This window comes from Sphaerisporangium sp. NPDC088356, from assembly GCF_040685555.1.
Lineage (GTDB): Bacteria > Actinomycetota > Actinomycetes > Streptosporangiales > Streptosporangiaceae > Sphaerisporangium.
Genome location: NZ_JBFBIK010000058.1, coordinates 1 through 44,789 on the forward strand (window position 1 = coordinate 1; position 44,789 = coordinate 44,789).

The following is a 44,789-nucleotide window of genomic DNA, read 5'->3' on the forward strand; positions in this document are numbered from 1 at the left end:
GTTTCCTCCCCGGCCTGAAGGCCGGGGTCTCCACGCTGAAAGGATTCGATGAACGACCAGCTCGACGACGTCCCCGGCGCCTCCACGGCGGCCCGGGCGACGGACTGGATCACTACGCCCATCACCACGGACCTCCTGCGCGGCGCCCTTGATCTGGAGCGGACCCGACACGGGGTGCTGCCGCACCGGCTGCCCGCCCGGGCCCGTGCACAGTGCGCCGACGGGCAGCTGGCCATGGTGGAGGCCCAGCCCTCCGGCGTACGGCTGGTGTTCCGCACGCGGGCCACCGCCATCGAGCTGGACGCACTCCGCACCAAGAATGCCTACCAGGGCGCACCGCCCCGCCCCGATGGCGTGTACGACCTGCTCGTCGACGGGCGGCTGGCCGGGCAGGCCAGTGTGACCGGCGGCAACGTCCTGATGATCGACATGACCACCGGGTCCGCGGAAACCCGGCCCGGCCCGGTCGGCACCGTCCGGTTCTCCGGCCTGTCCGACCAGGTCAAGCGCGTCGAGATCTGGCTGCCGCACAACGAGATCACCGAGCTGGTCGCCCTACGCACCGACGCCCCCGTCGAGCCCATACCGGTTGGAGGCCGCAGGGTTTGGGTGCACCACGGCAGTTCCATCAGCCACGGCTCCGACGCCGCGAGCCCCAGCACAACCTGGCCCGCGCTGGCCGGCTCCCTCGGCGACGTCGAACTGATCAACCTGGGCCTTGGCGGCAGCGCCTTGCTCGACCCGTTCACCGCCCGCGCCCTGCGCGACACCCCCGCGGACCTGATCAGCGTCAAGATCGGCATCAACCTCGTCAACACCGACCTGATGCGCCTGCGCGCCTTCGGCCCTGCGGTGCACGGCTTCCTCGACACCATCCGCGAGGGCCACCCCACCACTCCGCTCCTGGTCGTCTCGCCCATCCTGTGCCCCATCCACGAGGACACCCCCGGCCCCAGCGCCCCGGACTTCAGCAACCTCAGCGCGGGAAGGCTCCAGTTCCGGGCCGCAGGCGACCCCGCGGAACGGGCCAGCGGGAAGCTGACCCTCAACGTCATCCGTGACGAACTGGCCCGGCTCGTGAAGCAGCGGGCAGCCGATGACCCGAACCTGCACTACCTCGACGGCCGTGACCTCTACGGCGAGGCGGACTTCGCCGAACTGCCGCTGCCCGACCAGCTCCACCCGGACGCCGCCACACACCGCCTCATCGGCGAACGCTTCGCCGTCCTGGCCTTCGGCTCCGGCGGCCCGTTCGCCGCCAAGCGCGTCTGAAACATGCACGCCGCCGCCTGCTGGGAAGGGCAAGCCATCTAGGGAACACCGGTCGAGACCACGTCCACGGTGCGCTGCTCGTTCTGCGGCAAGGTGAACCCTCTTCGGGGCTTCGGCGTGACCGCGGCTTGACATTATGCAGGCAAATACCTGCATAATGTCGCCTGTGGCTGCAGAGACGGACAAGGTCTTCAAGGCGCTGGCCGACCAGACCCGGCGGTACCTACTGGACAGGCTTCACGAGCACAACGGGCAGACGCTGGGCGAGCTGTGCGAGCACCTCGACATGGCGCGTCAATCGGTGACCCAGCACGTGGCCGTCCTGGAGGCCGCCAACCTGATCAGCACGGTCCGGCGGGGACGGGAAAAGCTGCACTACCTCAACCCCGTTCCCCTCCACGAGGTCCAGGAGCGGTGGATCGACAAGTTCGAGAGTCCGCGTCTTCGGACGCTGAGCGCCGTGAAGCGACGAGCAGAGGAGCATGAAATGTCTGACAAGCCGACTTTTGTGTATGTCACCTATATCCAGAGCACGCCGGAGAAGGTCTGGCACGCGTTGACCGACGCCGACCTCACCGCCGAGTACTGGGGCCACAGCAACGTCTCGGACTGGCAGGTCGGCTCCACCTGGGAGCACCGGCGCACCGACGGTTCAGGTATCGCCGACGTCGTCGGCACGGTCCTGGAGACCGTGCCACCTAAGCGGTTGGTGATCACCTTCGGTAGCCCGTCCCAGGTCACCTTCGAGATCGAGCCCTACGGTGAGATCGTCCGGCTTACGGTCACCCATGAGAAGCTGGCCAGCCAAGCTGACTACGACGCGATTTCCGCCGGATGGCCGGCCGTGCTGGCCAACCTCAAGTCCCTGCTGGAGACCGGACACGTCCTCCCGCAGGCTCCCTGGGAAATGCACGAAGAGCTCCGGGCAGCCCAGATGGCCCAGAACGACCCCCGGTAACCATTTCAAGAAGGCGGGGAGCATCGCCCGGCGGGGGCCTCATCGGCCAACCTGGGAGTACAGCCATCGCGACGTACAGCCTCTGCCGCAACCTCATGCAGAGCATCCTTCGGATCGAACAATCCCAGCAGGATGCTGCTGTCGATGACTACCTGTCCCATTCGTCACGCAAATTGTGCAGGGCGGTCGCTTCCGCTAGGCCGGGAGCGGAGCCGATCAAATCGTCCAGGGCCGACCAGTCTCCCGGGTCGACACGATGGTCCAGGCTTTCCCCGAACTCGGGTGCGACGACGGCTGCCAGCCGACGACCATTTCGGGTCAGATAGATGACTTCGCCCCCCGCGGCTGCTGCTGCGAGGTCGTCCAAGTGCGCTGGCACCTCGGAGAGGGGTAGCTCGTACGCATGATCGGGCACAAACAGATATTACAACGCGCACATGGTCGATCGCATGGGGTCATCAAAGCTGTGGTCACATGCGTCGACTGCGCCACCCCCTCCAAAGCGCTGAGTAGCGCTCGGTCCGCCAGGCGAGCGGATCCTACCCACAGATGCCGGCGGGCGCGTCTAGCGGAAGGTTCGGGTGAGGTGGGCCAGGGCGGAGTGCCTGTAGCGGGAGGCCCCGCCGGTCAGGCCGTGGGCGAGGTCCTCCAGGAGGGAACAGCGGGCGTAGAAGGCGGCGCGCTCGCGGCCGGCGTCGTCGAAACGGCCGTCGTAGTCGGCCAGCGTCAGCTCGAAGACCTCCGGGCCGAGGTCGCGGTAGATCAGGGCGAGGTCGCAGGCCGGATCGGTGATAGCCGCGTCGGTCCAGTCGATGACGCCCGTGATGGCGCTCGCCCGGACGTCCACCAGAAGGTGCTCGGCGCCGAGGTCGTTGTGGCAGAACACTCCGGCGCGGGGCTCGGCGGGCGGCGTGCGGCCGAGGAAGTCCTCCACCAGAGCACGAGCCGCCGCCGGCACGTGCCGCACGACCTTCCGGTAGTCCCGTTCGGCGTCCTGCCTCCAGGAGAGCAGTGGGTAGGACTCCCGGGGCGCCAGCTTTTCCATCTCCTCCACGGGAGCCTGGTGCAGGCTGCTGAGGAACCCGCCCAGCGGGGCCGCCAGCCGTGTGGGCTCCGCGACCGGATGGCCGATCAGGGGAACACCGGGGAGCTTGACGTACGCGAGGAACCCCGCGTCAACGTCCGCGAACACCGGTTCCGGAACCGGCAGAGGGGACAACCGGGCCACCACGGCGAGCAGTTCGGCCTCGCGCCGGATCGATTCCGCCCGGGCGGCCGGGTCGGTCTCCTTGCTTCCCCGGACGATCAGCTCACGGTCGACCTCGTAGGCGACGTTGTCCAGCCCCTCACCCAGCTTGGTGATGGATCGGACCTCGCGGCCGGGCAGGTGACGGGCCAGCAGCGCACGAATCTCCTCGATCACCCCCGCAGCCTAACCACGGCGTACGGCCCGGCGGGGCGGCGCCGGGCCGGAACCGCCTCGCCCGTACATCAACGGAGTGGGTGGGCCCGGCGCGCCGGCGCCGGGCCGGGAGCCACTCGCCCGTACGTCAGTTGAACGTGTCGGGGTTCGGGCCGGTGCGGGTGCCGTTGTCGAGGGGCTCGATGGCCGCCAGGTCGTCGTCGGTGAGCGTGAAGCCGAAGACGTCGAAGTTCTCGCGGATGCGCGAGGGGGTGACCGACTTCGGGATGACGACGTTGCCCAGCTGGAGGTGCCAGCGCAGGATCACCTGGGCGGGGGTCCTGCCGTGCCGCTCGGCGATGGAGGTGATCACCGGGTCCTTGAGCAGCGCGCCCTGTGCCAGGGGGCTCCAGGCCTCGGTGGCGATGCCGTGCTCGGCGTGGAAGGCGCGCAGCTCGGTCTGCTGAAGGTTCGGGTGAAGCTCGATCTGGTTGAGGACGGGCACGATCTCGCTCTCGTCCAGGATCCGCCGCAGGTGGGCAGGCTGGAAGTTGGACACGCCGATGGCACGGACGCGGCCGTCGGCGTACAGCTTCTCGAAGGCGCGCCAGGTGTCCAGGTAGCGGTCCTTGGCCGGGGTGGGCCAGTGGATCAGGTAGAGATCGATGTAGTCGAGCTGGAGCTTCGCGAGGCTGGCGTCGAACGCGGCCAGGGTGGAGTCGTAGCCCTGGGCGCTGTTCCACAGCTTGGTCGTGACGAAGAGCTCGTCGCGGGGCAGGCCGGCCTTGGCGATGGCGGTGCCGACGGCCTTCTCGTTGCCGTAGATGGCCGCCGTGTCGATGCTGCGGTAGCCGGTCTCAAGGGCGTCGGTGACCGCGGCTACGGTCTCCGACTCTGGGACCTGGAAGACTCCGAAACCGAGCTGCGGGATCCGCACGTCGTTGTTCAGCGTGACGTTGGGCACGGGTGACATTGATATCGCCTAACTTGATCGCTTTATAGTTCTTCGTCCCGAACGGGCACCCGGAAGGCACTCCCCGATCAGGGGGTGGGGCAAACCGCACGGTCAGGGAATCAGGGTGGGGATGACGCCACCGTCGACCCGCAGGGCGGCGCCCGTGGTCGCGGACGCCTGCTCGGAGCTGACGTACAGCACCAGATGGGCGACCTCCTCCGGGCGGGCCAGCCGCCCGAGGAGCGAGGTGGGGCGCTCCTCGGCGATGAAGCGCCGTTCGGCCTCCTCCAGGGGCACGTCCGGGCCGAACCGGTCGGTGAGGAGCTTCTCGACGCCGGTCGTGAGGGTGGGGCCGGGGAGCACGGAGTTCACCGTGACCCCGGTGGCCGGCACGGCCTGCGCCATCCCGCGGGAGATCGCGAGCTGGGCTGTCTTGGTCATGCTGTAGTCGACCATCTCGGTCGCGGGATGGACCGCCGACTCGCTGCTGACGAACACCACGCGCCCCCAGCCGCGCCCCACCATGCGCGGGATGTGGTGGCGGGCCAGCCGGATCCCGCTGAGGACGTTGACCTCGAAGTAGCGCAGCCACTCCTCGTCGGGGATCTCGAACACCGGCGTCGCGGCGAAGACACCTGCGTTGTTGACCAGGATGTCGACGTCCGGCTCGGCGGCGATGAGCGCCTCGGCGCCCTTCGCGGTGCCGACGTCGGCGGCCACCGCGTGGACCTCGGGATTGCCGGTCTCCTCCCGGATGCGGGCGGCGGCCTCGTCGGTGCGCTTCTCGTCCCGCCCGTTGACCACCACGCGGGCCCCCGCTCGCGCGAACGAGGTGGCGGTGGCGTGGCCGATGCCGGAGGTGGATCCGGTGACGAGCGCGGTACGGCCGGTCAGGTCGATGTGCATGCCGAGCCTCCAGGCGGTTGCCAGGTCCCTTGAATGGTCACCAGCAATAATTGCACACGCTTCCTATTGCAAACGCCGATATCTCGCGTAGATGGAGTAAAGCCCACGCTATCAGCGGCGGCGGCCGGCGGGACGAGGCGGCCCGGCACGGTCCGTGACCTGAGCCCGTCCTCGGAATGGATCATCCAAGGGCTGGTCAGCGGGTGGCGGGGGCCTGGGTGGGGAGGGGCTTGGAGGCGCGGGTCTCCATGGCGTGCTCGACCAGGGTGACCAGCACCTTCTTGGACGAATCCTTCTGCCTCGCGTCGCACAGCACGACAGGGATGTTCGGGCCCAGGTCCAGGGCCATCCTGATCTCGTCGAGGTCGTAGCGCTTGGCGCCCTCAAAGCAGTTCACCGCGACGACGAACGGCGTGCCGCGCCGCTCGAAGTAGTCGACCGACGGGAAGCAGTCGGCCAGGCGGCGGGTGTCGGCGATCACCACGGCGCCCATCGCGCCGAGCGCGAGCTCATCCCACACGAACCAGAACCGCTGCTGGCCCGGGGTGCCGAACAGGTAGAGCACGTGGGCGTCGCCGATGGAGATGCGGCCGAAGTCCATGGCGACGGTGGTCGTCTTCTTGGCCTCCACCCCCGACAGGTCGTCGACGCCGACGCCCCGGTCGGTCAGCAACTCCTCGGTGCGCAGCGGCCGGGTCTCGGAGACCGATCCGACCATGGTCGTCTTCCCGGCTCCGAACCCGCCCGCGATCAGGATCTTGATCGCGGTGGGCAGTTTCACACGCCCGACGTCGCGGTTAGAGCGTCCGGAGTCCATTGAGCACCGCCTTGTAGGTTTCCAGGTCGAGAACGTCCATCTCGCGCACGGGCTCCTGGATGGCGACGAAGCCCCTGTCGACGAGGTCGCCGAGGAGGACCCGGACGGTGCCCGCCGGCAGGTCCAGGTGGGCGGCGATCTCGGCGACCGACAGCGGTCGCTCGCAGAGCCTGACGATGGTGTGGTGCTCCGGCCCGATGCCGGGCTCCGCCGCGATCGCCGGGTTGATGGTCACCACGAGGGTGATGAGGTCGATCTGACCTCGGCTGGGCTGCGTGCGCCCGCGCGTCATCACGTACGGGCGGACGATGCGTCCGGCCTCGTCGTCGAGCCACTGTTCCTCTGCGGGGTCGTCGGAGAGGCTCGTCATAGGGCGCCCTCATTCCTTGGTGAAGGGTTCTCCGAGCGTGCCGGCGAGGTGAGGTACTGGCCGACCCGGGTCACGAGCATGGCCATCTCGTAGGCGACCAGGCCGACATCGGCGTCGTGCGCGCACAGGACCGCCAGGCAAGCGCCCTCGCCCGCCACCGTCACCACCAGATACGCCGACTTCAGCGCGATGATGGTCTGGCGTACGGCTCCGCCGCCGAACCGCTCGCTGGCTCCCTGGGCGAGGCTCTGGATCCCCGCCGCCACGGCCGACAGATGCTCGGCGTCGGCCTGGCTGAGACCTCGCGACGTGGCGAGGAGCAGTCCGTCGGTGGACAGGACGATCCCGTGCTCGGCTTCCCTCACCCGTGCGACCAGGTCGTCCAGCAACCAGGTCAGGTCGGCGGGGGAACTGGTCCTTTGCATCACGCGCTGTCCTCTTTTACCGGCTCAAACTGTTCACTGCGTCTTCTAGTGGATCTCCATGGCCTACCTGCCAGGCGAAGATCCAAACCATTACGGGTAGCGCATCGGCTGCTCGTCACCGGGGTCCGGGTCGGGGTCCAGACGGCGCGGTAGCCTCGCCGCCTCCGACCGCCCGCGTTCGGTGCCGCTCTGGAAGGACCCCATCAGCCGCCGGAGGTCCTCGGGGGAGAGCTCGTCGTCGTCCTCCGCGGCGGTGCCGGGGGCGGGGGGCGGCTCGCGGCGCAGCTCCGGTGCCAGGTGCGCCTGGGCGACGCGGCGGGGCAGGCCGGAGGGGGTGTAGTCCTCGGGCTCGGCGGCGGAGGTCTCAGGGGAGGACGGCTCGAACATGTACGGCCCGGGGGGCGGCGGCTCGAACGCCTCCTGGTCGTGCGAGGGAGACTCCGTGAGGGCGGACGGCTCGTGCTCCCGCGCCGCCCGGCCCTGCGGGGGTACGCCGGGCACGTGGTCGTCGTCCCACTTAGGGACCGCCGTCAGCAGGAACGGGCCGGCCTTCCCGGGGCCGCCGGCCTGCACGGGGAACTCGCCGGTCGTGTGGTGCCTGCCCCGGGGGGGCTGCGGCGTGCCGGGGGGAAGCTGCCCGGCGGGCAGCGCGTCGGAATCGGTACCGAGATCCATGTCGGTGTCGACCTCGCCGTTGATCAGCTCGCGGGGTATCAGGACGATGACGGTCGTGCCGCCGTAGGGGGACGCCTTCAGCGTGACCTGGATCTGGTGGCGCGCGGCCAGGCGGCTCACCACGTACAGGCCGAGCCGGGGCGTGCCGGTCAGCTTGAACTCGGGCGGGTCGGCGATCCGGTCGTTGGCGGCGGCCAGGTCTTCTGGCGTCATGCCGAGGCCGCGGTCCTCGATCTCGACGACGTAGCCCTTGGCCACTTCCTGGCCGCTGACGTGGACCGAGGCGTAGGGAGGGGAGAAGGAGACCGCGTTCTCGATGAGCTCGGCGAGCAGGTGGATCACGTCGCCGATGGCCCGTCCGGCCAGCTCGGCCTCACCCATGGGCATCAGCGTCACCTGGGTGTAGTCCTCGACCTCGGCGAGCGCGCCCCGTACGACGTCGACCATGGGCACCGACCGGCGCCAGGCGCGGCCGGGGGAGGCGCCGGACAGGACGATGAGGTTCTCGGCGTTGCGCCGCATCCGGGTGGCCAGGTGGTCCACGCGGAACAGGTCGGCCAGCTCGCCCGGCTCGGTCTCCCGGCGCTCCATGGCGTCGAGGATGGTCAGCTGCCTGTGCACGAGCGACTGGGTGCGCCGCGCCAGGCTGAGTAGGATGCCGCGGTAGCTGCGCCGCAGCTCGGCCTGTTCGACCGCGACCCTGATGGCCGTCTCCTGCACGGTGTTGAAGGCCTGGCCCACCTGCCCGATCGCGTCGTTGCCGACCGCGAGCGGCGGTGCCTCGGCGGCCACGTCCACGTCGTCGCCCCGGCCGAGGCGTTCGACCACGCCGGGCAGCCGCCGGGCGGCGAGCTCCAGGGCGGCGGTCCGCAGCTCTTCCAGCCGCCGCACGAGGGCTCGGGCGGTGGTGATGGACAGCACGATGGACGCGATGACCGCGAGCAGCCCGAGGCCGCCGGCGAGCGCCAGCCGTACGACGACGCCGATGGCGATCGGCCTGGCACGCTCGACGAGCGCGTCACCGCCGTCCTTCACCAGCTTGTCGAGGCGTGAGAGAACCGCTCCGGTGGCCGACTTCCACCGATCGCCGTCGATGGAGACCAGTTCCGGCCGTCCGGACTCGATGAGCTGGTCCTCCAGGCGGCGGAGGCGGTTGTACGGCTCGCTCTTCACCATCTGGTCGAAGGCGGCGCGGTCGGCCGGGGGCAGCTCGGCGGCCGTCTTGGTCATGAGGAACCGCTGGGCGCCCACGGCCTGGGCGAACTGCGCGTGCTCGGCCCCGGTCAGGCCGCCCGCCGCCAGAGCGCCCGCGACGAGGGCGTCCTCCTGCGCGAGGAGCTCTCCCGACCGGCCCATCTCGATGAAGGTACGAGTGTCCTTGGCGAACCCGGCGTCGTCCAGCGTGGCCATCGAGTCGTAGACGCGGTACATCGAGTCCATGACCTGGGTGATCGTCGCGGAGGCGCGGTCGCGGTCCGTCTGCCCGGCGTCGATCTGCCTGCGGAGGGGGCCGAGGATCTGCAGTTCCTTGACGGCCTCGTCGATCCGGCGGTTCAGCGCGTCACCGGCCGCCCTGCGCACGCCGCTGCTGGTGGCCTCGCGGCGGAAGCCGGCGCTCGCCGCCTCGGTCTTGGACCGCTGGGCGGCCAGAGCCTCGCGCTGGCGGCTGGAGGCGGGGTCGCCCAGGAGGATCACGGTGAGCCGGCGTTCGCGCTGGAGCTCCACCCTCAGCCGCTCGCTCGGCTGCGCCACGCCGGTGTCCAGGGTCTGCACCCACAGGACGTTCAGCCCCTCACGCAGGGTCACCCAGGCGGCGAACCCCCAGAGGGCGACGAGCGACACGATCAGCGCCGTGACCTTGGTCCGAACACGCGAGTTGCGGTTGCGCATAACTCCATCCCTGGCGAAAGTCAGGAACCCACCTCACGGTTCGGCTAATAACCCTATGCGCTATATGACGCCGTATCACGTGGTAGGACGGTATTTCCCCGGATCATACTGGGGAACCCTAGCATGATGCGAAATGGAGTCACGACGCTTAAGTGTCAATCCTGTAAAGATAGCCAGTTAGACATTCGACTTTTATGATGCCGTCTCACGTTTGTCGGTTATGCGAGGTCTCATGCTCTGGCGGCGAGGTTGGGTCCGACGTCGGGTTACGCTGCGCGAGGTGCAGCGCCCCGAGAATGGCCGCCCTCACGATCGCCACGGGCAGATAGAGGTCCTTGTCGTGCCACATCGGCGGGTGCTCGTCGGAGTACCCCCACGTCTGCGTCCGGGGGTCGCCGGAGTTGCCCGGCCACGTCGAGCCCAGGAGGTAGGCGTAGCCCCGGGCGGCCTGGCGCTCGGCCTGGTCGTACGGCGCGCCTGCCAGCAGCAGGAGCTGCATCGCGTACGCGGTCTCCTCGGCCGTGCCGCGCCACAGGCCCCAGGAGCCGTCCGCGCGCTGCGTCGACAGCACCCAGCGCACCGCCCGCCGCACCGCCTCCCGCGAGGCCGCGCCGCCGAACTCGTCCAGCGCCAGCGCGCAGCAGACCGTCGCGTAGTACGGCGAGGCGTGCCAGCGGTCCGACCAGCTCCCGTCGCCGTTCTGCCGCCCGCGCAGCCAGCCCGCGATCCGGTCCATCGGCTCGCCGTACCGCGCCCGCGCGCCGGGGCGGGCGGCGACGTACTGGCCGAAGGCGTCCAGCACGTGGGCGTTGACCGTCGCAGAGTAGCCCTGCTCGCCCTGCCAGGTGCAGAAATGCGTGCCCGTGTGGTAGCCCAGCAGGCTGTCGGGCTCGCGTGGGGCGCCGAGCAGCGCCAGCGCGTACAGCGCGACCGAGGTGGTGTCCGCGTCCGCGGGCAGCCCCGGGCCCGCGGGCACGCCGCCGGGGCCGAGCCCCTCGCCGAGGCTCTCCACCAGCTCATCCGGGACGGTGACCGGGATCCCGGCGCGTGCCAGCCAGCTCAGCACCCAGCCGCGCTCGAACACGGTGATGGGTACGGCGCACGACACCGGCCCGCCGTGCTGCTCCGCCGCCGACTCGAGGTGCAGCCGCGCCGGGTGGCCGGGGTCGTGCCTTCCGAGGTCGCCGAGCCACGCAGCGGTGGCCGCCGGGGACGCGCCGACCGTCCCGGCCGCCGTCGGGCGGACGCCCGGAGCCTGGAACACCGCGTCGCCCGCCACTTCCAGGGCGTGCCGCAGCTTCTCGGGAAGCGGGTCGCCCGAGCGCAGGCGCGACCTGATCATCTCCAGCCTGGCCCCGTCCATGCCGGACGGCAGGGGGAGTGGCGGCGCCCCCGCCCACGTGCGCAGCCCGTCCAGCCGTGAGTCGCGGAGGTGGTGAAGATGCCGGTTGATCGAGGTGACCAGCGACGGGACGATGAGCTCGATGGCCGGCATGTCGGGAAAGGGCGAGCCGTAGTCCCGGCGCGACCAGCGGAACAGCGCGTGCAGCCCCCGGCCCGCCGCCTGCGCCAGCGCGCCGGGGTCGCGGACGTCCCCCGCCGGCCCGTCCGGGTCGCGGGCGTCCCGCGCGAGCTCGGCCAGCAGGGACTCGGTCGCGCTCAGCGTCGGAACCAGGGTGTAGTCGTTGTGCGGGCCCCAGCCGCCGCCCGGCCGCTGGGTCGCCAGGAGGTACGCGAGCCGCTCGTCGTGCCCGGCGAGCCAGGGGACCAGCGACACCAGCCGCCCGGTCTCGTATACCGAGGGGGAGGCGTTGCCCCACGGCCGGGCCGTGAGCCCGGCCACCAGCGCGCGGGCCTCGGCCACCACGTCGACCGTGCCGGTGGCCGCGGTGCCCGCCGTTTCGAGCGCGCTCGCCATGTGGAGCGTGAACGCGCGGGCGGGCGCGGAGACGAAGTCGTGGACGCTCAAATCGTTCCCCAGTAATCGGCGAGCCGGTAGAAGCCCGCGCAGAAGTCCATCTGGCGTTCCAGATAGCCGGCGATGTACGGGTGGCTCTCGTGGAGAGGGCCGATCAGCTTCCTGCTCCGCTCGGCCAGCAGGGAGACGCGCCGGTCGACCTCCTCGCGGGTCACGCCGAGCAGCAGGGCGTTGAGGTCGCCCCACTTCAGGTCCCTCTCGTACGTCCCGAGGTCGTTGAGCAGGCGGATCACCCGCTGCACCGCCCAGCTCGCCTCGCGCACGCTCAGCAGGTCGTCCGGCTCGGAGGGGCCGCCGGTGTGGATCAGGTGGGACGCGAAGGCGAAGGAGAAGCCGAGGTTGTCGGCGTTCTCCATGTACTCGTCGAGCGAGGGCGTGACGCCGGAGCTTCGCCATTCCCGTTCCCGGCTCATCGCGTCCAGCATGCGCTGGAGCTCATCGCGCCAGACCGGGCCGAGCACGGCGAACGCGGGCGTCCCCGCCAGCTCCGCGCGGATGTCGGCGAGGAAGCGGGTGAGCTCGTCGCCGGGGACCGGCTCCGCGCCGCCGGCGACCGCGAGGCACCGGCCGGCGATGGCGTCGACCTCCCGCGTCGAGGTGGCGACGTAGTCCACGAGCCAGTCGAGGGCGAAGGCCCACAGGCAGACCTTGTTCGCCATCCGAAGCTGCTCGGCGGTGAACCACGGACCGCTGAACGCCATCGCCATGGACAGCGTGCTGGACAGCGCGGCGTCGAACGGCTTGGCCGGGAACAGCTCGGGATAGGCGGCCAGCCACTCCTGCATGTCCCGCTGTGACCGCCCGGCCACGGCGCAGATCGTCCCGGAGTCCGTCGCGCCCGGCCAGCGGCCGGTGGTGGTCAGGCCGCTCGCGCTCTGTTCCATCACCGTGGTCCTCGCGCGGCGTGCTCGGCCGGGAGGAGCCGTAGCTCGACCTTGCCCCGGGGGCGCAGCAACGCGGTCGGCGCGGGCGTGAACGGCCCGCGGCTGAGCAGCGCCGGACGGAACCGGCTCACGATGGAGGCGACCATGAGCGGCGCGTCCATGTAGAACAGGTGCTGGCCGAGGCACTGGTGCGCGCCGCCCCCGAAGGGGAAGTAGGCGTAACGGTGCCGCCGCCGCTGGTCGTCCGGTGAGAACCGCTCGGGGTCGAACTCCAGCGGCCGGTCCCAGAACTCCTCCAGCCGGTGCGTGGCGTACGGGCTGATCAGCACCATCGAGCCGGCCCTGACGCGCACGCCGCCGACGGTTTCGTCCTCCACGGCCATCCGGGGGAACAGCCAGCCCGCCGGGTGCAGGCGCATGACTTCCTGGAGGACCATCTTGGTGTAGCGCAGCTCGGGCACGTGCGACGGCAGGACGGGGCCCGTGCCCACCACGCGCTCGATCTCGGCGTACAGCTTCGCGGCCACCTCCGGGTGGGCGTCCAGCTCCGGCCACAGCCACGTCAGGGTGGTCGCCGTGGTCTCCGACGCCGCCGCGTAGACGCTGACCAGGTCGTCGCGGATCTGCCTGTCGTCGCGTGGCCGGCCGTCGGCGCCGCGCGCCCGGCACAGCGCGGAGACGACGTCGAGGCCGTCGTCGGCCTCCGGCCGCTCCCTGGCCGCCCGGATCACCGGGAACACCACGTCGTCGACGGTGCCGACGGCGTCCATGAAGGCCCGGTCGCCCGGCACGCGGAACGCGTACGGCATGAACGGCATGAGCAGCCGGAACGTGACCGCCGCGTCGGCCGCGTGGTAGGCGGACATCAGCCGCTCGCTGTCCCGCCGGGAGATCCTGTCCCCGAACAGCACCCTGACGGTGCTCTGGTTGACCACGGCGGCCATCTCGTGCGCGGCGTCGACCGGGCGTCCCGACCGGGCGTGCTCCTCCAGCTCGGCGATCCGCTGGTCGACCGTCCTCGCGACCACGCCGGCGAGGGAGGCGATGTACTTGGCCGTGAACAGCGACTGGAGGATCTTCCTGCTGGACTCCCAGGCGGGGCCGTCGCTGAGGATCCCGGCTCCGAGCAGGCGGTTCAACGGCTTCCAGAACATGCCCTGGCGGGTGTAGTTGGTCCAGTTGCCGCGAAGGACGTGCTGCACATGGTCCGGGTGGGTCACCAGATACGGCCGGAACAGGCCCAGCTTCAGCCGTACGACCTCTCCGCCGGCCCGCATCCCGATCTCCGCGAGGCCGTTGACGGGATCTCGCGCGATCCTCGGCATCACCCGGGAGAGGGGTCCCCGGCTGGTCTGCCGGGCCCGCGCGGCATCGATATCGACCGGCATCTCCACGATCTCCAACCTTGAGCGACCCGGAATCACGCAGCGTGACGGGACGCCCCAGCGCCGGGGGCCCACCTCGGAACACCGCGTGTCACAAGAGCCGCAAACAAGACAAGCGGCTACTCTCGTGGCAAATGCCACGTGGTCAATGATCTATCACGATCATCTGACGACGAGCAAGATTTTCGGTCAGTGAAACGACGTGATCGCGCTGAGTGATCGATTTGGGACACGGCGCCGCGTCGCCGATCAAGGCCGACGTTCCCGCCGTGCGGTGCCCAGCCGAACGTATAAGTGTTCTGGATCACCATAAGTTTCGGCCCGTTGTGACGACAAGCTGCTTACCAAGCGCTTGCTTTAGGGGTGCGGTTGGTTCGAAACTGGGGCATGGCCACCAATGCTCCGGTCCGCGAAGTGACCGATCATGAGGTCGAATTCTTCAAGGAGAACGGCTGGGTACTGCTGCCGCGGCTCGTCGGCCCCGGCCGGGTGGACGGGCTTCGCGATCGGGCACTCGGTTACCTGCGGACCCGGTCGCGCGAGCGCGCTACCCTGGTCGACCAGGCGTTCGGCCAGTCCAGGGACATCGCCGAGTCCGACGAGGCCTTCCACGACCTGGCCTTCGACGCCGCGATGGGCCGGTGCGCCACCCGGCTGCTGCACGGCGTCAGGGGCGTGCGCGTCCAGGTGACGAACCTGCTGATCAAGGAACCGGGCGACGACGGGCACGGCGCCACCGAGTTCCACCAGGACTTCCCTTGGATGCCGATGGACCGCTCGGCGATGCTGACCGTCTGGCTGGCGCTCGCCGACGTCCCCGCCGGCATGGGCAGCCTGCGGTTCTACAACGGCTCGCACCGGCACGGCGTGCTCGGCCGGAGCTTCACCCGCGACGGCGACGACCAGCTCACCCAGCACCCGTGGCTCAAGGAGCTGGAGCTCTCGCCTCCCCTGGACCTGCGGGCCGGCGACGCGACCGTCCACCACGCGCTGACCGTGCACGGAGCCGGGGCCAACCGCGGGGACACCCCCCGCCTGTCCTTCACGGTCACCTACTTCGACGCCGACGCCCTCTACACCGGCACGCCGTACAAGCAGACCGACGGCCTCGGCCTCCAGGTGAACGCGCCCTTCGACCACCCGAGGTTCCCGGTCGTCTCCCATGCCTGACCGGGACGGGGCCGTCAACACGGTGCTGGTCAACACGGTGCTGGTCAACACGGTCAGGGGGCCGGTGGCGGGCCTCGGCGCCACCCTCATGCACGAGCACATCTTCGGGCTCAGCCCGGAAATCCTGTGGAACTGGCCGGACATCCCCGAAGGCTGGGACCTGGAGGCCAGGGCCCGTGAGGCGGCCGCCAAGCTCGACGACCTCAAGGCCGAGGGAGTCGACACCATCGTGGACCTCACGGTGGTCGGCCTCGGCCGGTACGTGCCGGCCGTCCAGCGGGTCGCCGAGCTGACCGAGGTCAACATCGTCGTCGCCACCGGGCTCTACACCTACGACGCCCTGCCGCCGTACTTCGGCAACCGGGGCCCCGGCAGCCTGTTCGGCGGCCCCGACCGGCTCGCGGAGTTCTTCGTCAGGGACATCACCGAGGGCGTCGGCCGCACCGGGGTGAAGGCCGCGATCCTCAAGTGCGCCTCCGACCACCAGGGCATGACGCCGGGCTGCGAGCGGGTCTTCCGGGCCGTCGCGCGGGCGCACCTGGAGACCGGGGCGCCGATCACCACCCACTCCCACAGCGCGTCGCGGGGCGGGCTGGAGCAGCAGCGGCTCCTGGCCTCCGAGGGCGTGGACCTGTCGCGGGTCGTCATCGGACACGCCGGCGACTCCACCGACCCCGCCTACCTCGAAGAGCTGGTCGCGGCGGGCTCCTACCTCGGCATGGACCGGTTCGGCATCGAGACGATCAGCTCGTTCGAGGACCGGGTCGCCATCGTGGCCGAGATGTGCGCGCGCGGCCACGCCGGCCGCATGGTGCTCTCGCACGACTCCTACTGCTTCAACGACCGGTTCGACCCGGAGGTCGTACGGGAGCGCCACCCGAACTACCACCTGCTGCACATCTCCCGCGACGTCCTTCCCGAGCTGCGCGAGCGCGGCGTGACCGATGACCAGATCCACCAGATGCTCGTCGAGAACCCCCGCAGGATCCTCACCCCCAGGTCGTGATCATGCAGAACACCTCACCGGCCACCGCCACCGACTTCGACGTCACCTCCGACTGGCACGTCGCCTCGCCGTACGACTTCCTGCGCAGGCTCAGGCACGAGCGGCCGGTGTTCCACAGCGAGCACCTGGACGCGTACGTCCTCACCCGCCACGAGGACGTCCGCGCGGCGTACGGGGACGCGAGACGGTTCTCCTCCGAAGGATCGCTCACGATCTCGCGGAGCCTGGCCGACGAGACCAGGAAGGTGCTCGGCGACCACGGGTCCTTCCTGTCCAGCTTCGTGGCCAACGTCGACCCGCCCACGCACACCAGGCTGCGCCGCTCGGTGTCGCGGGCCTTCACCCCGCGCGCGGTCACCGCGATGGAGGAGCGGTTCCGGCGGCTCAACGAGGACATCCTCGACCGGGTGGTGCCGCAGAAAGGAGGCGACTTCGTCGCGGAGCTCGGGCACGTGCCCTCGGCCAAGCTCAGCGCCCGGTTCATCGGCGTGCCCGAGGAGGACGAGGAGTTCGTCAAGGAGCACGTCAAGGACTGGTTCATGCTGTTCCTGTCGCCGCAGCCGCCCGACCGGCAGCTCGTGCTCGCGCGGAGCTTCCTCGAATACCTGGACTACGTCGACAAGCTGGTGGCCTCCCGTGCCGCCGAGCCGCGTGACGACTTCACCTCCCTGATGACCGGGCTCATCGGAAGCGAGCTGTCCCACCGGGAGGTCGTCGAGCTGATCTCCACGATCCTGCTCGGCGGCAACGACACCGTGCCCAACCAGCTCGGCAACAGCGTGCTGAGGCTGCTGCGCGAGAACGCCTGGCCGCTCGCCCCCGAGCTGGTCCAGAACGCGGTCGAGGAGTGCATGCGCATCGACGGCGCAAGCCTCGGCTCCTTCCGGTACGCCCTGGCCGACATCGAGCTGCACGGCGTGACGATCCCGAAGGGCTCGCTCGTGCTGCTGTCCACCGACTCGGCCGCGCACGACGAGACCGTCTTCCCCTCGCCCGAGACGTTCGACCTCGGGCGCGCGAACGCCGACGCGCACATGACGTTCGGATATGGCATCCACTTCTGTGTCGGCGCCGCGCTGGCCCGCCTCCAGCTCCGTACGGCCCTGGAGGTGCTGGGCCGCCGTCTGCCCGACCTGCGGCTGGTGCCCGGCAGGCCGATCGCGTACCGCAAGTCCATCGTCGGGCGTGGCCTGCCGTCGCTGCTCGTCGAATGGTGATCACCCCGCACGGGACGTACCGGGTGGGCTAATCTCGCCACGAAATATTCCGGTACGTCGGGGAGCTGAGCGCTGTGGAGCCAGTGGCGGTAGGTCTGATCGGAGCCGGGCCCTGGGCGGAGGCCGTGCACGCCCCCGCGCTCGCGGCGGGGCCGCACACGCGGCTCGCCGGAGTGTGGGCGCGCAGGCCGAGGGCCGCCGCCAGGCTGGGAGCCCCGGTCTACGAGCGGGTCGAGGAGCTCTTCGAGGTCTGCGAGGCCGTCGCCTTCTGCGTGCCACCGGGCGTGCAGGCCGAGCTGGCCGTGCGGGCGGCCAGGGCGGGCAAGGCGCTGCTGCTGGAGAAGCCGCTCGCGGCCGACCTCGACGGCGCCAAGCGGCTCGCCGACGCCGTGGGCGAGGCCGGGGTGGCGTCCCAGATGGTGCTCACCTTCCGCTACTCGGCCGCGACCAAGGCGTTCCTCGAACGGGTCCGCGCCATCGAGCCGTTCGGCGGGTACGCCCGCAACATCTCCGGGGCGCTGCACACCATCGACTCCCCGTGGCGACAGGAGCGCGGAGCGATCCTCGACGTGGGGCCGCACATGATCGACATGCTCGACGCCGCCCTCGGGCCGGTCGTCGGCATCCGCGCACACGGCCACCCGCTCGGGTGGACCGGGCTGCTGCTGGAGCACCAGAGCGGCGCGGTCAGCGAGGCGTCGCTGTCCATGGCCGCCCAGGTCGAGCACGGCACCTCGCACCTGGCCGTCTACGGCCGCCACGGCAGCGAGACCCTCGACGGCGGCGACCTCGGCTACGACGTCTTCCCCGACATGGTCGCCGAGTTCGCCCATACCGTGCGCCGGGGCGGGGGCCACCCCCTCGACGCCCGCCACGGCCTCCGCCTCCAGGACCTGATCAGCGCGGCCGAGGCGCAGCTCGCCTGACCCCCTTGCCAGAGTTCCGGAACGATGCGGCTTTGGACCCGTCGTATCCCGTCACGGAGTTGGTTGATACCGTTCGTCTGACGCGCAGCGTGCAGCGAAGTCCGGTGTGAGTCCGGCGCTGTCCCGCAACTGTGAGATCCCCTCGGGTCGAGCCAGGTCGCCTGCATGCCGCGCCGACGTCGTCAACCCTCGTGGAAAAGGGTGATCCGTCACCACGCGGGTCCCTCGATTTCCCGGCAACAGGAGGAACTCTCGTGAGGCCCGTACGCACGGCCTTGGCGGGCGCGTTGCTGGGTGCGCTGACACTGGCCGGATGCGGCCAGTCCACCGACACCGCAGGCACCGCCTCCGCCACCCCCGCTCCCACCGCCTCGCAGGCCGCCGGTTTCCCCGTCACCGTCCAGGCGGGCAACGGCCCCGTCACCATCGGCGAGAAGCCCGCCCAGATCGTCTCGCTCTCGCCGAGCTCCACCGAGAGCCTGTTCGCGATCGGCGCCGGGCCGCAGGTCATCGCCGTCGACGACCAGTCGACCTACCCCGCCGAGGCCCCGAAGTCGGACCTGTCCGGCTTCAAGCCCAACGCCGAGGCGATCATCGCCAAGAAGCCCGACCTGGTCGTGCTCGCCAACGACACGGGCGGCATCGTGGCCGCGCTGACCAAGGTCGGCATCCCGGTCCTGCTCGAACCCGCCGCCACCAAGCTGGAGGAGGCCTACGACGAGATCGCCGACCTCGGCGCCGCCACCGGCAACAAGGCCAAGGCGGACGAGATCGCCGCGGGCATGAAGCGGCAGATCGACGAGCTCGTCGCCTCGGCGCCCAAGGACAAGAAGCTCACGTTCTTCCACGAGCTGGACAACACGCCGTACTCGGTCACCTCCAGCACGTTCATCGGCCAGATCTACGGGCTGTTCGGGCTGACCAACATCGCCGACAAGGCGCCGGACGCCGCCGGGGGATACCCCAAGCTCTCCAGCGAGTTCGTCGCGAAGGCCGACCCGGACCTGATCTTCCTGGCCGACACCAAGTGCTGCGGCCAGTCCAAGGAGACCCTGGCCAAGCGGCCCGGATGGGGAGGCCTGTCGGCGATCGCGAAGGACCGCGTGATCACGCTCGACGACGACCTCGCCTCCCGCTGGGGCCCGCGCGTCGTCGACTTCGTCAAGATCGTCGACGAGGCGGTCACGAAGGCCGCCGCCTGAGACCCGATGGGACACCTGGAACGACGCGCACCGTGAAGAAGCGCGACCCCGGTACGACGCGCGCGGCGAGGCTGCGGCCGGTGGCACTGGCCGTGGCCCTCGCCGTGCTCGTGATCTGCGTGATCGCGGGCCTGATGATCGGCGCGGCCGGCGTCTCGTTCAAGGGCATCGTGCTCGAACTGCTCGACCGGGTGCCGTTCGTCTCGGTGGACTCGGGGCTCTCGCCGGTCGAGCGGGGGCTGGTATTCCAGCTCAGGCTGCCCCGCGTGGTGCTGGCGGCGGTCGTCGGCGGCCTGCTGGCCATCGCGGGCGCCGGGTACCAGGGCGTGTTCCGCAACCCGCTCGCCGACCCCTACCTTCTCGGCGCCGCCGCGGGCGCGGGCTTCACCGCGACCCTGATGATCGTGCTGGTCCAGGTCGACGGGCTGGTACCGCTCGCCGCCTTCGGCGGGGCGATCGGCGGCGTGCTGCTGGCGTACGCGCTCGGCAACACGGCGGGCCGGGGCGGCGGCACGGCCACGCTGGTGCTCGCCGGGGTGGCGGTGGCCTCCTTCCTGTCCGCTTTGCAGACCTTCGTGCAGCAGCTCCGGGTCGAGCAACTGCAGCGGATCTACTCCTGGATCCTCGGGGGCATCGGCGGCGACTGGTCGCAGGTGTGGCTCATCGCCCCGTACGCCCTGGTGTCGACCGTCGTCCTGCTCGCCCACGGGCGGCTGCTGGACGTGCTGTCCGTCGGTGACGACGAGGCGGTCAGCCTCGGGGTCAACGCGGCGCGCGTCCGGCTCGTCGTCCTGTGCGCGGCGTCGCTGGCCACGGCGTCCGCCGTCGCGGTCAGCGGGCTCATCGGGTTCGTCGGCATCGTCGTGCCGCACGTCGTACGGCGGCTGGCGGGCGGGTCGTACCGGGTGGTGCTCCCGCTGTCGCTGCTGGCGGGGGCGTCGTTCCTCGTGCTGGCCGACCTGGTCTCCCGCACCGTGCTGGCCCCGGCCGAGCTGCCGATCGGCGTGGTCACCGCGTTCATCGGCGCGCCCTTCTTCGTCGGCGTCCTGCGCGCGACACGGGCGGTCGACGCGTGAGCGCCATCGAGGTGCGGGACCTCTCCGTCGCGCTGGACGGCCGGCCGGTCCTGTCCGGGATCGGCCTGTCGGTGCGCGGCGGCGAGTGGCTGGCGGTCATCGGGCCGAACGGCGCCGGCAAGTCCACCCTGCTCCGGGCCATGATGGGCCTGCTGGAGGCGCGGGGTGACGTGCAGGTCGACGGCGTGCCCGCGCGCAGCCTGAAGCCGAGGCAGCGGGCCAGGCTGATGGCCTACGCCCCGCAGAGCCCCCTGCTCCCGGCGGGGCTGACCGTCTTCGAGTACGCCCTGCTCGGGCGCACGCCGTACATCTCCTACCTCGGCAGGGACACCCACGACGACCGGGACATCACCCGCTCGGTGCTCGAACGCCTGGACCTGTCCGCCTTCGCGACCCGGCCCCTAGGGCACCTGTCCGGCGGGGAACGGCAGCGGGTGGTGCTCGCCCGCGCGCTCGTCCAGCGGGCTCCCGTGCTGCTGCTCGACGAGCCCACGACCGCGCTGGACCTCGGGCACCAGCAGCAGGTGCTTGAGCTGGTGGACCGCCTGCGCCTCGCCGACGGGCTCACGGTGGTGACCACCATCCACGACCTCAGCCTCGCGGGGCAGTACGCCGACTCGATGCTCCTGATCGCCGACGGGCGCCACGTCGCCTCCGGGCCGGTCAAGGAGGTGCTCACCGAGCCGCTGCTCGCCCGGCACTTCGGCGCCCACGTCCGCGTCGACCAGGGAGACGACGGCCGGCCCCTCGTCAACCTGATCCGCCCCGCGGCGACCGGCCCGGCGTGAGCCCGCGCGCCGCGAGGTTTCGCGGAGCCCGTACGGTCCCGTGGCCGGCGTGGGTCTGTACGCTTCCGGGACCCGTGTCGTGAGGAGGTCCGCATGCTGTCCCTGAGCCATCGGCACGAGGACGGCGCCCGTCTCGCCTCACTCCTGTGGGAGTTCGGCCCCGGGTGGCGGATGATCTCCTCGGCCATGGTGGGCGGCGGCATCGGCCCCGGCGAGTGGGTGCTCAACGCTCAGGTCGTCGGGGCGTACTCGCGGATGGACCCGGTCGACCACCTGCTGGAGCTCGCCCCTTCCGGCCGGCCGGGGGTGGGCATGATGACGGCGGCCTCCGTCGCCCACTACACCCGCGCCAAGGACGGGGGAGTGGAGTCGGTCGCCACGGTCGGCCTGAGAGTCCCCACCTGGGCCGCCTCCCCCGAAGGCACCCCCGACCCCGAACTCCGCCCCGAGCGGATCGACCCGGAGCGCCGGCCCGGCCAGGGCGACCTGGTGCCCCGGCCGGCCTCCCCCGTCGCCGCGCGGACGGTCCCGGGGACGATCAACATCATCGTGGCCGTCCCCGTGGCGATGTGCGACGCCGCGCTGGTCAACGCCGTGATGACGGTGACCGAGGCCAAGACCCAGGCACTCGTCGAGGCCGGATACGAGTGCACGGGCACCGCCTCGGACGCCGTGTGCGTCGCCGTACGCACCGAAGGCCCACAGGAGCTGTTCGGCGGCCCGAGATCGACCTGGGGCGCCCGCATCGCCCGCGCCGTCCACCTCTCCGTCCTCAACGGCGCCCACGCCTGGGCGGACGTCACCGGCTTCGTACCGGCGGCCCAGGGCGGCTAGCCATGCCCGCGGCGAATCGGCTTCCTCGCTGGTTCGGAGCCGCGCGGGCACCTCAGCCCCACGTGTCCGACCTCGCGGGGCGTGATCGTGGCCTGTGATCGTCGTCGTTGGAGACCGAGGACAGACCGTAGGTGGTTCGGGCTGTGGTGGGGGTTATCTTGCCGGCGTTGAGGTCGAGGAGGATGTCGGCGCGGGGGCGGTCGGTGGGGGAGCCGATGCCGCCGCCTCCCGTCGTTTCCACGATCAGGGCCTCGCCGGCGCCGAAGCGGACGTTGTTGACCTTGGAGTTCAATCGCTCGACGGTGCCGTCCAGGTGGCGTCTGAAGAAGCCGCCGAGCCGGCCGGGCAAGCCGCCCGCTCTGCCGGGCGGGGCGTTGCGCAGCCGGTCGCCGCGCGTGGTGACATGGGCGTCGGCGAGGAAGCGGAACACCGTCCTCGACCCGAGACCTCCCCGCCAGCGTCCCGGACCGCCCGAGTCGCAGATGGTCTCGACCGATTCCACGATCAGCGGGCAGCGGGTCTCCACCGGCTCGGCCTGCGGCACCGAGTTGCGGCCGATGCCGAAGTGGACTCCGGTCGCGTCCGGCCCGTCCTTGCCCGCCCTGGCCCCCACCCCGCCGAAGTCGTACGACAGGTGGATCCAGTACGGCGCGGCGCGGGCGGCGATGCTGAAGGGCTGCAGGATCCCTGAGGCGGCGATCGCCCGATCGGGCATCGCGTCCGACAGCGCCTGGAAGATCGCCTCCATGGCCGCGTAGATCGGCACGAAACGGCCGCCGCACGGGTAGGGGGAGTGGGCGTTGAGCAGCGACCCGGACGGCAGGCGTACGTCGATCGCGCGCAGGCAGCCCTCGTTCATCGGGATCGTCGGGTCGAGGAAGCACCGCACCGCGAAGACCGTGGCCGCCAGCGACTGCGACGACGAGGAGTTGATCGCCGCGGGGACCTGCGGGTCGGTCCCCTCGAAGTCGAGGACGATGCCGGGAGCCGGCGTCTCGTGCGCCTCCCGCGCGCCGGGGGCCGGCACGGTGACGGTGACGCGCACGGTGTGCGCGCGGGAGAGGTCGATCCCGTCGTCGTCGATGGCGTAGGAGGAGGCGTGGCTGCCCACGGGCAGTTCGGCGAGAGCCGTACGGGTGCGGGCCTCGGTGTAGTCGAAGTAGGCCTCGATGCCCGAGGCCAGCCCCCCGGGGCCGTGCTCGACCAGGAGCGACTCCAGCCGGGTGGCGGCCACGGCGGTGCCCGCGACGAGCGCGCGGACGTCGCCCATGACCTTGTCCGGCGTGCGGCTGTTGGCCCGCAGGATCGCCTCGATCGCCGGTTCGACGCCGGAGGCCGTGGCCAGCCGTACGGGAGGGAGTTGCAGTCCTTCCAGGAAGATGTCGGTCGCCAGCGGCGCCATCCCGCCCGCCGACAGGCCTCCGAGGTCGGAGACGTGGATCATCGTGGCCGTGAAGTACGCCGGCCGGGCGTCGACGAACACCGGCCGGTAGACCAGCAGGTCGTTGGTGTGCACCCCGCCCCGGTAGGCGTCGTTCAGCACGTACACGTCGCCCGGCCGCATGGTCTGCGCGGGGATGTCCGCCAGCAGCTCGGGCAGGGCGACCTTCAGGGCCATGCTGTTCATCAGCGTGGTGGCCATCGACTGGGCGACGAGCCGTCCCCCGGCGTCGAGGATCGCGGCCGAGGCGTCTGATCCCTCCACGATGAACGTCGAGTAGGCCGAGCGCACGACCACGATGCTGGCCTCCTCGGCGGCCACCACCAGCGCGTTCCTCAGCACCTCGGCCGTGAGCGACTCGGTCAACGGGCACGCTCCAGGATCACGGCGCCGGTGGGCGAGAGGGCGGCGGTCCAGCCGGGCGGCACGACGATCGTCGCCTCGGCGTCCTCGATGATGGCGGGGCCGTACGTTCCGGGGCCCGGTGCGCCGCGCAGATGGTCGCGGGTGAGTACGGCCGTGATGGTGAAGCCGCCGCTCTCGGGGAACCAGGCGAGCCTGGCACGCCGCCCGCCGCCTGTGCCGCCGGGTGCGATGCCGGCGGCGTCCTGTGCGGGGGAGGGGGTGGCGGCTCGCTGGGTGAGGCGGACGCGGTAGCTCACGATCTCGACCGGCCCTCGCTGCGCGATGCCATACACCTGCTGATATTTCGCGAAAAATCGGTCGGCCAGCTCGTCGGACGAATCGCTCCACGGCACCGTCAGATCATGCGCCTGCCCGGCGAACCGCACGTCGGCCGAGCGCTCCACCGTCACGCCCGGGGCGCCGAGTTCGAGCCCGAGATCAGCCGCCGCCCCCGCCGCGAGCCCCTCGAAGACGGCCGACGGGTCGCCGGCTCCGAGCCGGGACAGCACCCGGTCGGTGGACAGGTCGCCCGCCAGCAGCCCGGCCGCCGACCCGACCCCGCAGTACGGCGGCACGATCACCATGTCGATGCCGAACCGCTCCGCGACCCGGGCCGCGTGCATCGGCCCCGCGCCGCCGAAGGCCACCATCACGAAGCCGCGCGGGTCGATGCCCCGCTGCACGGTCACGACGTGCACGGCGGAGCCCATCGCCGCGTTGGCGATCTCGTGCACGGCGTGCGCGGCCTCGGCTCGGGAGACCCCGAGCGGCCAGGCGAGCCTCTGGTCGACCGCCTTCTCCGCCAGCTCGGGGGAGAGCGGCAGCGAGCCCAGGGACGACGGATCGAGGTAGCCGAGCACGAGGTCGGCGTCGGTCACGGTGGGCTCGCCGCCGCCCAGGCCGTAGCAGGCCGGGCCGGGCTCGGAGCCCGCCGACCGGGGGCCGACCCTGAGCGCGCCGGCAGGGTCGACCCACGCGACGCTCCCGCCCCCGGCGCCCACCTCGGCCAGGTCGATCGCGGGCGTCTTGATCGGCACGCCGGTCCCTGCCCGCCGGCCGCCGAAGCTACCCTTGCCGCCGACGTGGAACTCGTGGGTGATCTCCGGCCTGCCGTTCCTGATGACGCAGGTCTTGGCCGTGGTCCCGCCCATGTCGAAGGAGATGACGTCGGGGTAACCGGTCAGGGACGCGGCGAGCGCCCCGGCGGCCGGGCCGGACTCGATCGTGGCGACGGCCCTGCGCGCGGCGAGCTCGGCCGACATGACGCCGCCGCCGGACTCCATCACGTGGACCGGCGCGGTGACGCCGGCGGCGTGGAGCCGCTCGCGCAGCCGCTGGAGGTAGCGGGCCATGACCGGCCCGACGTAGGCCGACATGATCGTGGTCGTGGCCCGCTCGTACTCCCGGATCTCGGGCCAGACCTCCGACGAGATGACCACGGTGGAACCGGGAGGCAGGGCTTCGTGCAGGATCTCGCCGACCCGGACCTCGTGGCGGGGGTCGGCGTAGGAGTGCAGCAGGCACACCGCGACCGAGGTGATGCCGCGCCTGGCGATCTCGGCCGCCACCTCCCGGGTCGCGTCCTCGTCCAGCTCCTCCAGCGTCTCGCCGCGCGGGCCGACGCGCTCGGGGACCTCGAAGCAGTCCTCCGGCGCGACCGGCGGTGGGGGCGGGTCGAAGCGCAGGTCGTAGCGGTCCTCCTCGACCCGTGCGTAGCGGCCCAGCGGGATGGCGCTCCGGAACCCCCGCGTGGTGACGTACGCGACCCGTGACCCCTTGCGTTCGAGCACGGCGTTGGTGGCGAGGGTGGTCGCGTGGACGACCCGGGTCACCGACGCGGGGGGAACGCCCGCACGGCCGAGGGCGAGGGCGATGCCGGTGACGATCCCGTCGGTGGGGTCGTCGTGGGTGCTCAGGACCTTCGCCACGGTCACCGACCGCCCGCTGACGACCACGTCGGTGAAGGTGCCCCCGACGTCCACCCCGATGGCATAGCTCACGAGCCGCACACTATTACCCGAGCAAGCGCTTGTCTATGAAGATCGCACCGCCGCTCAGGTGGAGGTCGCGCCGCCGCTCACGACGCTCAGGAGGTGAACTGGACGCTTCCGATGACATGGTCGATCATGGTCTGGTCGCACTTCGCGGGCGGGCAGAAGAAGGCGATCAACGCCACGGGCTGGCCCTGGCCCCGGCCGACGATGTAGACGACCAGGTCCAGGCGTCCCTGCTGCCCGGGGTCGTTCACCACGCCGGTCAGCTTGAACGCGGGCTTGCCCGCCACCGTCGCCGTGGTGGGCGCCGAGGCGAAGTCGGCCGGTCCAGGGAGTACGAAGCTGAGGCTGCGCTTCAGCGTCTCGGGTGTGTCCGATGTGGTGATGGCGTAGTTGACCTCGGTGAAGATGCCGGTCGCCTGCTCGGGATGGGAGGCGAGCAGGCCGTTGACGGCGGTCCAGTCAGAGGCGATGGGCACCGAGAACAGCGTGTCGAACTCGGCCGCCGCCGGGGAGACGATGACGTACTCGTCGGCGTGCGTGCGGGCCTCCCAGCCGCCGGGATACTCGAAGGAGAGCGGCGCGGCCGTGGTCCCGGGGTAGCGCTTGGACCCCACGGCAGTCGATCCCTGGCTGACCAGCAGCGTGGCGGCGACCGCGAGGGAGACCAGCACGGCCCCGGCGCCGATGAGCACCCCGGCGGGCAGGCGCCGCTTCCTCGCCGGCTTTCCCGTGCCCGGCCTGGTCAGCGGCCCCCCGTGGCCGGAGGGCTCGGCCGCCCCGGCGGCCCGCAGCGAGCGGATCGACGCTGTCGGCCGGACGGACTCCATGGCCTCGATGTCGCGCAGGGACGGCGGCGGGGCCTCCGGAGGCGTCGACCAGGCCGAGCGGCCCTCCGGCGGGCTCGGGTGCTGGTCCTCGCCGCTGATCGCGTCCCTGAGGGCGGCCACGAACTGCCCGCAGGTGGAGAACCTCTCGCCCGGCGCCTTGGCGAGGGCCCGCGACATCACCTGGTTGACGGCGTGCGGCAGATCGGGCCGGTACGGCGTCAGCGGCGGCGGCTCGTGGGAGACGTGCGCGTAGAGCAGGGCGAGCTCGGTGTCCCGCTGGAACGGCGGCAGCCCGGTGAGAGCCTCGTAGACCACGCACGCGAACGCGTACAGGTCGCTGCGCCCGTCCACGGGCAGCCCGCGGATCTGCTCGGGGGCCACGTACCGCGGGGTGCCCATGAAGTGGCCGTGGCTGGTGAGCCCCGCCTCGGAGTAGGTGCTCTTGGTCAGCCCGAAGTCGGTCAGGTAGACGTGCTCGGGGTCGCGCTCGGATCCCTCGGCGACCAGGATGTTCGCCGGCTTCACGTCGCGGTGGACCAGGCCATGCTGGTGGGCGGCGTCCAGCGCCGACGCGATCTGCGAGAACAGGCGGTAGGCGCGCGCCACCGGCATCGGGCCGCTCGCCTGGATGAGCTTGCGCAGGTCGGCGCCGTCGACGTACCGCATCGCGATGAACAGCAGGTCGCCGCTCTCGCCCGCCTCGTAGATGGGGATGATGTTGGGATGGTCGACGCCCGCCACCAGGCGCGACTCGCGCACGAACCGGTCGCGGAAGCGCTGGTCCTGCGAAAGCTGGGGGGCCAGCACCTTGAGCGCGACCGCGCGGCCGAGGCGGCGGTCGTGCGCGCGGTAGACCGTGGCCATGCCGCCGCGCCCGACGACCGCCTCGACGAGGTAGTCGGCCACCTGGGCGCCGACCAGTGGAGGCATCGAGAATCCCTGCTCGCTCATTGGTCCGCCGGGTGCCCGCAGAAGCCGCAGAAGCGGTGCGCCTTGCCGAGGCGCATGCCGCACTGCGTGCAGAACAGCACCTGCCCGCTGTTGCCCCCGGAGGCGGCGCCGTGCCCGTCGACCGCGTTGCCTGCGGGGGCGGGGACTCCCGGATTCGCCCCGTCTGGGCGAGCGACCCCGGGCGCCACGGCGACCGGTGAGGGGCCGGTGCCCGGCCCCGGTTTCGCCGGCCGGCGGTACGGGGGGAAGGAGCCCTCAGAAGGCGCGGCCTCCATGGTCTGGGTGCCCTGTGGCGGCCACGTGGAGACGGCGGCGAGCGGCTCGGGCGTGCTCTCACCCGCCTCCCCCTCGGCCCGCCGGCGCCGCCGCAGCGTCAGCGGCACGGCTATCGCGATCAGCACGCCGGCGGCCACCACGCCGATGGCGGCCAGCAGCAGCGGCGAAAGGGCCGTGGCGCTCTTGGCCGGCTGAGCCTTCCCCGGGCCGGCGGAAGGCGCGGCGGCACGGTTGGCGCGGGCGAAGCGCAGGTGGTCCTGGGCGACGGCGTGGTCGGGACGGACCCTCAGCACCTGCTCCAGCACGGGTATCGCGTTGGCGTAGAACTTGTTGTGGTACGACCCGAGCGCGGTCTCGTACAGCACGTCGACGGGCCCGCGGCGGGCGGTGACGTTGGCCGCGACCAGCGCCTCGCGGATGTCCTCCACCGGGGTCAGCGTCTCTGGCGCGCTGCCGCCACCGGTGACGAGCCCGATGACCTCGCTCTTGCCGTCGTCGATCACTGCCGCGCCGTCCCCGTCGTTCGAGAGGAACGCGCTGAGCTTGGCACGCTCGGCGGACTTGAACGTGCGCCCGCCCGGCGGGTCGAGGTGGGCGGTCTCCACCTTTGGCGGCGCCTTCGCGCTCGGCCGGGTGGGCAGCCCGACGACGTCGGTGGACTCGATGCCGCTGCCGAGCGACGTGGCCAGGGGGACCGTCGGGAGCGTCGAGTCCTCGCCGCCCTTGCTGAGCTTGAGCACGGCGGGCGCCGACGGCGAGGTCCCGGTGTGCACCAGGTCGGCGGGATAGCCCTCGGGCACGGGCGGGTCGGCGTACGGGAAGACGGTGACCTTGGTGACGGGGGTGAATATGCAGTTGGAGTTCTGCTGCCTCGGGGGATAGCACGCCTGGAGACGGCCGTTGAGCTCGGCGTTCTTCAGCTTGTGCCGGGAGAAGTCGGCCGGGATCTTGACCTTGAAGTACTCGGCGAAGACGCGGTTGGCCGCGTAGATGGCCGGGTCCTTGCTCGACTGGACCACGCCGGTGGCGGTCACGATGACGCCGTCAGGGGAGACATTGAACCCGCTGCCGGTGCCCACCGGGATCTCGTACTCGCGGACCACCTGCTGGATCACGCCTCGGTCGTCGAGCAGGTTGACGGTGACGTGGGCCCGCGCCTCGACGCGGACCGTTCCAGGGGTGACACGGTCGGTCGAGCCGCTCGGGTGGGGGTGCATGGTGAGGGTGAGCGATCCGAGGGCGCTTAACCCCGCGACGAGGTGGTGCAGGCGGGGCATCTCCGCCTCCTATTCCGGATCAGAGTAAATCCAGAGTCGCAGTGCGGGGACCGCCGTTCAAGGCGTAAGCGGACGCCGTCATGGACTTGCAATCGGTCCTTGAACGACCTGCGACAGTAGTTATCGATCTTGATCGGACTTGGAGGCCACTTGGAGGCGACTTGAGGGCGTGCCATTGGCCATGTCGCCGACGCCGATAAAACATTAGCCTCCAGGCTATGGCGGTATTCACCCATCTTTATCGGCACTTCAGGGGTCGATGTGGGACCGCGCCCGAGGCTTTTCCCGTGGTGGGTTCCTGGGTACGCCTTCCGATCTGCCGAGGAGTCCTCTCATGACCATCCGCATCGTCGTCGCCGACGACCAGGCCATGGTGCGCGCCGGGCTACGCCTGGTCGTGGAGTGCGAGCCGGGCATGGAGGTCGTGGGCGAGGCCGCCGACGGGGTCGAGGCCGTCAATGTGGCCCGCCGCGTCCTGCCCGACGTCGTCCTGATGGACATCTCGATGCCGAGGATGGACGGCCTGACCGCCGCGCGGAAGCTCCTCGACACCCCGAACCCCCCGAAGATCGTCATGCTGACCACCTTCGACACCGACGAGAACCTCTACGCCGCGCTCCGGGCCGGCACCAGCGGATTCCTGCTCAAGGTGTCGCCGCCCGAGCAGCTCGTCGAGGCGATCAAGGTGGTCGCCGCCGGGGACGCCCTGCTCGACCCCGCCGTCACCACCCGCGTGATCGCGTCCTTCGCCGGGCGGCACGAGCCCGTCAGGCCGCCGCAGCTCGCGGAGCTCACCCCGAGGGAGCTGGAGGTCCTGCGCAGCCTCGCCCGCGGCCTCACCAACGCCGAGATCGCGACCGAGCTCTTCGTCGGGGAGGCCACGGTGAAGACCCACGTGGCCCGCGTGCTGATGAAGCTGCACCTGCGCGACCGGGCTCAGGCGGTGGTGTTCGCGTACGAGTCCGGGGTCGTGCGGCCGGGCGTCGAGGCCGGGTAGTACGAGGCCCTCCGCTCGTCGCCCATCCGCAGCACCCTCACCCCCCCTCCAGCGGGTGACCCGTACTCCGCCGCCCGGCGGAACCCGTAGGCGGGGCGGGCCCCGCCGCATCGGATCCGGCCCGGACCCCGTACCGGATCCCCGGCGCGAGTCCCGTAGCCGGGCCGCCCCGCGACCGGTACGCGGACCCGCCGTACCCGGGTCCGGGGCATCCACCCGAACCACGGGTTTCCCGCAAGAGGGGGTCATGCATGTATATTTTCCGTACATAACCGGATGATCCTGGAGAAATTTCGATATTGGAGGGGTAGGGCGGTATGAGGGCTTTCCCGAGGGTGCTGTTCGACGAGGCGCACAACGAGTCGTGGACGATCCGCCGTGAGGTGGCCGAGGCGATCAACCCGGCCCACCCCGACGACAACAGCTACGCCCGCGCCGCCGAGGTCCTCAGGCACCTCGGGCACACCGTCGCCGCCCACACCGAGGGCCCGATCACGCCGCCCGCGCTCGCCGGACACGACGTCTTCGTCATCGCCCATCCCTCCGCCGACCGCTGGGAGCGCACCACCGGCCTCGGCAGCCCGATCCTGCCGGTCGAGGAGCTCGACGCCATCGAGGAGTACGTCGCCGATGGCGGCGGTCTGATCGTCCTGGCGGAGTGCGAGCAGGAGAAGTACGGCAACAACCTGGCCGAGCTGCTGGCCAGGTTCGGCGTGGGCATCGAGCACGCCACCGTCCAGGACCCGGGCAACTCCTACAACGGCGTGGCGACCTGGGTGCTCGGCACGCCCGTACCGGCCGAGGGGGAGGACCTGACGGCGGGGGCGCGCGAGGCGTGCTTCTACCGCGCGGGCGTGCTGACCCCGCCCGCCGGCGCGACCGTCCTGTTCGAGACCTCGCCCGCCGCCGACCTCCCGCGCCGCGCGCTGGCGGTCGCCCTGCGCCACGGCCGCGGACGGGTGGTCGTGTTCGCCGACTCCGACCTGTTCGGCGACGACTCCATCCATGATCTCCGGCACGCCCGGCTGTGGGGCAACGTCGTGACCTGGGCCGCCCGCGTCCCGGTGGGCGCCACGGGCACCGACGAGGCCGACGGCGGCTTCGCGGAGCTCAAGGCGGCCGTCGAGGAGCTGGGCCCGCTCACGGCCAAGAACGGGTCAGTGGAGGACGGCGAGACCGCCGCTCCCATCGTGGAACGCGTCGTCGCGGGCATCGAGAAGCTCGCGCCGCGCTTCCCGCACGACGAGCGGTACCTCGCCACCGTCGTCGCCGACCTGCGCAAGTGGCAGGCCGCCGGATACGGGGTGCCCGACTTCCTCGACTCGCTGAACGCCTTCCACCCCGACACCCAGCGCGTCGACGGGCTGGAGCACCTGGTCGTCTTCCCGATGTACACCCAGAACGGCAACCCCAACCGCAACCTGGAGGCGGTCTGGATCCGCACGGTGTGGCCGGAGTGGCTCGCCCACCTGGAGAGCGGGCGCTACGACAACCCGATGTTCGTGCCCATCGCGTTCGTGGACTTCACGGCCGGTTACGACACCAACTGCGCGGTGCTGTTCCCCGAGACCGTCGCGGTGCGCGAGACCCCGCCGAGGTTCAGCTGGGGCGGCATCTTCTGCGACCGCGAGGCCGCCCGCTTCCGCAGCGTCAGCCGCGCCGCCGCCGACACCCTCAAGCTGGCCCTCCCGCCGGACGCCGGGCGCCTGCTCGAAAGCCAGGATCTCGCCCAGGACACCTTCGTCCTGTGGGACCTCGTGCACGACCGCACCCACAGCCACGGCGACCTGCCGTTCGACCCGTTCATGATCAAGCAGCGCATGCCGTACTGGCTGTACTCCCTGGAGGAGCTGCGCTGCGACCTGACGGCGTTCGGCGAGGCCGTCAAGCTGGAGAAGGAAGGCGTGCCGCACGCCCGGTACGTACAGTTCGCGATCCTGTTCGACAGGCTGTTCCGGTTCCCGATCACCGGCGAGCGGGTGCGCAACTACGACGGCCTCGGCGGCCAGCTCCTGTTCGCCTACCTGCACCGCAACGACGTCGTGCGCTGGACCGACAACCGGCTCAGCATCGACTGGGACCGGGTCGCCGGCTGCGTCGCGGACCTGCGCGGCGAGGTGGAGAAGCTCTACCGCGACGGCATCGACCGCTCCAAGCTGGCGCACTGGCTCGCCGCCCACCAGCTGGTCGCCGCCTACGTCGCCCCGCACCCCTCCTCGGTGTGGAACCGCGGCGCGGACGCGCTCCCCGTCGAGGGCTTCCCGAAGGCCGTGGTGGACGCCGTCCTGCCCGACGAGTTCCCCCTGAGCATGTTCTACGAGGCCCTGCGTCGTAAGCTTTCGGGCGTGATCGAGGCCACGAAGGGAATCCGCGCGTGAGCAACCCCAGCCATGGACCCCGTACGGTCGTCGTCGCGGGAGCGGGCGGCCCCACGGGCCGGGCCGTCGCGGCCCGCCTCGCCGCACGCGGCGACACCGTGATCGGGGTCGGCAGGCACCAGGCCGACGGGGTGATCGCCGCCGACCTCACCGACCCGCAGGCCGTGCGCGAGCTGGCCCGGCGGGTCCGCGAGGAGCACGGGGGCATCGACGGCGTCGTCCACCTCGTGGGCGGCTGGCGGGGGTCCAAGACCTTCGCCGACACCGACCTCGCCGACTGGGACACCCTGCACGAGCAGCTGATCCGCACCCTGCAGAACGTCTCGCTGGCGTTCGAGCCGGCGCTGCGCGAGAGCGACGGCGGCCGGTTCGCCATCGTCTCGGCCAAGGCGGCCCAGGAGCCCACCCAGGGGAACGCCGCCTACGCGGCGGCCAAGGCCGCCGCCGAGGCGTGGACCCTGGCGCTCGCCGACGCGCTGCGCGGCACCCGGAGCGCCGCGACGATCCTGGTCATCAAAGCCCTGGTCAACGACGACATGCGCGCGGCGAGCCCGGAGCGCAAGTTCCCCGGCTTCACCGACGTGAACGACCTCGCCGAGGCCGTCGCCGGCCTGTGGGACCGGCCGGCCGGCGAGATCAACGGCACCCGATTGGACCTCACCACGTGACCCAGGCACGACGGCACCACGACCCCGCCGTGAAGGGGTTCGCCAGCGACAACTACGCGGGCGTCCACCCGGAGATCCTCGAGGCGCTGGCCCTCGCCAACGGCGGCCACCAGATCGCCTACGGTGAGGACGCCTACACCGAGGCGCTCCAGGAGGTCTTCAGGCGGCACTTCGGGCCGACCGCGCAGGCGTGGCCGGTGTTCAACGGCACCGGCGCCAACGTCGTCGGCCTGCGGTCGATGACCGCGCCGTGGGAGGCGGTCGTCTGCGCCGAGACCGCGCACATCAACACCGACGAGGGCGGGGCCCCCGAGCAGAGCGCCGGGCTCAAGCTGATGAGCGTGCCCACGCCCGACGGCAAGCTCACCCCCGACCTGATCGACCGGCAGGCGTGGGGCTTCGGCGACGAGCACCGCGCCCAGCCCCGGGTGGTCTCGATCTCGCAGAGCACCGAGCTGGGCACGCTCTACACGCCCGAGGAGATCACCGCGATCGCCGCCCACTGCCGCGAGCTCGGGATGCTGCTGCACCTCGACGGGTCGCGCCTGATCAACGCCGCCGTGGCGCTGGACGTCCCGCTGCGCGCGCTGACCACCGACGCGGGCGTGGACGTGCTCTCCTTCGGCGGCACCAAGAGCGGGCTGATGTTCGGCGAGGCCATCGTCGTGCTCAACCCCGCGGCCGTGCGGGGCCTGATCTACCTCAGGAAGAGCGCGATGCAGCTCGCCTCCAAGATGCGGTTCGTGTCGGTGCAGTTCGAGGCGCTGCTCGGCGGCGACCTGTGGCAGCGCAACGCCAGGAACGCCAACGCCATGGCCGCGCGCCTCGCGGCGGCCGTGCGCGATATCCCGGGCGTGACGCTGACCAGGGCGGTCGAGGCCAACGCGGTCTTCGCCATCCTGCCCGCCGACGTGGCCGAGCGGGTGCGCAAGCGGTTCCGGTTCTACACCTGGAGCGAGGCCACCGGGGAGGTCCGCTGGATGACGGCCTTCGACACCACCGAGGCGGACGTGGACGCCTTCGCCGCCGCGATCGCCCAGGAGATGACCCAGGCCTGAGGGCCCGGCCCTGCCTACTTGAGGATCGAGGGGTAGGGGTGGGCGCCGCGCTCCTTCAACAGGTCGGTCATGTACTGGATCTCGCTGTCCTGCGTGTCCACGATGTTCTGCGCCATGCCCCGCACCTCCGCCCGGTTCGACAGCTTCAGCAGCGTCTTCGCCATCTGTACGCCGCCCTCGTGGTGGCGGATCATGAGCTGGAGGAAGAGCACCTCGGCGTCCTTGCCCTTGGCGGCCTGGAGGCGCTTCAGCTCCTCCTCCGAGGCCATGCCGGGCATCGCGGCCGGCACACCCGTCGCCGGGGCCGCTCCCTGCTCGTTAATCGCCGGGGCCGCTCCCTGCTCCTTAGTCGCCGAGGCCGCTCCGCGCCCGTTGGTCGCCGGGGCCGCTCCGTGCCCGCCGTGACCCGCCATCCACGCCATGGGGGGCCGGTCGCTCGCCTGGTTGAGGCCCCACTGCTGGAGCCACCCCATGAAGACGCCACGCTGGGCCGTCTGGGTGGTGATGATGTCGTACGCCAGCGACCGGATGCGGGAGTCGGTGCTCCCGTCGCGTACGGCGAAGCCCATCTCGACCGCCTGGGCGTGGTGGACCGCCATGTCCCGCGAGAAGCCCGCCTCGGGCGAGGCGTCTCCCGGAGGAGCCGACCTGCCGTTGATCAGCAGCATCGCGACGACGGTCGCCACGCATGAGATCAGCGCGACGAGGACCAGACGAGTTCGTGAGGTGATCATTGCCAGCCAGGGGAGTGATTGCCTTGGGCGTTAGACGCAAACGTTATTACCTACCCACTATCCTCCACATAAGCTCAGGAGCTTGAGCATTCCGGGTCATGTACAGCTGTTGGAGGATTGATGGCCAAGGAGAGGACGCAGGCACGGCGGGAGCATCTCGCCCAGCTGCGTGCCGCGCAGAAACGCAAAGAGCGGCGCACCGCCATGCTCATGTGGGGAGCGGGGGCCTTCGTCATCGTCCTGCTGGTCGGCCTGGTCGGCTTCTACGTGGTCCAGGAGCGGTCCCAGTCGGCGCTGGACGGGGTCAAGACCTTCGCCTACAAGGGCTCGCAGCACACCCCGATCAAGGTCAATTACAAGGAGACCCCGCCGGTCGGCGGCGAGCACAACCCTACGTGGCAGCAGTGCGGGGTCTACGACCAGCCGATCAACAGCGAGAACGGCGTGCACTCCATGGAGCACGGCTCGGTGTGGATCACCTACAAGCCCGACCTCCCCAAGGCGGACGTCGACAAGCTGAAGGCCCTCGTCACCTCCGACTACCTGCTCCTGAGCCCGTTCCCGGGTCTCACGGCACCGGTCGTGGTCAGCTCCTGGAACCACCAGCTCGCGCTCAAGGGCGCCGACGACCCGCGCCTCCCCAAGTTCATCACGAAGTACAAGCAGAACCCGCAGACCACGCCCGAGTACGGCGCGACCTGCTCCGGCCAGGGCAGCACCGACAAGCTCGCCTCCGACAACCCGCTGCCGACGACGATGCCGTCCCAGGCTCCGAGCGGCGCGGCGACGCCGGAGGTCAGCATGGCCCCGAGCGCCACGCCGTCCTCCTGACCGGCGCGTTCCCCTGCCGTACGGCCCCGCGACCCCGGTCGTGAGCGGTCGTACGGCGGACCCGCCGCCTCAGCGGAGGATCTCCTCCGGGTCCACCGCCTCCAGGGCGTGGGCGTCGCCGACGGGGCGGCTGGTGAGGGTGCCCCCGTGGGTGTTCAGCCCGAGCGCCAGCGCCGGGTCGTCCAGCAGGGCCTCGCGCCATCCCTTGTCGGCGATCGCCAGAACGTACGGCAGGGTCACGTTGGTCAGCGCGTACGTCGAGGTGTGCGGAACGGCCCCCGGCATGTTGGCCACGCAGTAGAACACCGACTTGTGCACCCGGTACGTCGGATGGGCGTGGGTCGTGGGCCGGGAGTCCTCGAACGCGCCGCCTTGGTCGATGGATATGTCCACCAGCACAGACCCTTCCTTCATCCGGGAGACCAGCTCGTTGGAGACGAGCTTGGGCGCCTTGGCGCCGGGGATGAGCACGGCGCCGATCACGAGGTCGGCGCCGAGGACGGCGCGCTCGATCTCGTAGGTGTTCGACGCGACGGTCTGCAGATGGCCCCGGTAGATCATGTCGGCCTGGCGCAGCCTGTCGATGTTCTTGTCCAGGAGCATGACCTCCGCCTGCATGCCGAGCGCGATCGTCGCGGCGTTCATGCCCGTCACCCCCGCCCCGAGCACCACCACCTTCGCGGGGTACACCCCCGGCACGCCGCCCATGAGCACGCCCCTGCCGCCGCCCTGCCGCATCAGGTGGTAGGCGCCCACCTGCGGGGCGAGGCGTCCGGCCACCTCCGACATGGGTGCCAGCAGGGGCAGCGCCCCGTTCGCCAGCTGCACGGTCTCGTACGCGATGCCGGTGACCCCGGACTCCATCATCGCCAGGGTCAGCTTCCGCGAGGCGGCGAGGTGCAGGTAGGTGAAGAGGATCTGGCCCTCGCGCAGGAGGGGGTACTCCGAGGCGATCGGTTCCTTGACCTTGAGGATCAGGTGGCCCTGGTGCCAGACCTCCTCGGCCGATTCCAGGATCGTCGCGCCGGCCGCGCGGAACTCGTCGTCGGCGATGGAGGACCCGGCGCCCGCCCCGCGCTCCACGAACACCTGGTGGCCGTGACGGGTCAGCTCGTTGGCTCCTGCGGGGGTGAGAGCGACGCGGTCCTCGTGGTCCTTCACCTCTCGGGGTATTCCGACCTTCATGAAATCCTCCTTCGCCCCCAGGGGCAGTCCTCTGCCATGCCTGCGAACTGCCCGCCACAGGCCCCGGTTCACTGCGACCCGGGCTCTTGCGCGCTCCTGGCTCCCCGTTTGATCGCGACGGCCCGCCCGCTTCCTGGAATCCCCGGCGCCGCGGGCGCTCTGGTGGGCCGTGACGGCCGATCCTTGTCCACCGGGCGTTCCCCGGAAAGCTCCGGCCATGGAGATGGTTGGATCAATTGCCCTGGTGTGTGGCAAATTGTCAGGACATCTACAGCCTAGAACTCACTGCCAAGAGTCCCTCCTGCGGTTAGCTCGATCACGCGAGCCTCGGTAGGCTCGCCCGAGCGATGTCAGTCAGGGGTGAGGATGCGTAACCATCCGGTGGTGGACGATCACAGTGATCGACCCGAGGCGCCGCCGGATATTCCTTCCATGTTCGGGGACGAGCCGACGCTCGCCATGGGGCGCCTGCCGTCCGATCCGGACGAGCCTCCGCACACCCCGGACCTGCCGCTCATGCCATCCGACCGGCCCCCGCTCGCGGCGGACGAGCCCCCGCTCGCGGCGGACGAAGTGTCGATCGGTGCCGAGGAGCCGCCGATGGGTCCGGCCGAGCCGCCCATCGGTCCCGGGCAGCCGCCGATCGGCCCCGAGGGGCCGCCCCCCGGCCCCGGTGGTCCCGGCACGCCCGGCGGGCCGGCCGGTCCGAGCGGTCCGCCGCGCGCCGCGCGTTCCACGACCATCGCCCTGATCATCGGGCTCTTCGTCGTGGTCCTCGTCACGGGAGTCCTCGGCACCATCGCCGTGCTCATGACGCGGGAGCCCGGCCTTCCGCTCGGCGCGGCGCCGCCCGCCCGCCTCGCCACCCCGATCCACTTCGCCCCCGTCATCGGCGTGCGGGCCGCGCCGTGCCCGGGAGCGGAGGCGGTGCTCGACGACGCGGGCACCACCTGCTACCAGGTCGACCGGGGGGTCACCGTCACCTCGGTCGTGAAGGTGACGACGGTCGCCGACAAGGACGGCACGTACTCCGTGCGCGTCGTGCTCGCCCCGGAGAGCCGCCAGAATCTGGCCGCCCTGACCAAGGACGCCCTCAACCAGCAGCTCGCCGTCGTGGTGGACGACAAGGTCGTCACCGCCCCGAGGGTCGCGCAGGCGATCACCGACGACAGCCTCAGCATCGCGGGGCTCACCAAGGAGACGGCCGACGCGCTGATGGCCCGCCTGCTCGGATCGGGCGGCGCGGTCACCGGCACCTCCGGGCCTTCACCCGAGGCCCCCGCCCAGACCTCCACCTGCCCCCCCGCCGACGGCACCAACGGGGGCACCGGAGGCACCGGAGGCACCGGAGGCACCGGAGGCGCGGGTACGAACGGGACAACGGGCGCGACGGGGACGGGCACGGCCCCGACCAACGGTGTGCCCGGCGGTTCCTCCACCTGCCCGCCGGGTGCGGGAGCCCCGACAGGAGCGCCCACGGGGCCCGGCACGGGAGATCCGACGGGGCCCGGTACGGGAGCTCCCACGGGAACCACCACTGGCGCGCCCAGCGCGTCGGCGTCCCAGCCGGGGTCCATGCCGCTGGCGCCCCCGGCCGCGACGCACACGCCCGCCGCCGGGCAGACCTCGCAGGCCACCGGCGAGGCCGGGGTGCCGCAGACCCGGGCGACCGGATCCTCGACCATGATCAAGCGGACCCCGGACCCGCGCTTCGCCAGCTGCAAGCTGGCCCACGCGGCGAACTACGGCCCGTACACCAAGGGCATCCACGTGGAGTACGGCTGGTACGTCGACGGCGACCACGACGGCGTCGCCTGCGAACGCGGCGACATCACCTAGGAGAGCCCCTCACCACCTGGAAACGCCTTCACCACCTAGAGGACGGCGCGAACCGTCCCGGTGGCGGCAGGGTAGGACCACCGCTCGCGGTGGCACCAGCCGACGAAGCGGGAAGCCACCGAGGTGCCGGATGAACCCGCGCGGCACGGGCGAGAATCTCCGGCATTCATGCCGGCGGGCGCGTCAATCGGCCAGGGCGATGTCGTGGGGGCGGATGGGGACCCGGGTGAGGGGGAGGCCTGTGGCGGCGCGGACGGCGGCGGCCACCGCCGGGGTGGAGGAGAGCGTGGGCGGCTCGCCCGCTCCCCGCAGGCCGTACGGCGCGTCGGGGTCGGGGTTCTCCAGGATGGACAGCCTCATCGGCGGCATGTCGAGGATCGTCGGGATCAGGTAGTCGGTGAACGACGGGTTCATCACCTTGCCGTCGCGGACCTGGATCTCCTCCATGAGGGCGAGGCCGAGCCCCTGCGCCGTGCCGCCGTGGATCTGACCTTCGAGCGCCAGGGGATTGAGGATCTTGCCCACGTCCTGCACGGCGGCGAGCTCGACGACCTTGACCAGGCCGAGCTCGACGTCCACGTCGACCACGGCGCGGTGGACGCAGAGCGCGAGCTGGGTGTGGGAGTCGCCCTGCCCGGTTACCGGGTCCATCGGGTAGGTCGGCCGGTGCCGGTACTCGCGGGTCTCCTCCACCGGCCCGAACGCGTCGAGCAGGTCTTCGAGTGTGACCCCGGGATTCTCGGCCCGCAGCTTGTCCAGCCGCTCGCGCACGGCCTCGCAAGCGGTCTTGACGGCGCCCCCGGTGACGTACGACTGCCGGGAGGCCGAGCTGGAGCCCGCCGAGCCCACGGAGGTGTCGGCGGGGGCGACGGTCACCCGCTCGATGCCGAGCTCGGTGCGGGCGATCTGCGTCTGGACCATGAGCAGGCCCTGCCCGACCTCGGCGGCGGCGGTGTGCACCAGCACGTGCGCCTCCCCGCCGAGCAGCTCGACCTTGACCTTGGCCGTCGAGTAGTCGTCGAAGCCTTCCGAGAAGCAGATGTTCTTGATCCCCACGCCGTACCCCACGCCCCGCCGTACGCCCTCGCCGTGGGTCGTCTGGGCCACCCCGCCCGGCAGGGAGCGCAGGTCGGGGGAGCAGGAGGAACCGGGCAGGGGCATGGCGGCCAGCTCACGCAGCATGCCGGCGAGCGGCGCCGGCGACTCGATCACCTGGCCCGTGGCCAGCCGTGACCCCTGCGAGACGGCGTTGAGCACCCGGATCTCGACCGGGTCGATCCCGCACGCCTCCGCCAGCCGGTCCATCTGGGACTCGTAGGCGTAGCACGCCTGGACGGCGCCGAAGCCGCGCATCGCCCCGCAGGGCGGGTTGTTGGTGTACGCGCCGTAGGCGTCGATCCAGACGGTGTCCACCTCGTACGGCCCGACGCCCAGGGAGGCCGCGTTGCCGACCACGGCGGGGGAGGAGGAGCAGTACGCGCCCCCGTCCAGGACGATCTCGGCCTTGACGTAGACGAGCCTGCCCTCGCGGGTGGCGCCGTGCTCGTACCGCATGCGGGCGGGATGCCGGTGGACGTGACCGAAGAACGACTCCTCGCGGCCGTAGACCATCTTGACCGGCCTGCCGGTGCGCAGGGCCAGCATGCTGGCGTGGATCTGCATGGACATGTCCTCGCGGGCGCCGAACGCCCCGCCGACCCCGGCCAGCGTCAGCCGCACCTTCTCCTTGGGCAGGCCGAGGCAGGGGGCGAGCTGGTCCTGGTCGACGTGCAGCCACTGCGTCGCGATGTACAGGTCGACGCCGCCGTCTTCTGAGGGCACGGCGAGGCCGGACTCGGGGCCGAGGAACGCCTGGTCCTGCATGCCGACCTCGTACTCCGCGGTGACCACGACCTCGGCCATGCCGGCGAAGGGCTCGCGGCCGACCCGCACCGGCTGGTGGCGCACGAGGTTGCCGCCCGGCTGCACCTTCGGGCACTCGGGGTCGAACAGGGCGCGGTGCGCGTCGGTGACCGCCTCGCGCGGCTCGTACTCCACCACGATCGCCGCCGCCGCCCGCCGGGCGGTCTCGGGGTGGTCGGCCGCCACGATCGCGACGGGCTCCCCCTGGTAGCGGACCTGGTCGATGGCCAGCACGGGCTGGTCCTTGTGCTCCAGGCCGTAGAACCGCTCCCCGGGTACGTCCTCGTGGGTCAGCACGGCGTACACGCCCGGCATGGCGAGCGCGGCGCCGACGTCGATCGACCGGACCCAGGCGGACGGGTGGGGGCTGCGCAGCGTCGAGCCCCACAGCATGTCCGCCAGGTAGAGGTCGGAGGAGTAGGCGAACTCGCCGGTCACCTTCAGGTTGCCGTCAGGGCGGGTCACGCTCGCCCCGATTCCCTGGCCCTGGCTCTGGCTGCTCGCGGTTTGGGTCACACGGGCAGTACATCAGCCCAGTTCAAGGCCGCCAATAGGCGCACCCGCGAAACGCCGTGGCGGGCCGCGGACGTGGCTTGTAGGTTCGTCCAAACGCGCGCCGTTAGCCTTGGTTTGTGCGTATACGTGAGCTGCTCGCGATGGACCGGTTCGGGCTCGGGCTGCTGTCGGACCCCGGTCATGCGGACCGGCGGTTCACCGGTGTGCACATCACCGACCTGCCCGATCCCGGACGTTACCTGTCCGGGGGAGAGATGGTGCTCACGGGGTTGATGTGGCGCAGGGAGCCGGAGGACTCCCGGCGGTTCGTCGAGATCCTCGCCGGCGCGAAGGTCGCGGCGCTGGGCGTCGGCCGGGCCTGGCTCGGCGTCGTGCCGGACGACGTGGTCGAGGCATGCCGCGAGCACGACCTCCCCCTGCTGGACGTGCCGACCGAGGTCTCGTTCCGCACGCTCAGCGAGGTGGTGGAGACGCGCCTGGCGGGGGCCACGGCCGTCGACCTGCGCGGCGCGCTCGGCCGGCACCGCCGGATCGTCGCCGCGGTGGCCGACGGCGCGGGCCTGGACGAGCTCTTCGCGCTCACGGCCGAGGAACTGGGCGTCAACGGCGCGGTGATCTCCTCCACGGGCACGGTCATCGCGGGACGGCTCGAAGGAGACCTTCCCGTACGGCTCGCGCGCGAGTATCTGTCCGCGACGCGGCTGCCCCATCTGGTGGAGACCCGGCGGGGGCCGTTCACGCTGTTCGGGGTCGACCGGTCGCACCGGGCCGCCGGGTGGGCGCTGGTCTGCGACGCCGACCTGCTCGCCGACGTGGACACCGGCTTCGAGCTCGCGGCCTGCGTGGCGCTGGATCGCGGCCGTGCCGAGGAGGGCCGCAGGGTCGAGCGGCGCCTCGCCGAGGAGCTGATCGCGCTCGCCTGTTCCGGCGAGGCCGACCAGGCCGAGGTGGCCGCGCGGCTGCGCACCTGCGGGATCGACGCCGCCCAGCCGTACGCGGTGGTCACGGCGACCGTCACCCGTCCCGGCGCGACGGACGGGCCAGACCCCGCCGTGCTCGGCGGCCAGGTGATCGAGGAGCTGCTGGACCGCAGGGTGGTGGCCGCGGCGGGGGCGGACGGCGCGGTCGCGCTGGTACCGCTGATCACTCCCGAGATGTCAGGAGCGGGAGACCAGCCCCTGGGAACGGATATCGGCGCGACCGGAAACAAGGCCGGGGAAGCGCGCGGCGGCGGGACCGGAAAGGAGCCCGGGACGGTGCCGGAAACCGGCACTGGTACCGGGAACATCCCCTGGACCCCGGCGCGCGTGCGGAGTAACGTGCAATTGCAAGCTCGATCGCAAGTGCAGCGTAGTGTGCAATCGCTTCTGGACCTGTTGGGGGGCAGGGTGGCGATACTTCAGGGGGCCCTGCCGAGGACACGAGTGTCAGTCGGCGTGAGCGCTGGCCTGATCGGTCCCGGAGCCATCCGCGGTGGCGCCGAGGAAGCGGGCCACGCGCGGCGCTTGGCGGAGGCGCGCGGCGGAGGGGTGGTGCCCAGCGACGAGATTTACACTCACGTTCTCCTGCTGGCCACCGTCCCCGACGACGTGCGGCGATCCTTCGCGGACCGGATTTTGGCTCCGCTGTTCGCCTACGACCGCAGGCACCAGTCGGAGTTGGTGCGCACTCTCGGGACCTTCCTTGACTGTGCTGGGTCGTGGAACACCTGCGCGGAGCGAATGCACGTGCATGTGAACACCGTGCGATACCGCATCCGGCGTGTAGAGGAGCTGACCGGAAGAGACCTGTCCGCAATGGAGGACAGGGTCGACCTTTTTCTCGCTCTACGTGCCGGTTGAGTCACAAATCAGCAGCACAACGAGTCTTGGACCTTATTAAGGGAAGACGCGGTGCCAGTTGCGGCCGTAGCATGACCTGCGAAGCCAAAAGTGGCTGCGAACAGGACAGTTAGGGCAGACAAGGCGAGCCGGCGGCGACGCATGGCAAACTCCCGTCGATAGTGTCTGTCGGTGGGATTACATCATCAAGGGGTGCTGGTGACTGGTCAAGATCTGGTAGGTCAGCGAATCAAGACGATTCGCCGCCAGCGTGGTCTATCGCAGGCGCAGCTGGCACATCCTGAACTGTCCGATAGCTATGTATCACTTATCGAGAGCGGCAAGCGTACGCCGACCGCGGCCGTTCTGGAACTGCTGGCGGCGAAGCTCGAGTGCTCCTTAACGTATCTGATCAACGGGGTCACCGCCGAGCAGATGCAGGACTTGGAGCTCGGCCTGCGGTACGCCGCCCTCGCCCTGGACAACGGAGAGGTCGCCGAAGCCCGCCGTCGCTACGCCGAACTGCTCGATGACGGCAGCCTCGCCGGTCTCGCATCCTTGAGGCAGCAGGCCGAGTACGGCTACGCGCTCGCCAGCGAGGCGTGCGGCGACCTCGACGAGGCGATCACCGTCCTGTCGCGGCTCAGCGAGTCGAGCGGGGAGACGCTGCCCTCCGACCAGGCGGTCGCCGTCGCGGTCGCGCTGTCCCGGTGCTACCGCGAGCGCGGCGACCTCGGCCCGGCCGTCCGTGTCGGTGAGGAGATGCTTCTCGGGTTGCGCCGGCCGATGTGGAACGACGACCTCGTCGAGCTGGGCGCGACCTTGCTCGGCGCCTACATCGTGCGCGGCGACCTGTTGAGGGCGCGCCAGTTCGCCGCCGAGCTGCTCGCGGCGGCCGAGATGCTCGGCACCCCCCGCGCGACCGTCGCGGCCTGCTGGAACGCGGCCGTCCTCGCCGAGCAGACCGGGCGCGGCGAGGAAGCCCTCGCCCTGGCCGAGCGGGCGCTCGCGGTCCAGTCGGAGAACGGCGAGCCGCGTAACCTGGCCCGCCTGCGGATGGCGTACGCCATCCTGCTGCTTCGCGTCCATCCGGAACAGGCCGAGGCCTGCCGCGACCTGTTCCTGCGGGTCGAGCGCGAGCTGGCCGAGTCCTCGGCGAGCACGGTCGACACGGCTCGCTGCGCGGTCGAGCTCGCCAAGGCCGAGATCGTGCTCGGCGATCCCGCCAAGGCCGTCGCCTACGCCAACCGGGGCAGGGACCTCCTGGACGAGCGCGCCCGCACCCTCCGGCTCGAAGCCCACCTCGTCGTCGGCAACGCCCTGCTCCTGCTGAGCCGTTCGGAGGAGGCCGCGGCGGAGCTGGCCAAGGTCGAGGAACTGCTGGAGCACGTGCCGTCCTCGCGGAGGGCGGCGGAGGGCTGGCTGACCGCCGCCAAGGCCCTGGAACAGCTCGACGACGGCGAGGCCACCGAGGCCGCCTACCACCGGGCGCTCGCCAGCGCCGGCCTGTAGGCCCCTTCCGGGTCGTGGTGCCCGTCCTGCCGGGGCGGG

At 71.1% G+C, this 44,789-nt stretch carries 36 protein-coding genes and 1 riboswitch; of the genes, 18 read left to right on the forward strand and 18 right to left on the reverse strand.

The window, feature by feature from the left end:
- Positions 1 to 48 precede the first annotated feature (48 nt).
- Together AB0O34_RS21485 and AB0O34_RS21490 are read left to right on the forward strand one after the other, a co-directional pair.
- The gene (locus tag AB0O34_RS21485) at positions 49 to 1,272 is read left to right on the forward strand and encodes a GDSL-type esterase/lipase family protein (RefSeq protein WP_363917861.1); all 1,224 of its coding nucleotides are present in this window, start codon (positions 49 to 51) and stop codon (positions 1,270 to 1,272) included.
- A 166-nt stretch (positions 1,273 to 1,438) separates the two neighbouring features.
- Positions 1,439 to 2,230 (forward strand): metalloregulator ArsR/SmtB family transcription factor, encoded by a 792-nt coding sequence (locus AB0O34_RS21490; RefSeq protein WP_363917863.1) that lies wholly within the window; start codon positions 1,439 to 1,441, stop codon positions 2,228 to 2,230.
- 148 nt (positions 2,231 to 2,378) lie between these two features.
- Here the strand turns inward: AB0O34_RS21490 and AB0O34_RS21495 are convergent, their stop codons facing one another.
- From AB0O34_RS21495 to AB0O34_RS21545, 11 genes are all read right to left on the reverse strand, one after another.
- On the reverse strand, positions 2,379 to 2,597 hold the full coding sequence (locus tag AB0O34_RS21495) for a hypothetical protein (RefSeq protein WP_363917865.1): 219 nt from the start codon (positions 2,595 to 2,597) through the stop codon (positions 2,379 to 2,381).
- 198 nt (positions 2,598 to 2,795) lie between these two features.
- Positions 2,796 to 3,653: an aminoglycoside phosphotransferase family protein gene (locus AB0O34_RS21500; RefSeq protein WP_363917867.1), complete on the reverse strand. Its 858-nt coding sequence runs from the start codon at positions 3,651 to 3,653 to the stop codon at positions 2,796 to 2,798.
- Positions 3,654 to 3,780: 127 nt separating this feature from the next.
- On the reverse strand, positions 3,781 to 4,605 hold the full coding sequence (locus AB0O34_RS21505; protein WP_363917869.1) for an aldo/keto reductase: 825 nt from the start codon (positions 4,603 to 4,605) through the stop codon (positions 3,781 to 3,783).
- 93 nt (positions 4,606 to 4,698) lie between these two features.
- Positions 4,699 to 5,493 carry an SDR family oxidoreductase gene (locus AB0O34_RS21510; RefSeq protein WP_363917871.1) on the reverse strand — a complete coding sequence of 265 codons (795 nt, stop codon included), beginning with the start codon at positions 5,491 to 5,493 and terminating at the stop codon, positions 4,699 to 4,701.
- Positions 5,494 to 5,689: 196 nt separating this feature from the next.
- On the reverse strand, positions 5,690 to 6,310 hold the full coding sequence (locus AB0O34_RS21515; RefSeq protein ID WP_363917873.1) for an ATP/GTP-binding protein: 621 nt from the start codon (positions 6,308 to 6,310) through the stop codon (positions 5,690 to 5,692).
- Positions 6,291 to 6,680 carry a DUF742 domain-containing protein gene (locus tag AB0O34_RS21520; RefSeq protein WP_363917875.1) on the reverse strand — a complete coding sequence of 130 codons (390 nt, stop codon included), beginning with the start codon at positions 6,678 to 6,680 and terminating at the stop codon, positions 6,291 to 6,293. The genes AB0O34_RS21515 and AB0O34_RS21520 overlap by 20 nt, the downstream gene beginning before the upstream one ends.
- Positions 6,677 to 7,105, reverse strand: coding sequence for a roadblock/LC7 domain-containing protein (locus tag AB0O34_RS21525; RefSeq protein WP_363917877.1), 429 nt, complete (start codon positions 7,103 to 7,105; stop codon positions 6,677 to 6,679). The genes AB0O34_RS21520 and AB0O34_RS21525 overlap by 4 nt, the downstream gene beginning before the upstream one ends.
- Before the next feature lie 90 nt (positions 7,106 to 7,195).
- Positions 7,196 to 9,670 carry a nitrate- and nitrite sensing domain-containing protein gene (locus AB0O34_RS21530; protein ID WP_363917879.1) on the reverse strand — a complete coding sequence of 825 codons (2,475 nt, stop codon included), beginning with the start codon at positions 9,668 to 9,670 and terminating at the stop codon, positions 7,196 to 7,198.
- Positions 9,671 to 9,875: 205 nt separating this feature from the next.
- A complete protein-coding gene (locus tag AB0O34_RS21535; protein ID WP_363917881.1) occupies positions 9,876 to 11,639 on the reverse strand; it encodes a prenyltransferase/squalene oxidase repeat-containing protein in 1,764 nt (587 codons plus the stop codon).
- Complete coding sequence (locus tag AB0O34_RS21540) at positions 11,636 to 12,532, reverse strand: terpene synthase family protein (RefSeq protein ID WP_363917883.1); 897 nt, start codon at positions 12,530 to 12,532, stop codon at positions 11,636 to 11,638. Before AB0O34_RS21540 ends, AB0O34_RS21535 begins: the two co-directional genes overlap by 4 nt.
- Positions 12,532 to 13,920, reverse strand: a complete 1,389-nt coding sequence (locus AB0O34_RS21545) for a cytochrome P450 (RefSeq protein WP_363917928.1) — start codon at positions 13,918 to 13,920, stop codon at positions 12,532 to 12,534. Before AB0O34_RS21545 ends, AB0O34_RS21540 begins: the two co-directional genes overlap by 1 nt.
- Positions 13,921 to 14,331: 411 nt before the next feature.
- Between AB0O34_RS21545 and AB0O34_RS21550 the strand changes: the two genes are divergently transcribed.
- The 8 genes from AB0O34_RS21550 to AB0O34_RS21585 all read left to right on the forward strand — a co-directional run bounded on the left by AB0O34_RS21550 (position 14,332) and on the right by AB0O34_RS21585 (position 22,136).
- Positions 14,332 to 15,087 carry a phytanoyl-CoA dioxygenase family protein gene (locus tag AB0O34_RS21550; RefSeq protein ID WP_363917885.1) on the forward strand — a complete coding sequence of 252 codons (756 nt, stop codon included), beginning with the start codon at positions 14,332 to 14,334 and terminating at the stop codon, positions 15,085 to 15,087.
- A complete protein-coding gene (locus tag AB0O34_RS21555) occupies positions 15,080 to 16,093 on the forward strand; it encodes a phosphotriesterase-related protein (RefSeq protein ID WP_363917887.1) in 1,014 nt (337 codons plus the stop codon). The genes AB0O34_RS21550 and AB0O34_RS21555 overlap by 8 nt, the downstream gene beginning before the upstream one ends.
- A 2-nt stretch (positions 16,094 to 16,095) precedes the next feature.
- Positions 16,096 to 17,310 (forward strand): cytochrome P450, encoded by a 1,215-nt coding sequence (locus AB0O34_RS21560; RefSeq protein WP_363917889.1) that lies wholly within the window; start codon positions 16,096 to 16,098, stop codon positions 17,308 to 17,310.
- An 83-nt stretch (positions 17,311 to 17,393) separates the two neighbouring features.
- On the forward strand, positions 17,394 to 18,236 hold the full coding sequence (locus AB0O34_RS21565; protein ID WP_363917891.1) for a Gfo/Idh/MocA family oxidoreductase: 843 nt from the start codon (positions 17,394 to 17,396) through the stop codon (positions 18,234 to 18,236).
- A 69-nt stretch (positions 18,237 to 18,305) separates the two neighbouring features.
- Positions 18,306 to 18,446: riboswitch (adenosylcobalamin (AdoCbl) riboswitch) on the forward strand.
- Positions 18,447 to 18,490: 44 nt separating this feature from the next.
- Complete coding sequence (locus AB0O34_RS21570) at positions 18,491 to 19,438, forward strand: ABC transporter substrate-binding protein (RefSeq protein WP_363917893.1); 948 nt, start codon at positions 18,491 to 18,493, stop codon at positions 19,436 to 19,438.
- Positions 19,439 to 19,557: 119 nt separating this feature from the next.
- Positions 19,558 to 20,514, forward strand: coding sequence for an iron ABC transporter permease (locus tag AB0O34_RS21575; RefSeq protein WP_363917930.1), 957 nt, complete (start codon positions 19,558 to 19,560; stop codon positions 20,512 to 20,514).
- Complete coding sequence (locus tag AB0O34_RS21580; RefSeq protein ID WP_363917895.1) at positions 20,511 to 21,302, forward strand: ABC transporter ATP-binding protein; 792 nt, start codon at positions 20,511 to 20,513, stop codon at positions 21,300 to 21,302. Before AB0O34_RS21575 ends, AB0O34_RS21580 begins: the two co-directional genes overlap by 4 nt.
- 93 nt (positions 21,303 to 21,395) lie before the next feature.
- Positions 21,396 to 22,136, forward strand: coding sequence for an adenosylcobinamide amidohydrolase (locus AB0O34_RS21585; protein ID WP_363917897.1), 741 nt, complete (start codon positions 21,396 to 21,398; stop codon positions 22,134 to 22,136).
- 52 nt (positions 22,137 to 22,188) lie between these two features.
- Here AB0O34_RS21585 and AB0O34_RS21590 read toward each other — a convergent pair whose 3' ends face one another.
- From AB0O34_RS21590 to AB0O34_RS21605, 4 genes are all read right to left on the reverse strand, one after another.
- Positions 22,189 to 23,943: a hydantoinase B/oxoprolinase family protein gene (locus tag AB0O34_RS21590; RefSeq protein ID WP_363917899.1), complete on the reverse strand. Its 1,755-nt coding sequence runs from the start codon at positions 23,941 to 23,943 to the stop codon at positions 22,189 to 22,191.
- On the reverse strand, positions 23,940 to 25,982 hold the full coding sequence (locus AB0O34_RS21595) for a hydantoinase/oxoprolinase family protein (RefSeq protein ID WP_363917901.1): 2,043 nt from the start codon (positions 25,980 to 25,982) through the stop codon (positions 23,940 to 23,942). The genes AB0O34_RS21590 and AB0O34_RS21595 overlap by 4 nt, the downstream gene beginning before the upstream one ends.
- Positions 25,983 to 26,068: 86 nt before the next feature.
- Positions 26,069 to 27,736 carry a serine/threonine-protein kinase gene (locus AB0O34_RS21600; RefSeq protein WP_363917903.1) on the reverse strand — a complete coding sequence of 556 codons (1,668 nt, stop codon included), beginning with the start codon at positions 27,734 to 27,736 and terminating at the stop codon, positions 26,069 to 26,071.
- Positions 27,737 to 27,753: 17 nt separating this feature from the next.
- Positions 27,754 to 29,310 (reverse strand): zinc ribbon domain-containing protein, encoded by a 1,557-nt coding sequence (locus tag AB0O34_RS21605; RefSeq protein ID WP_363917905.1) that lies wholly within the window; start codon positions 29,308 to 29,310, stop codon positions 27,754 to 27,756.
- A 334-nt stretch (positions 29,311 to 29,644) separates the two neighbouring features.
- Here AB0O34_RS21605 and AB0O34_RS21610 point away from each other — a divergent pair, with 334 nt between their 5' ends.
- From AB0O34_RS21610 to AB0O34_RS21625, 4 genes are all read left to right on the forward strand, one after another.
- Positions 29,645 to 30,307 (forward strand): response regulator transcription factor, encoded by a 663-nt coding sequence (locus tag AB0O34_RS21610; protein WP_363917907.1) that lies wholly within the window; start codon positions 29,645 to 29,647, stop codon positions 30,305 to 30,307.
- A gap of 317 nt (positions 30,308 to 30,624) precedes the next feature.
- Entirely contained in the window at positions 30,625 to 32,685 is a 2,061-nt protein-coding gene (locus AB0O34_RS21615) for a DUF6421 family protein (RefSeq protein WP_363917909.1), read from the forward strand.
- Positions 32,682 to 33,353 (forward strand): SDR family NAD(P)-dependent oxidoreductase, encoded by a 672-nt coding sequence (locus AB0O34_RS21620; RefSeq protein ID WP_363917911.1) that lies wholly within the window; start codon positions 32,682 to 32,684, stop codon positions 33,351 to 33,353. The genes AB0O34_RS21615 and AB0O34_RS21620 overlap by 4 nt, the downstream gene beginning before the upstream one ends.
- Positions 33,350 to 34,411, forward strand: a complete 1,062-nt coding sequence (locus AB0O34_RS21625) for a low specificity L-threonine aldolase (protein WP_363917913.1) — start codon at positions 33,350 to 33,352, stop codon at positions 34,409 to 34,411. The genes AB0O34_RS21620 and AB0O34_RS21625 overlap by 4 nt, the downstream gene beginning before the upstream one ends.
- 14 nt (positions 34,412 to 34,425) lie before the next feature.
- Here AB0O34_RS21625 and AB0O34_RS21630 read toward each other — a convergent pair whose 3' ends face one another.
- Positions 34,426 to 35,097 carry a DUF305 domain-containing protein gene (locus AB0O34_RS21630; RefSeq protein ID WP_363917914.1) on the reverse strand — a complete coding sequence of 224 codons (672 nt, stop codon included), beginning with the start codon at positions 35,095 to 35,097 and terminating at the stop codon, positions 34,426 to 34,428.
- A 168-nt stretch (positions 35,098 to 35,265) separates the two neighbouring features.
- Here AB0O34_RS21630 and AB0O34_RS21635 point away from each other — a divergent pair, with 168 nt between their 5' ends.
- On the forward strand, positions 35,266 to 35,976 hold the full coding sequence (locus AB0O34_RS21635; RefSeq protein ID WP_363917915.1) for a DUF3105 domain-containing protein: 711 nt from the start codon (positions 35,266 to 35,268) through the stop codon (positions 35,974 to 35,976).
- Positions 35,977 to 36,045: 69 nt separating this feature from the next.
- On the opposite strand, the gene ald is transcribed toward AB0O34_RS21635, so the two are convergent.
- Positions 36,046 to 37,161 (reverse strand): alanine dehydrogenase, encoded by a 1,116-nt coding sequence (ald, locus tag AB0O34_RS21640; RefSeq protein ID WP_363917917.1) that lies wholly within the window; start codon positions 37,159 to 37,161, stop codon positions 36,046 to 36,048.
- Positions 37,162 to 37,593: 432 nt separating this feature from the next.
- On the opposite strand from ald, the gene AB0O34_RS21645 reads away from it, so the two are divergent.
- Complete coding sequence (locus AB0O34_RS21645; protein WP_363917919.1) at positions 37,594 to 39,000, forward strand: excalibur calcium-binding domain-containing protein; 1,407 nt, start codon at positions 37,594 to 37,596, stop codon at positions 38,998 to 39,000.
- Positions 39,001 to 39,183: 183 nt separating this feature from the next.
- Here the strand turns inward: AB0O34_RS21645 and AB0O34_RS21650 are convergent, their stop codons facing one another.
- Positions 39,184 to 41,367, reverse strand: a complete 2,184-nt coding sequence (locus tag AB0O34_RS21650; RefSeq protein ID WP_363917922.1) for a molybdopterin cofactor-binding domain-containing protein — start codon at positions 41,365 to 41,367, stop codon at positions 39,184 to 39,186.
- Between the two features lie 167 nt (positions 41,368 to 41,534).
- On the opposite strand from AB0O34_RS21650, the gene AB0O34_RS21655 reads away from it, so the two are divergent.
- Entirely contained in the window at positions 41,535 to 43,259 is a 1,725-nt protein-coding gene (locus AB0O34_RS21655; RefSeq protein ID WP_363917924.1) for a helix-turn-helix domain-containing protein, read from the forward strand.
- A gap of 198 nt (positions 43,260 to 43,457) precedes the next feature.
- On the forward strand, positions 43,458 to 44,750 hold the full coding sequence (locus AB0O34_RS21660) for a helix-turn-helix transcriptional regulator (protein WP_363917926.1): 1,293 nt from the start codon (positions 43,458 to 43,460) through the stop codon (positions 44,748 to 44,750).
- Positions 44,751 to 44,789 lie beyond the last annotated feature (39 nt).

What these genes read in the sequence shown, in the direction of transcription:
- AB0O34_RS21540 (WP_363917883.1), bottom strand. Translation starts at nt 12,532, where the DNA reads ATGGAACAGAGCGCGAGCGGCCTGACCACCACCGGCCGCTGGCCGGGC.
- AB0O34_RS21635 (WP_363917915.1), top strand. Translation starts at nt 35,266, where the DNA reads ATGGCCAAGGAGAGGACGCAGGCACGGCGGGAGCATCTCGCCCAGCTG.
- AB0O34_RS21615 (WP_363917909.1), top strand. Translation starts at nt 30,625, where the DNA reads ATGAGGGCTTTCCCGAGGGTGCTGTTCGACGAGGCGCACAACGAGTCG.
- AB0O34_RS21530 (WP_363917879.1), bottom strand. Translation starts at nt 9,670, where the DNA reads ATGCGCAACCGCAACTCGCGTGTTCGGACCAAGGTCACGGCGCTGATC.
- AB0O34_RS21520 (WP_363917875.1), bottom strand. Translation starts at nt 6,680, where the DNA reads ATGACGAGCCTCTCCGACGACCCCGCAGAGGAACAGTGGCTCGACGAC.
- AB0O34_RS21515 (WP_363917873.1), bottom strand. Translation starts at nt 6,310, where the DNA reads ATGGACTCCGGACGCTCTAACCGCGACGTCGGGCGTGTGAAACTGCCC.
- AB0O34_RS21585 (WP_363917897.1), top strand. Translation starts at nt 21,396, where the DNA reads ATGCTGTCCCTGAGCCATCGGCACGAGGACGGCGCCCGTCTCGCCTCA.
- AB0O34_RS21600 (WP_363917903.1), bottom strand. Translation starts at nt 27,736, where the DNA reads ATGCCTCCACTGGTCGGCGCCCAGGTGGCCGACTACCTCGTCGAGGCG.
- AB0O34_RS21555 (WP_363917887.1), top strand. Translation starts at nt 15,080, where the DNA reads ATGCCTGACCGGGACGGGGCCGTCAACACGGTGCTGGTCAACACGGTG.
- AB0O34_RS21645 (WP_363917919.1), top strand. Translation starts at nt 37,594, where the DNA reads ATGTTCGGGGACGAGCCGACGCTCGCCATGGGGCGCCTGCCGTCCGAT.
- AB0O34_RS21485 (WP_363917861.1), top strand. Translation starts at nt 49, where the DNA reads ATGAACGACCAGCTCGACGACGTCCCCGGCGCCTCCACGGCGGCCCGG.
- AB0O34_RS21560 (WP_363917889.1), top strand. Translation starts at nt 16,096, where the DNA reads ATGCAGAACACCTCACCGGCCACCGCCACCGACTTCGACGTCACCTCC.
- AB0O34_RS21525 (WP_363917877.1), bottom strand. Translation starts at nt 7,105, where the DNA reads ATGCAAAGGACCAGTTCCCCCGCCGACCTGACCTGGTTGCTGGACGAC.
- AB0O34_RS21610 (WP_363917907.1), top strand. Translation starts at nt 29,645, where the DNA reads ATGACCATCCGCATCGTCGTCGCCGACGACCAGGCCATGGTGCGCGCC.
- ald (WP_363917917.1), bottom strand. Translation starts at nt 37,161, where the DNA reads ATGAAGGTCGGAATACCCCGAGAGGTGAAGGACCACGAGGACCGCGTC.
- AB0O34_RS21505 (WP_363917869.1), bottom strand. Translation starts at nt 4,605, where the DNA reads ATGTCACCCGTGCCCAACGTCACGCTGAACAACGACGTGCGGATCCCG.
- AB0O34_RS21545 (WP_363917928.1), bottom strand. Translation starts at nt 13,920, where the DNA reads ATGCCGGTCGATATCGATGCCGCGCGGGCCCGGCAGACCAGCCGGGGA.
- AB0O34_RS21605 (WP_363917905.1), bottom strand. Translation starts at nt 29,310, where the DNA reads ATGCCCCGCCTGCACCACCTCGTCGCGGGGTTAAGCGCCCTCGGATCG.
- AB0O34_RS21510 (WP_363917871.1), bottom strand. Translation starts at nt 5,493, where the DNA reads ATGCACATCGACCTGACCGGCCGTACCGCGCTCGTCACCGGATCCACC.